The organism is Microbacterium sp. Beta (genome assembly GCF_005502545.1).
Classification (GTDB): Bacteria; Actinomycetota; Actinomycetes; order Actinomycetales; family Microbacteriaceae; genus Microbacterium; species Microbacterium oxydans.
On sequence record NZ_SCOG01000004.1, the window covers coordinates 54,415 to 109,448 of the forward strand.

Consider the following 55,034-nt stretch of genomic DNA (forward strand, 5'->3'; position numbering starts at 1 on the left):
CGTCCTGGCGCGGACCCCGCATGCAGTGGCGTTCATCCCCCCTTGGTCGAGGGGCGTGCCGAGCGTGGCAGTCGTTCCTCGCGTGCACGCGCAGTCCTTCGAGAAGATGGGCTTCGATGAGTTCGAGTCCACGTTCGAAGCGGCCGTGGAGATCATGCCATCGCTGCGCAAGGCATTCGACCCCGAGGGAATGAACTTCTGGTGGGACGAGGGCGCCGCCGCAGGGCAGGTGCTTCCTCATACCTTCATCGAGCTCGCCTGTCGTTTTCAAGACTCTGACTACAGGTACCGGCCTCTCGATGAGCTTCCCCTCCGACCGGACGGCGAGCGTGAGGCGATTCACAAGCGGGTCCTCGACGAGATGGGGCGCGATGGTGTTTGAAACACGCGAACCACCGCACATCGTCGTCTTCGGCGATCTGATCGTCGACTACTGGCTCGCAGATGAGGCGAGCCGCGCAGGCGAGATCGAGAGCAGACCGCGGAGATATTCCCATGTGGATCTGGGCGGAGCCGCGAACACGGCGGCGAACGCTGCTGCTCTCGGCGCGCGAGTGACCTACGTCGGGTGTGTGCCCGACAGTGCTCTATCGGTCATCCCCGAGATGGAGAAGGCCGGCGTGACATTCTGCCGAATTTCGGGGTGTCTGGCGGACACAGCAGGTGCGCGATTCCGACTGCGAGTGGATGGTGGTCTTCGCCGGAGAAAGGGACGCGATGCGAAGCACAACCACAAGTCCGTCGCTGACGACGTACGTGTAGCGATGGCGTTGCTCAGCGCCGACGCTGTGATCGTATCGGACTACGGTCAGGAGGATACGGCCGCGCTCGTGCAGCTTCTGTCCAACATGCGACGGTCGGTTCCCACCCTCGTCGTCGACACGGCCTCGCCTCATACGTGGGCCGGCGTTGGCGTCGATGTCCTCAAGATGAATCATCGCGAGTATGCACATGCGCTCAGCACGTCATCGCTTTCGGCGGCGCACGATGGTTCGGGCGAAGCAGACGATGGCATAGGCGAGGAGGCAGCATCGCTTGCATCGCTGCTGAACTGCGCACTCCTGGCTGTCTCGAGTGACGTGCACGGCGTCTACCTCTTCGACAGTGAGAGACAGGTCGGTAGAACGCACCCCGGGACGATCTCCGAGGAAGACGCAACAGTCGGTGCCGGGGATCTGTTCGTTGCGGCCATCACGCTGCATCTTGCGTGCGGAATCGGACCGGTCACTGCAGCTTCCCTTGCCCAGGCGGCTGTCGATTTCTCGCTCGGTCCGCGACGGACGGTGCGCTTCGGGCGCTCGAATCTGTACTCGGACGACCAGTTCGCGCGGGTCAAACCCAGGTCTGTTTTCACCAATGGGTGCTTCGACCTCATACACGGCGGTCACCTGTCCCTGCTGTCGTACGCGCGCAAGATCGCAGACTTCGTCGTCGTCGGGCTCAACTCGGATGAGAGCATCAGGGAGCTCAAAGGGCCTTCCCGCCCGGTGCTTCCCTTCGAGTGGCGAAAGGAAACACTGGAGGGGTTGGGCCTGGTAGATCGGGTTATCGAGTTGGACGGCATATCTCCCGTCCCTTTGGTCGAGAAGTTCCGACCGAACATCTACCTCAAGGGCGGGGACTACTCGCGTGTGAGCCTGCCATTCTTCGACGAGATCTCCCCGCTGGTCGACTCGATCGAGTTCACGCCGCTGGTGTCCGGCCGCTCATCATCGCTCATCGCCGATCGAGTGCTCACACGTCCGGGGAACTAGATGGACTTCACATACATCTCCATCGATGTCGAGACCGATGGACCTTCAGTGGTCGAGAATTCTCTTCTCAGCCTGGGGGCGGTTGTGGCCGGCCGCCAGAGTTCGGGTGAATACAGCTCCGGTGTCGAGCTCGAACAAGGAATACAGGTCGACTTCGCGCCCGTGACAGAACACTGGGACCCTGCGGCGCTGGAAGCCACAGGAATCGATCGGAGATGGCACGAAGCCGAAGGCGTGGATCCCGAAGCGGGCATGAAGGTCGTTGAGGCCTGGATCGAGAGAGTTTCCGAGGACACTGTGCCCGTGATGGTTGGTTACGCGGTGGCCTTCGATTGGATGTTCGTCACCGCGTATATGCATAGGTACCGCGGGGGGTCCCCGTTTCATCACTCGCGGTACCTGGACATCAAGTCCGTGTTCGTGGGCGGCGCCCCCGTCGAGTACGGGAACGCGACGCGAGCAGTGATCCAGGACATGTGTCTGCGAGAGAAACCAACCAACAGCCACGTGGCACTGGAAGATGCGATTGAACAGGCCCACCTGTTCAACGGGGTGATGGCAACCGTGACGAATCAGAACGTGACAAAACAGGAGGAGTTTCCACGATGAGTTCTAACCAGAAAACAGCTTGGGAGAATCCGGATCGATACCTCGAAGTGCTCGATTCGCCGCTGCACCGATTGATCGTCACGGTTCAGGATTCCCTCACCTATGGGACATCGAACTATTGGCGGTCACGGGGGGTGAAGGCGGCTCATCTGCCCATCACCACGGGCGCGATCTCAAGCCCGATGGGGCGGGGGAGCGACTCGAGCCCGGTTCATATCGAGCTGTTCGGAGTCCCCACGTACCTGGCGGACTCCATGCAGTTCGGTCTCGAGTACGCGCTCCGTCTTGCGGAGAAGGGGGCGTACTACGTGATGCCATCGTTCCGCGGGGAGGATGCGGATTCCACTCATCTCTGCCAGTTCTACCACTCGGAGGTAGAGATTCCCGGCAGCCTCGATGACGTCGTTCAAGAGGCGGAGCACTATCTGAAAGCGATCACTCGGCAGGTGCTGGAAGACGCTGGGCCTGAGATCGAAGCCTACTGCGGTACGATCTCGCATCTGGAGCATCTCGTCACGCAGGATCGCTTTCCCCGAGTCACGTTCGATGAGGCAGCCCGATTGCTTGACGATTCCAAGATCATTCAGCATGACGGGTGGCGCGACCTCACGCGAAGTGGCGAGCACGACCTCATTCGGCTGCACGGAGGCCCTGTCTGGCTGACACATTGGGACTCGCTTTCGGTGCCGTTCTACCAAGCCACCACGCAAATGCAGGAAGTAGCGCTGAATGCTGACCTGCTGTTCGGCCTGGGTGAAGTCCTCGGGTGTGGTGAAAGGCATCAAGGCGCGTCGACGCTCCGGGAATCGATGAGACGTCACGAGGTCGATGAGGGCCCCTACGAGTGGTATGTGAGGATGAAAGAGGAAGCGCCGCTTCAAACCTCCGGCTTCGGAATGGGCACAGAGAGATTCATCGCATGGGTTCTGCAGATGGAAGACGTCCGCGATGTGCAACTCATGCCACGAGCCAACGGTCGACAGCTCGTCCCGTGATAAGTCCTTCCGACGTCGATTTCTCTCCGCTTCCTGCTCCGGTGGCGACACTGTTCACCGACGTGCTGATCGCCTTCGAGAGCGCAGGAATCGGTTGGACGCTGAGCGGCAGCGCGTGCACCGGGGAGTTCGACCGCTGGTCTGACCTCGACCTGAAGGTGTCGATTTCCACGGGGGAGGCGACGGAAGTCGTCCGAGCGGCGGTGACGTCTGCCGGCGGTCAGGTGTTGTCGCAGTACTCGGGCGTCGCCGTGCATCGCCCTCAGCTCGAGGTGATGTACGTGCTGACGCATGCGCACATCGCCAAGATCGATGTCGACGGTGTCGCCGCGATGCTTCCCCGCGGGGATGCCGATTGGCCGCTCGTGTGGGCGCCCCCGTGGATCTATCAGATCTCGATCCGCATCGCCCGCGGAGAGTATCTCGCGGCGGCAAGGGCGATTGACCAGTACCGAGAGGACGCTCTCATCCCTCTGATGGAGCGGCGTCTGCACCGAGGGTTGACCGGGCATCGCCGCCTTGAGGAGCGGCTTTCCGAAGCCGATCTCGCGCGCATCATTGGCACGTACGCGACGAGACCGAGCAGAGTCGAGTTGACAGCCGCATGGTCGAATCTCTGCGATCTCGTCCGTGAAGAACTCACTCGTGGCGGCTATGCCGCGACGCGCGCTCTCTTTGAGCGATTCGTGCTCGCCGCCTCATCCCAACTGAGCTGAACACTGAATTGTCTGTATCGAACGAGTGGCGCCGCGACCTGAGGGGCGGCACTGTCGAGCTGTGCTGGATGGACCGAGGGGTGCACTACTCGGTCCCGACTGAAGCGGCGTCCCATCGCGAGGGACCGGCCGTTTCGGTCTGCGTCAACGGCGGCCATGACGGCGCTCGTTGCACCCGCAACAACGGGTTCGAGCCGAGAGCAGCGGCCCGTTCTCGGGGCGTTCGCGAAGAGATTGACGCATGGGAGAAGACCCCGGACGGCGACTTTCTCCTCGCCGTCAACGAGCGCGGTCTCTCCGGCGTTCGCATATGGAATCGCCATGGGCGCCTCGAGTGGAGGACGACCATGCCTGGCGTGATCAGGGAGATCGTGTGGCTGGGCCGTCCCGATCATTTCGCGGCCATCCTGGACCACCCCGGCAGCCCCTGCGACATCGTCGTCGCGGATCGGAGTGGTGTTGTTCGCAGCGTGGTTCCTGACTCCGGTTTGGACGTCTCACTCTTCGGCTTTCAGCGGATCGAATGGAGATCGTTCGACGGCGTCCCGATCGACTGCTGGCGGCGAACCTCGCGCCGCCCGAAAGGAGCGGTCATCGCCTTCCACGGGGGGCCCGCGCTCCAGGCACGCCCCCGGCAGTCCTCGACGTTCGATGCGCTCGTTGCGGCCGGATTCGAGGTGTTCGACGTGAACGTCCGCGGCAGCGCAGGGCGAGGAGAACACTATCGCGGGCTTGACGACGGACCCCTCCGGGTGGACGCGGTGCACGACGCCCTCTATGCGACCGATCTGATCGCGGAGCTGACGGAGGGCGTCCGTCTCTGCGTTCTCGGCGTCTCCTATGGGGCGCTCTTAGCCGCGAATGTCGTGGCTTCGAGAGATTTCGTCCAGAGCGGTGTCGGAATCAGCGGTCTGTACGACCTTGAGGACTACATGTCCACGACAGGCGGTTCCCGCATCGAGTCGATAGAGGAGTACGGGGTTTCGTCCGATTGCTGGAAAGCGGTGACCCCCAAGTTAGATTCCCCTCGCGCAGGACGGATGTTGATCGTTCACGGCGGTGTCGACGAGAACGTGCCGATCGAACATGCCAGAAGAGTGGCTTCGACCTGGGGCTGCGGTGTCGACTTTCTGACCTTCGACCGCGAAGGACACGGCGTCCACTCGGCTGAGAACAAAGCCCTCCTCGATGGGGCGGTTGCGTCCTGGGTATCGCATAGATTGAACGACGGTGTGCATCGTGAGTAGCCGAGGGCCGGCTATGACTCTGCTGCGCAGCCGAGCCTTCCGCTGGTACTTCATCGGGCGGACTACATCGACTTTCGGGTCGTCTTTCGGGATACTCGCCCTCACCTTCGGTGTGCTTCACTTCGGGGGCGGTGCGATCGATCTGGGATTGGTTCTTGCGGCACCCGCATTGCCTGCCGTCGTCTTCATCCTGCTCGGCGGCGTACTGGCGGACCGCTTCGAGCGGAGAACGATCGTCGTTCTCGCTGACCTGATGATGGCTCTGACCCAGGCCTTGACGTGTCTGATGTTCGCTGTCGGGTGGTACAACGTCTGGGCGCTCGTCGTGATCCAGCTGATCAGGGGAACTGCCAGCGCGTTCTTTCTTCCCGCAGCCACCGGAATACTGCCGACGATCGTGCCCAAAGAGCATCTGCGCGAAGCGAATGCGCTACTTGAGGTCGCGCAGAACGTGGTCAGCGTCGTCGCTCCAGGGGTGGCAGGTGTAGTCGTCGCGATCTACGGGCCAGCGGTGGCACTGGGAGTGGACGCGGGCACGTTCTTCATCAGCGCCTGCTTCGTCGCACTGGTCCCCGCTGCTGTACGGAAGGCCGGCGACACGCAGACGAAGTCGAAGAATCGCGGCATATGGATTGATCTTCGAGTCGGTTGGAGGGAGTTCGCGTCTCGGCCCTGGGTCTGGCAGATGGTCGTTTCGTTCTCCATCTATCAGGCGACCCTGCTCCCCGCTATCGCGCTCCTCGGACCAGTGGTCTTCGAGGACAACGGCTACGGTGTGGCCGGCTGGGCAGCCGTTCTCGCGGCCAGAGCGATCGGCTCGGTCGTCGGAGGTCTCGTCGCCTTCAAGGTCCGCGTGTCGCGACCACTCCTCCTGTGCGTGATGCTGGTACTGCTCGACGCTCCCTTCCTCCTCGCGATCGCCAGTTCCTTGCCTGTCGGCTGGGTCTCAGCCGCTGGGTTGCTGTCCGCTGCGGGGGTGGCAGTTGCGGGAACACTGTGGGTGACGACGCTGCAGAGCCGGATACCCCCGGACGCGATCTCGCGAGTCAGTTCATACGACTGGCTCGGCTCGCTGTCGCTGAACCCAGTGGGAAACGTGGTGATCGGAGTCGTCGCGGCGGCTTTCGGAGCCCCGATCGTGATCTACGTGGTGGTCTTTATCCTGGTCGCCATGCAGTTGCTATTGACTATGAGCGCTTCTATACGTGCTCGACAGGATGACGTCTAGCGGCGTGGGAGGAAGCGTTCCCTCGCGCGGGAGCGAGGATTGTGCTCTTGAGCGCGAGGCAGCTCCCCTCCCTTCCTCGTCCGGTGATCAGTGCTGCTCGATGCTCAGCACTGTCGTGCGCAGTCCGTCGGATTCGAACTGCACCGGCATGCCGGGGTGGTCGACAGAGAACCAGAAGACACCGTCGACGGTGTCGTACCTGCGGCAGGTGAGCGCGCCGAGGGGAGTCGTCAGGCTCACCGTCGACACACTCGTGGTCTCGGGATCGAACGCGGAGTGGCCCTGGAGTTCGAGCCAGGTCACCCGGTTCGAGACGACCGCCTTCGGGTCCTCGACCGACCAGCGGTCGAGCGTCGCACCCTCGTCGTCCACGTCGTGATAGCGGTTGACGTGCTCGCCGAGCGGGCCGTCCGGACCTTCCAGGAGCAGGTGGATCGTCGTGCCGTTTCCGATGGCGTCGCGGATCTCCGCGGCGGTGAACGGTGTCGGAAGGAGTGCGGGGTCGATCAGGTGCGGATCAGGATCGGTCATGGAGCCAGTCTGCGTCATGCCCCGCTCGTTCGTCACGGGATGGTCTCGATGGCCCGGTCCCCACCACGATTCCTTGACAGGATTGCGTTCTGTATACAGAATACCAGTACGCCCGAAGGGTGTTCCCGACCTGATCTTCCAATGATGAAAGAGGTAGCGAGATGGCACGTGCGAACGTGACGCGGTTTCTGGCACTGGGGGCCGCCGGCGCTCTGGCACTCGGACTCGCCGCGTGCAGCGGTGGAGGTGGAGGAGGCGGTGGAGGCGTCGACGCCGACGGCAACGCCACCGTCGTCTGGTCGACCTGGGGCACGGCCGACGAGCTCACCCGCTATGAGGAGTTCAACAAGGACTTCATGGAGCGCCACCCCGACATCAAGGTCAAGCTGCAGCCCGTGGCGGACTACGGCGACTACCACTCCAAGCTGCTCGCTCAGCTCACCAGCAACACCGCCCCCGACGTGTTCTACGTGGGCGACGACAAGATCGGCCAGTTCGTCGACTCGAACCGGCTCATGCCGCTCAGCGACCTGATGGACTCGAAGGAGAGCAAGACGAAGAAGGACGACTTCTTCCCCGGGCTCTTCGGCGCTGCCGAGAACGACGGCGAGGTGTACGCCGCCCCGAACGACTCGAACCCCGACGTGTTCTGGTACGACAAGCAGGCGCTCGCCGCCGCCGGCATCACCGAAGACCCGGCGACCCTGGCCGAGAACGGCGAGTGGACGACCGACAAGTTCCTCGAGATGAACAAGAAGCTCCACGACGCGGGCCTGACCGGGACCATGTACTGGAACTACTGGGCGACGCACTGGAGCTGGCTGTCTTCACAGGGCCTCGACGCCCCGTACGACGACTCCGGTGCGTTCGTCGCGAACAAGGATGCCGACACCGTCGAGTCCGTGCAGCAGCTCGGCGACCTGTTCGAAGACGGCACCTTCGTCGTGGCGGACACCCTGCCGGACGGGGCCGGGGCCGACAGCGTGTTCGTCACGCACAAGGCCGGCTTCTTCGTGCAGGGCCGCTACACGATCGGCACGGTGAGCGCGACGGGCGAGCAGGACAGCTACGACATCGTGCAGTGGCCGACTCCCGACGGCGAAGCCGCTCCGACCGGAGTCGCGACCAGCTTCCTCGCCATCAACGGCAAGACCAAGGTGAAGGACGCCGCGTTCACGTTCTGGACCGAGTTCCTCTCGGCGGAGGGGCAGACCTTCCGTCTGCAGGGCGGCGGCAATGCCGTCCCGTCGATCAAGGGCGCCGATGATGTGGTGCTCGAGGGCGACTACCCCGCGCATGCGCAGACCTTCCTCGACATGCGTGACATCGGATTCGAGGACTACCCCGCCGAGGCGCGCGTGCCTGGCCTGCCGACCGCGATCGCGGACGAGTTCCTGAAGCTCTACCAGGGCAAGACCGACGCGCAGGCCACCCTCGACACGATCGCCGACGTGGTCAAGGACCGGTCGGAGAAGTAGGCGTGAGCACTGTCACCGAGAACGGGCGGATGCCGCAGGTCACCCCTGCGGCATCCGCCCCGCCCCTGCGCAAGGAGGCGCTCTGGCGCCGCCGTGATCGGCGGTGGGGGTACGTCTTCGTCGGCCCGCAGCTGATCGGCATGGGCCTGTTCGTCGTCCTGCCGTTCGCCGCCAGCCTGGTGCTGGCGTTCGCCGATTGGGACGGTCTGTCCGACCTCACGTGGGTGGGGTTCGCGAACTTCGCCGACCAGCTGACCGACCCGCTGCTGTGGCGAGCGATCGTCAACACGCTCATCATCGCGATCGTCACGGTCCCCATCGGTCTCGGCCTCTCGGTGATCGTCGCGGTCGCGCTCGAGAAGCTCAAGACGCGCACGCTCTACCTGATCCTGTTCTTCGCGCCCGTGGTGACCTCGACGGTTGCCGTGGCGATGATCTGGCAGCAGATGTTCCGCTCCGACGGCCTGCTCTCCACGACGATCTCGAAGGTCTTCGGGGTCACCCCGCCCGACTGGCTGCAGGATCCGAAGCTTGCCCTCCTCGCCGTCTGCATCGTCACGATCTGGTCGTCGATGGGCCTGAACGTGGTGATCTTCCTCGCCGGGCTGCAGAACATCTCGCCCTCGGTGATCGAGGCCGCGCGCATCGACGGCGCCGGTCCCTGGCGGTTGTTCACCAGCATCCGTCTGCCGCTGCTCTCGCCGATCGTGTTCTTCTCGTCGGTCGTCGCGTTCATCTCCTCCCTGCAGACATTCGACACGGTCTACGTGCTCGTGCAGGACGCGGGCCCCGACAACGCGACCCGCACGATCGTCTACCACATCTTCGATCTGGGCTTCGGGCGGTTCGAGTTCGGTCCGTCCAGTGCCGCGAGCATCATCCTGCTCGTGCTGACCCTCGTCATCACCGCGGTGCAGTTCGGCGCGCAGAAGAAGTTCGTCCACTACGAGGATGACCCCGCATGAGCATCCAGACGCCTCCCCTCACCGGCCCCGCTCCGGCGACCGACTCCACCGTCGCGATCACCGCGCCCGGCTACCGTTCGCGTGGCCGTGGTGGCCCTGCCGTCGATCGCGCGCGCCGCCGGCTCGGTTCGACCGCGTTGCACGTCGTTCTCATCATCGCCGGGATCGCGATGGTGTTCCCGTTCATCTGGATGCTGCTGACCTCGTTCAAGACGCTGCCGCAGCTGCTGAAGAACCCCCTGCAGTTCCTGCCAGACCCCTGGACCTTCGACAACTACACCGAGGCGTGGAACGCGGTGCCGTTCGGGCAGGCCTACCTGAACAGCGCCTACATCGCGATCCTCGTGGTGGTGGGCACCCTGCTCACGGCCTCGATGGCCGGCTACGCGTTCGCGCGCATCCGATTCCGCGGCAGCAAGGTGCTCTTCATCGTCTTCCTGGCGACGCAGATGATCCCGAAGCAGGTGACGCTGATCCCGTTCTACCTGCTGATGTCGAACCTCGGCTGGGTCGACTCGCATCTCGCGCTGATCGTGCCGGGGATCATGGCGAACCCGTTCGCGGTGTTCCTGATGCGTCAGTTCGTGCTGGCGCTGCCGCGCGAGCTCGAAGAGGCGGCCATCGTCGACGGCGCCGGCCGCTGGCGCATCTTCTGGAGCGTCGTGCTCCCGAACCTCAAGCCCGGTCTCGCAGCCCTCAGCATCATCGTGGCGCTCGATGTCTGGAACGCCTTCCTGTTCCCGCTGGTGCTGCTGAACTCGCCCGACCTGTTCACGGTTCCGCTGTTGCTGAACGCGTTCGAGAGCCAGCAGGGGTCGGTCAACTACGGACTCGTGATGGCGGCCTCCGCGATCGCCACCGTGCCGATGCTGATCGTGTTCGTGATCGGCCAGCGCAAGATCCTCAACAGCATGGCTGCGTCGGGACTCGGAGGACGATGATGACAGATGCTGCAGCGCTCGCCGGTCGTCACCTCGACCTCGTCATCGCGCCCTTCACGCTGCCGCGTTCGCGGGTGCTCGTGTTCCGCGCGGAGCACGGGGAGGGCGTGCGCGTGCACACCTCGGAGTACGAGAGGCGGCTGTCGGAGTGCCGTGTGCTGGACGCGCTGGGTGTGGTGGATGCCGCGGGAGCGGTGCTTCCGGTGACCGACGTGCATCCGGCGCGGGTGACGTTCGGCGATGCGGCGGCGACGCTGACGTTCGCCGATCCGTCGACCCTGAGCCTCGGGGGAGAACCCGGGCTGCGGGTGCGGTTGCGGCGACCGGACGGGCGTGTGGATGAGCATCCGCTCGGTGACGGACTTCGACTCCGCATCGATGCCGATCGTGCCGTCGTCGTCGAGCCCGGCGACCATGCTGCCGCGCTCGCCGCGACGGAGGAGGTCTGGGCCGACTGGTTCGCGAAGTGCCCGACCGTGCGCGACGACCTGCAGGAGATGACCGCGTTCTGCTGGTGGGTGCTCGGGGCGAACGTCGTCGAGCTGCCCTCTCTCGGCGACGCCAGGGCGATCGTCCCGTCGAAGATCGGCTATGTCGGCCTGTGGCAGTGGGATGCGTACTTCATCGCCGTCGGGTTGCGACACGGCGACCCGGAGCTCGCGCGCGAACAGCTCGACCTCGCCTTCCGGTTCGCCCAGTCCGACGGGCAGCTGCCCGACGTGGTGCACGAGCTCGGGGTGCTGGCCACCAGCGATGATCTGCCCGAGAGCGACCGCGCCAACCTGCGTCGCGCCGGCTCGCAGATCGCCGATCCGAGTGCCCCGGTGCCGCTGACGAAGCCGCCGCTCGCCGCCTGGGCGCTGCGCAAGGTGCTCGAGGCCGAGGACGCCCCCGACTACGCGAGGACGCAGCTGGCGCGCATCGTCCGCTCGCAGGACTGGTGGTTCGCGGGAAGCGACCTCGACCACGACGGGATGCCCGAGTACGGTCACCCGTACTCCTCCGGCCTCGACGACAGCCCGATCTTCGACGGTCCGTTGCCGACCGCGGCCCCCGACCTCGGGGCGTACCTCGTGCGCCAAGATCGGGAACTCGCGTCGCTGCTGGAGAGGTACGAGCCGGATGCCGACGTGTCGCGGTACCGGGAGCGGGCTGTCGCCACGCAGGAGCTGCTGCTGCGCATGTGGGATCCCGAGCGTGCTCGCTTCCTCGCGTTCGGCGGAGGGGAGCCGCAGCTCAGCGACACCGTCGTCGGCCTGATGCCGCTGCTCACGGGCACGCTGCCGACGTCGATCGCCGAGGTGTTGCGCGCAGCCGTCGACGACCCCGAACGCTTCCGCCTGCCCTGGGGTCTGCCCACGGTCGCGGCCTCGGACCCGGACTTCTCGGACGAGCGCATGTGGCGTGGCCCGGTGTGGGTCAACACGAGCACGCTCATCGCGGAAGGGCTCGAGGCGTCGGGCTACGCCGAGCGGGCGCGGGAGCTGCGGGAGCAGACCGTTGCGCTGGTGATCCACGGCGGTGGTCCGCACGAGTACTTCAACCCGCACACAGGTCGGAAGGCCCGCACGGCGACGACCGCGTTCGGCTGGTCGGCTGCGCTCTTCATCGACCTCGCCGTGCAGCTCAGCTGACGCCTCCGCCCCCATCGGGAGCTGTCCCCCTTCCAGAGGCGAGGCATCGCGAACATCCGTGCAGGGAGATAGGACGACTGTCGCTGGCAAGACGGCGAGTAGGCGTTGGTGAAACGGCGAAGGAATAAGGGCAGAACGGCGAGATTAGGGCGGCGGATTGGCGAACTCGCGTCTATCATGAGCAGATGGAGCCAACACCGCTCATCCCTCGCCTTGTCTTTCCGAGGATCCAAGAGGCCTTGAGGGACACCAGAATCGTCGTGATCCAGGGGGCGCGTCAAGTCGGTAAGTCCACGCTCGCAGGGCAAGTGCTTACTGGCAGCCCTGTTGTCTCTGTCACGTTGGACGATCCCGCATCACTCGGCTTCGCGCGTGCGGACCCGGTTGGTTTCGTCGAGCAAGCCCCGAATGCGACGTTGTTGATCGATGAGCTGCAACGCGCGCCGGAACTCGTCGTGGCGTTGAAAGCATCCGTAGACAGAGACAAGCGGCCAGGGCGCTTTCTGGTCACCGGTTCGGCGAACCTCCTCGAGCTCTCATCGACTCACGAGTCGTTGGCGGGGAGGGCGGAGCGAATCGAACTGTACCCGCTGAGCCAGCGCGAACTCTCATCCGGTTCCGGATCCTTCATCGATGCCGCATTCGCCCCCCGTTCGCTGGCGTCGCATTCGAGTGCGCTCAATCGTGCCGACTACATCGCTCGCGCTGTCGATGGCGGATATCCGGAGGCACTGCAACGTCGATCGAGTCGTCGACGGGAGAACTGGTATGAGGCGTATGTCTCCCAGATCGTGAGACGTGATGCGCCCGACATCTCGGGGCTGCAGCGGATCGCCGATCTCCCCCGTCTCCTGCGTCTCATCGCCGGACGGATGGGGAGCACTATGGTCTGGTCATCCCTCGCCGCCGATGCTGGTATTCCGCGGAGAACACTCGACCCGTACATTGTGCTGCTCGAGACGCTCTACCTTACGCACACCCTTCCCGCGTGGTCCGTGAACCTCACATCCCGTGAGGTGAAACAGCCCAAGGTGTTCCCGGTGGACTCCGGGCTAGCCGCTAGCGTCCTAGGTATCGCCCCCGATGGACTAGGACCTGGTGCGCCCCTTTCCGGGCCGATGCTGGAGTGCTTCGTCATCGGTGAGCTTCGGCGCCAGTTGACATGGGCCCGTCAGCGTGCGTCCCTCTACCATTTTCGGGACAGCCGTGGGGTGGAGGTCGATGCGGTGCTCGAGACTCCGGACGGAAGGGTCGTCGGAATCGAAGTCAAGGCGACGGCGACTGTCCGCGCGAAGGATGCCTCCGGCCTCAGCGTCCTCCGGGACCGTCTCGGCGACAGATTCGTCGCGGGCTATGTCCTGCATTCAGGCCGCTCATCGGTCGCGGTCGGTGACCGGATCGCGGCTATACCGATGGATTCGTTGTGGGCGGCGTGATCATCGTCCGCCCTTCCATCGGCGAACACGGCCAGTCCGCCAGCGTGCGGACGCGGCGTTCGGACACGATCTCGAGGGCCCACTCCCGCGCGTTCGACATGAACTCCACGGGGGCGAGCAGCGCCCAGTCGAGGTCGCTCTCGCGCAGGGCCGGCTCGACCGTGCTCTCATCCCATCCGCTGAGGACGCTCACTCGCTGCACTCCCGCCGCTTCCGCTGCAGCCACCAGTTCCGCGCCGTTCGTGAGCGTCTCGCCGAACTCGCCGTTGAAGGTGATGAGGTGCACGGCGACGCAGCTCTCGACCGCCTGGCGGAAGGTCTCGACATCGGTCAGGTGCGCAGCGACCTCGCCGAGGCTCACCGGTGAAGAAGTCGGGTGCGCCGTTCCTGTCATCGGGAGCGCGGTGCCCCGGGGCACTAACCGGAGGAGTGGACCGCGTGCAGCAGCCCGACGCGCATCGACGTGCCGTCGGGGGACTGCAGCACGGTGAAGAGTGTGCGGGTGCAGGTGCGGCACCGCACGATGGCGGCGTGGCGATCGAGCTCGACCACGGTCTCGGCGAGGGCAGCGAGCGCGCCGCAACCGCCGCAGGTGCCGACCAGTGCGGTGACGTCGGCGCCGAACAGGTCCCAGAGCATGCCGGCGATCGCGTTTCCGTCGACGGTCTGTGCGGGGGCGGCAGCGTCCATCACTTTCCTCCGAATCGTTCGGTGCGCACATGTTCCGGCGCATGCCCGAGGCCGACCAGCAGGTCGGCCACATGTTCGACGAACCCGGTGGGGCCGCACACGAAGACCAGGGGAGCGCGTTCCGGTGGCCAGGTGGCATCTCGGAGCACCTCTTCGGTGACGCGTCCGACGGTCCCTGTCCATCCGTCAGGAGCAGAACGGGTGAACGCCCATCGCACATCGGCTGCCGCCCCTGCGGGTGCTGCCTCGAGCTCGCTGCGGTAGAGGGCCTCGTGCGGAGCCCGCACCGAGTAGAGCAACCTCACCGCGTCGGTCGCCCCTGCGGCCTGAGCTGCCCGCACCATCGACATCAGCGGCACGATGCCGGATCCGCCGGCGATGAGTTGCACGGGACCAGGACTCTCCGGGCGCCAGACGAAGTATCTCCCCAGGGGGCCCTTCACCTCGAGCTCATCGCCGACGCGGACGTCCCGCACCAGGTACGGGGAGACCTCCCCGTCGGGGATCTCGTCGACCGCGAGTTCGATCATCTCGCTGTCGCCGAAGGAGGCGAGCGAGTAGGAGCGGACCGCCTGGTAGCCGTCTTCGGCGGTGAGCCGGATATCGACGTGCTGTCCCGGATCACTCCCCGGCCAGCCCGGCACGCTGAGGCGGATCGTGCGGGCCGAATCCGTCTCCGCGTGCGCGCCCGTCACCCGCGCCTCACGCCAGCCGCCCACCGTCACCAATAGCGCTCCTCCGTCCACGGATCGCCGTGCATGTTGTAGCCGTTCTGCTCCCAGAAGCCCGGGGCGTCCTCCTCCATCAGAGTGAGTGCCCTGAGCCACTTCGCGCTCTTCCAGAAGTAGAGGTGCGGCACGATCAGGCGGGCGGGGCCGCCGTGCTCCGGGGCGAGCGGCTCACCCTCGAACTCGAATGCGATCCACGACTGCCCGCCCAGCAGATCGTCGAGGGGGATGTTCGTGGTGTACCCACCGTAGGAATGGGCCATCGCGAAGGAGGCGGCGGTGTCGATCTCCTCGAAGAGCGTGTCGAGAGAGACTCCGCGCCAGGAGGTGCCGAGCTTCGACCATCGCGTCACGCAGTGGATATCGGTGTGCACGTCTTCGATGGGCAGCTCGTGCAGTTGATCCCACGTCCAGGAGACGACCTCGCCGACCTCGTTGCGGATGCCGAAGCTCCACTCCGACATGTGGATGTTCGGCGTCGGTCCTGCGGAGAGCACGGGGAAGTCCTCGGTGAGGTACTGCCCTGGCGGGAGTTCCGGGGTGCTCTCCCTGCGTCGAGCGCCGAAACCTCGGGAAATCACGGCCATGATCTTGCTCCTGTCGGTGGATGCGACCCTGCGCGTCAGGCGTACTGGTTCAGACGGTACTCCGCGGAGGGTGCCCAGGGCGAGGAAGAGTCGCGTCCGGACGGGAACAGAAGGACGTGCGGGTGGAGCAGGACTACGCCGTGAAGTAAGAGCTCGTGGCGTTGTCGAGGATGCGCTGCATGCCGTGCATCCAGTTGAGCTTGAGCGCTTCGACGGCGCCGGGGACGTCGCCGTCGGCGAGGTGCCGGGCGATCTCGGCGTGCTCGGCAGCGACGCGTTCGACCTTGACGTCTTCGGGCACGAGGAGCGACTCGTAGCGGTGGAACGAGCTGCGCACGTTGTCGATGACGGCGAGCAGGCGGGCGTTGGGGCAGGCCGACAGCATCATGCTGTGCCACTCGTCGTCCTTGGTGATGACGAGCTGATGCTCGACGAGCTCGTCGGCGAAGGCGTCGGCCATCTCCTTGAGCTGCGCGCCGATGCGACGCAGCTCGTCGGGCGGACTCAGCTCGAGTGCGAGGCTCTCGAGGGCCGCCATCACAGGGGCGAGGTCGCGGAATTCCGAGGCGCTGAGCGGGACGAAGCGGAAGCCCTTGCCGTTCTCGCTCTCGATCTGTCCTTCGGATTCGAGGGCGATGAGCGCCTCGCGGAGCGGGGTGCGACTGACGCCGAGTTCGGTGGCGAGCTGCACCTCGTTGATGCCCTCGCCGGGCTGCACGAGTCCGGCGCGCATGCGGGTCAGCAGCTCCTGCCGAACCTGCGAGCGCAGGTTCTTGCGTTCGATCGCCATGCATCCCCTCTTCTGCCGCCTGCCCGTCAGCCTATGGGTTGACGGGCCTCTGACGACGTCTTAGTGTGTGTATACAGAATACAGCTGATCCCGGATTTGCACCAGTGCCCGGCCGGGATCAGCCGGTGATGACTCAGAGAGGAGACTTCGTGCCCGCACCCGGTGGCGACCAGCCCACCCGACGCGTCCGCCTCGACGCCCTCGCCTACGGCGGCGACTACAACCCCGACCAGTGGTCGGAAGCGACCTGGCACGAAGACATCCGTCTGATGCGTGAAGCCGGCGTGAACATGGTGAGCCTGCCGATCTTCAGCTGGCCGCAGCTGGAGCCGGAGCCCGGCATCTTCGACTGGGCCTGGCTCGACCGCATCATCGACCTGCTGTGGGAAGCGGGCATCGCGATCGACCTCGCCACCGCCACCGCGACCCCGCCGTCGTGGCTGCTGCGCGCGCACCCCGAGATGGCGCCGTGGGACGCGGACGGCCACCGGCTCGAGTTCGGATCCCGCCAGACGTACTGTCCCTCATCCCCGATCTGGCGCGAGAACGTCGCCCGCATGGCCAGAGCCATGGCCGAGCGCTACGGCGAGCACCCGGGCCTTGCGATGTGGCACATCTCGAACGAGTACGGCGATCACACCTCGCGCTGCTGGTGCCCCGAGTCGGCCCGGCACTTCCGCCGCTGGCTGCAGCACCGCTACGGCGACCTCGACGGCCTGAACGAGGCCTGGGGCGTGAACGTGTGGGGCCAGCGCTACACCTCGTGGGAGCACATCGAGACGCCGAAGAAGGCTCCGGGCCCGGTCAACCCCACCAAGCTGCTCGACTTCGAGCGCTTCTCGTCGGATGCGTTGCTGGAGCTGTTCCAGGTGGAGATCGACGTGCTGCGCGAGGTCACGCCCGACATCGCGGTGACCACGAACTTCATGAGCATGTTCCGCGACCTGAACTATTGGGACTTCGCCGCCGTCGAAGACGTCGTGACCGATGACGCCTACCCCGAGCCGGCCGACCCGACCTCGCACGTCGGCGCCGCGCTCAACTACGGCCTCATGCGTTCGCTCAAGGGCGGGCAGCCGTGGCTGCTGCTGGAGTCCTCTGCCAGTGCGACCAGCTGGCGCGACGTGAACGTGCCCAAGGCGCCGGGCAAGATCCGCATCGAGAGCCTGCAGGCGGTCGCGCACGGCTCCGACGCCGTGATGTTCTTCCAGTGGCGCCAGGCGAAGTACGGCCAGGAGAAGTTCCACTCCTCGATGCTCGGCCACAGAGGCGAGCGTTCGCGCAGCTTCCAGGAGACCAAGGCGCTGGGCAATGAGCTCAAGAAGCTCGAGCCGGTGCGCGGGACCCGCGTGCGCTCGCGCGTCGCCCTCGTCGTGGACTGGGACTCGTGGTGGGGCACCGGCGCTGCGGAATCGCTGCCCTCGCAGCGGTTGCAGTGGGCGCAGCAGGCCCGCGCCTGGCACCGGGCGCTGTACACGCTCGGCCAGCCGGTGGATGCGGTGCGTGCGACGGGGCCGTTCGACCGCTACGACGTGGTCGTGGTGCCGAACCTCTACATCGTGGAGCAGCCGCAGGCCGACGCGCTGCAGGCGTTCGTCGAACGCGGAGGGCACCTCGTGGTCGGGCCGTTCTCGGGAGTGGTGGATGCCACCGAGAAGGTGCACGACGGCGGAGCTCCAGGACTGCTGCGCGACCTGCTCGGCATCGAGGTCGACGAGCAGTGGCCGATCGCCGACGGGCTGACCGAGAGCATCGACTTCGCGGGCGAGACCCTGACGGTGCCTTCCTGGAGTGAATGGCTCGAAGCGGATGACGACGTCGAGGTGCGTGCCACGTATGCGAGTGGTGAGCTCGACGGCCTGCCGGCGGTGACCCGTCGCGCGGCGGGGGAAGGGTCGGCCTGGTACGTCAGTGCGATGTTCGAACCGGACGGTCTGCTCACGGTGTTCCGCGACGTCCTGCGCACCGCGGGCCTTCCCGCTCGCGAGCGGACGGACGTCGACGTCGAGGTGGTCACCCGAGCAGACGACGCCACCGACTACACGTTCTACCTGAATCACGGGCGCGCGCCGATCGCGTTCGAGATCCCGTCGCCGGGCGTTGACCTGCTCACCGGCGTGCATCATGCGGGCCGTCTGGAGCTCGGACGCTTCGGTGTCGCGGTGCTCGCCGCTCCCCGTGCCGGCACCCTCTCTCTTGCCACCCTGACCCCGCCTTCGGGCGCTGATGACGTGAAGGAGGACGCATGACCACTCCGTTCGTGCATCCGTACATCCCCAACACCGCCCCCGAGTCGAGGGCGGCGATGCTCGCGGCCGTCGGCGCCGCGTCGGTCGACGAGTTCTACGCCGATGTGCCGGAGTCTCTGCGACTCGGCCGGGCGCTCGACCTGCCGGCACCGTTCGCGGCCGAGCAGGACCTCGCCCGACACGTGCGCGGACTGCTCGCCAAGAACCGCTCGACCGAGGAACGACTGAGCTTCCTCGGCGCGGGCACCTACAACCACTACGTGCCCGCCGTGGTGGATGAGGTCATCGGCCGCAGCGAGTTCCTGACCGCCTACGCCGGCGAACCCTACGAGGACCACGGCCGCTTCCAGGCCCTGTTCCAGTACCAGTCGCTGATGGCGGAGCTGTTGGAGATGGACGTCGTGAACGTGCCGGTCTACGACGGTTACCAGGCGACGGCGACCGGTCTCACCATGTCGGGGCGTCTCACCGGCCGCGGGCGCGTGCTGGTGGTCAGCGACGTGCTGCCGGCGAAGCTCGCGAAGGTGCACGACTACGTGCGGGCCCATCTGACGCTCGAGCACGTGCCGCCCGTGAACGGCACGGCGGACGTGGAGGGGATCAGGACCGCACTCGGCGACGATGTCGCCGCCGTGTGGGTCGAGACGCCCAGTGCCACCGGCGCAGTGGAGGCGGCGCTGCAGGAGATCGCGGACGCCGCGCACGCTGCCGGAGCCGTGCTCGTGGTCGGCACCGATCCCATCGGCTACGGGGTGCTCACCCCGCCCTCGGTCTCCGGTGCCGACATCGTCACCGGAGACATCCAGTCCCTCGGCCTGCATCAGTGGTTCGGCGGCGCTCACGGTGGCTTCATCGCCGTGCACGACGACCCCGCGTTCGTGATGGAGATGCCCTCGCGCCTGTTCGGGCTCGCCACCACCGACGTGCCCGGCGAGTACGGCTTCGGCGACGTGGCCTACGAGCGCACCTCGTTCGCACACCGCGAGGAGGGGAAGGAATGGGTCGGCACGGCCGCGGCCCTGTGGGGCATCGCCGCCGGTGTCTACCTCGCACTGATGGGTCCCACCGGCATGGCGGAGCTCGGCGAGGTGCTGCTCGCCCGCACCCGGTACGCGCAGCAGGCACTCGCCGCTGTTCCCGGTGTCTCTCTCGATGACGACGCCGTGCATCTGCGCGAATTCACGGTGACCCTTCCGGTGCCAGCGGCGGAGGTCGTCACGGCGCTCCGCGCCCGGGGCATCGAACCCGGCGTGGTCGTGGGCGAGCACCGCCTGCTCGTCTGCGTCACCGAACTGGTCTCCCAATCCGACATCGACGTCCTGGCCGGCGCGCTTGCCGCAGTCGTCGCCCCCGAACTCGCAGAGGAGCAGAAGTGAGCCTCCCCGTCGCGCCCAAGCCGGCGCTCCGCCGATTCCAACAGGCCCGCTGGGACGAGCCGATCATCTTCGAGCTGACCACACCCGGTGAACGCGGCGTGCTGGTGTCGCAGGTCGAGCCGGGCGTGCGCGAGGTGGTAGGCGATGTGGTCGCCGCGCTGCCGGACTCCCTGCGTCGCCCGTCTCGTCCCGCGCTGCCCGAGATGGGGCAGATGCGGGTGCTCAAGCACTACCTGCGTCTGTCGCAGGAGAACCTCGGTGCCGACTTCAACGTCGACATCGGCCAGGGCACCTGCACCATGAAGTACGCCCCGAAGATCAACGACCAGCTCGCGAACACCCCGCAGCTCACCGCGATGCATCCGCACCAGGATCCGGCCGATGCGCAGGGCGTGCTCGAGATCGTCTGGCAGTTGGAACGGGTGCTCGCCGAGATCTCCGGCATGGACGAGGTGTCGCTGCACACGCAGGGCGGCTCGGCGGCGATCTGGTCGAACATCGCCATGATCCGGGCCTTCCATGAGGCGAACGGCGAAGGCGAGCAGCGCCGCGAGGTCATCACCACGATCTTCAGCCACCCCTCGAACGCGGCCGCGGCGAAGGCGGCAGGCTATGAGGTCATCACGGTCTACCCCGACTCCGAGGGCTATCCGTCGCTCGACGCGCTCAAGGCCGCGTTGTCGCCCCGCACCGCGGCGATCATGGTCACGAACCCGGAGGACACCGGCATCTACAATCCGGCGATCCGGGAGTGGGTCGACGCCGCGCACGCGGTCGGAGCCCTCGCCTCGTACGACCAGGCCAACGCGAACGGCATCCTCGGGGTCACGCGCGCCCGCGACGCCGGCTTCGACGTGTGCCACTTCAACCTGCACAAGACCTTTGGCACCCCGCACGGCAGCGGTGGACCGGGATCTGGCGCGAACGCCGTGAGCGCGGCGCTCGCCCCATTCATGCCGGGACCGCGCGTGGTGCGCGACGATGACGGGACCTTCGGGGTGGTCGAGGCGGGAGAGCTGTCGATCGGCGCGGTCGGCCCGTTCTTCGGCGTCATCCCCGCGCTCGTGAAGGCCTACTCCTGGATCATGGCACTGGGGGCTCCGGGGCTGCTCGCCGCCGCAGAGACCGCCGTGCTGAACAACAACTACCTGATGGCTCGTGTGCTCGCGATCCCCGGAGCATCCGCGCCGTATGCCACGGGTCGCCGCCGCATCGAACAGGTGCGCTACTCGTGGGAGGAGCTGTACCAGGAGACCGGCATCTCGTCGGAGGAGATCGGCGTGCGCATGTCCGACTTCGGGATGCACTACTGGACGAGTCACCACCCCTACGTGGTGCCGCAGCCGTTCACGCTGGAGCCCACAGAGTCGTACTCGATGGCGGAGCTCGACGAGTATGCGGCGACCCTCGCCGAGGTGGCACGCGAGGCGCGGGAGACCCCCGAGGTGGTGCGCACCGCCCCGCACAACCAGACCGTGCATCACACGCACCATGACGATCTGGACGACCCGGAGCGGTGGGCGATCACCTGGCGCGCATACCAGCGGAAGTACGCGGTGGAGCTGGCCGCACGGGCGGACTGACCGCGATGCTCGGACTCGTCGTCAACCCTGTCGCCGGAGTCGGAGGGCCCGCGGGGCTCGCCGGCTCCGACGGTGCGGACGTGCAGCGCCTCGCCATCGCGCGCGGCGCCCGTTCGCGCGTGCAGGAACGGGCGGTCCTCGCCCTGACGACGCTCGCCGAACGGCATCCGGGACTCGTGGTCGCGACGGTGCCCGGAGCCATGGGCGCCGATGCGGTGCGCGTCGCAGGTCTCGTGCCGTGCGTCGTCGGGGCGTGCTCGAGCGATGCGGGCGTGACCGAGGCGGGTGTGACCGAGGTGACGGAGGCGGCGGATACCTCGCGTGCGGTCGCATCGTTGGCCGCGGCGGGGGTCGATCTGCTCCTCGTCGTGGGTGGCGACGGCACCCTGCGCGACGCGGTCTCGGGGCTCGGCGCCGCGACGCATCCGTCGGGTGAAAAGCCCGATGGCGGAAGGTGCGACGACGGATCCGCGCTCGACGCCGAAAGCTGCCGACAGGCGCACGGTCTGCCGGCCGTGCTCGGAGTTCCGGCAGGCGTGAAGATGTACTCGCCCGTGTTCGCGGTCAGTCCGCGGGCGGCGGGATCGATCGCCGCGGACTGGATCGAGCACGACGGACTCCCGACCGAGGAGCGTGAGGTGCTCGACATCGACGAGGCCGCGATGCGGCGCGCCCGCGTCGACCCCACGCTGTACGGAATGCTCCGGGTGCCGCATCGTGCGGGCCGCACTCAGGCACGCAAGGCGCCGACGCCGGTCACCGAGGCGGCTGCGGTCGAAGCTGCGGCCCGCGGGGCTGTCTCCCGCATGCGACCGGGCGTGCGCTATCTGCTCGGCCCCGGCGGCACGACCGCGGAGCTCGCTCGGCAGCTCGGCGTCGAAGGATCGCCACTCGGCGTCGACGTCGTTCTCGACGGTGCCGTCCTCGTCCACGGCGCGAGTGAGCAGGAGCTGCTCGCCCAGATCGCCGAGGGCCCGGCGCGGGCCGTCGTCACCGTGATCGGCGGGCAGGGGTTCCTGCTCGGGCGCGGCAACCAACAGCTCTCGGCACCCGTTCTTCGTGCGCTCGGCGACGACCCGCTCCTCGTCGTCGCCCCCGAGCAGAAGCTCATCGACCTGCAGGGTCGGCCGCTCCTCGTCGACACCGGCGACCCGGAACTCGATGCGAGACTCGCCGGGCATGTCCGCATCATCACCGGCGTCGGCACCACGAGTCTCTATGCCGTGACCGCACCCGAACTCTCCCTCACCTGACACATCCCGACCCCGACAGACCCGTCTGCACGTACCCGAAAGGACACCCCATGCGTCTCGAGAACAAGAAGGCCATCGTCACCGGCGGTGCCGGCGGCATCGGTCGCGCCACGTCACTCGCACTCGCTGCCGAGGGCGCGGCGGTCGCCGTCGTCGACCTGAACACGGAGGCGGCCGAAGCCGTCGCGGAGGAGATCCGTGCGGCCGGTGGCATGGCCCTCGCGATCGCGGCGGATGTGGCGAGCGAGTCCGACATCGAACGGGTGATCGCCACGTCGGTGGCCGAACTCGGCGGAGTGAACGTCGTCTTCAACAACGCCGGGATCATCCGTCGCACCACCGCCGTCGAGACGACCGTCGAGGAGTGGGACCGCGTGTTCGGCGTGAACGTGCGCTCGATCTTCCTGATGTGCAAGCACATCGTTCCGGTCATGGAGGCTGCGGGTGGAGGCTCGATCATCAACACCGGGTCGGGCTGGGGCCTCAAGGGCGGTGGCCAGGCCATCTCCTACTGCGCCTCGAAGGGCGCGGTCGTGAACATGACGCGCGCGCTCGCGATCGACCACGGTCCCGCCGGCATCCGCGTGAACTCGGTCAACCCCGGCGATGTGAACACCGGGATGCTGCGGGAGGAAGCGCGTCAGCTGGCGCAGGACACCAACGCGTTCCTCGCCGAAGCCGCCGATCGCCCGCTGCGCCGCATGGGCGAGCCGAGCGAGGTCGCACAGGCGGTGGTCTGGCTGGCGAGCGACGACTCCTCGTACGTCACCGGCTCGGCCCTCGTCGTGGACGGTGGCGGGATCGCCTAGCCCTGTCCGTCGGCCTTCATCTGGATCAGCTGGATCAGGTTGCCGCACGTGTCGTCGAGAACCGCGACCCAGGCGGCACCGATGTCGGTCGGCGGCTGGGTGAACACGACGCCGAGCCCGGTCAGGCGTGCGTGTTCGGCGGCGAGGTCGTCGACGGCGAACTGCGCGAGTGGGATGCCGTCTTCGACGAGCGCGTCGCGGTAGGGCTTGACCGCGGGGTGCTCCGAAGGCTCGAGCAGGAGCTCGGGTCCGCCGGGCGCTTCGGGCGAGGTCACCGTGAGCCAGGCGGCATCGCCGAGGGGGATGTCATGGTGCTTCGTGAAGCCGAGCACGTCGGTGTAGAAGGAGAGGGCCTTGCGCTGGTCATCGACGAAGATGCTGGTCAGTTCGATTCTCATGGGGTGCTCCGTGTGGTCGGCCACCGCTCGGCGATGCGGGCGATGGGTTCCGGATGGAAGAAGTGGAACTTGGAACGGCCTTGTCGTTCCGTGGAGATCAGTCCGGCGGATTCGAGTACCGCGAGGTGCTGGGAGACCGCCTGCCGGGTCAGCGTCACACCGTGCTGCATCGTCAACGTCGAGCAGATCTCGAAGAGCGTCTGTCCGTCCCGCCGCGACAGCTCATCGAGGATGAGTCGCCTCGTCTCGTCGTCGAGCGCGTGGAACAGATCGGCCATGGGATCACGATAGGCAAGTGGATGCTTGCATATCAAGCCTGTCCCAGGACACTCGCGTAAAATCGGGACAATGACCGACGCCCCCTCCGACGCTGCACCCGACCTCGGACCGGGCGTCGACCCCGAAGATCTCGCCACCACGCTGCGCGTGCTGCGCGAGCTGCACCGGATCGACAACGAGCACCCCGATTTCATCGCGGTACGCCAGGCCACCGCGGCGATGTTCAAAGACGTGAAGCGGGTGCGCCGCAAGCAGATCCGTGACGCGATCGCCGAGGCCGACAAAGCCGTGGTGGCCCGCACCGCCACGGGTGCCCCCGACCGCATCGATGATGAGACCCGTGGCAACGATCTCGCCACCAGCGTCGTCGACGCCCCGATCGCGGGCGAGCTGCTGAAGCCCCGCAACTGCTACATCTGCAAGCAGCCGTACACACAGGTCGACGCTTTCTACCACCAGCTCTGCCCGGACTGCGCCCGCTTCAGCCACGGCAAGCGCAACGCCCGCACCGACCTCACCGGCAAGCGCGCCCTGCTCACGGGTGGCCGCGCGAAGATCGGCATGCACATCGCGCTGCGGCTGCTGCGTGACGGCGCGCACACCACGATCACGACCCGCTTCCCGCGCGACGCCGTGCGACGCTTCTCGGCCCTGCCCGACTCGGCCGACTGGCTGCACCGCCTGCGCGTGGTCGGCATCGACCTGCGCGACCCTGCTCAGGTGATCGGCCTGGCGGACTCGGTCGCCGCTCAGGGCCCGCTCGACATCCTCATCAACAACGCCGCACAGACCGTACGCCGCTCGCCGGGTGCTTACTCCCTGTTGGCGGATGCCGAGCTGCAGCCCCTCCCCGACGGACCCCTGCCCGAGATGGAGACCTTCGGGCACACGGCCGACCCGCACCCGCAAGCGCTGCAGGCCTCGGTCGATGCGCATCCGCTGCTCTCGGTCGCGGCGCTCGGCGGCACGGTCGCCGAGCAGGGTGGTCAGGCACTCACGGCCGAAGATCTCGCGCGCCTCGCGATGGCGCCCGGATCGTCGTCGCTCGAGAAGCATGCCGACGGCACCGCGATCGACGCCGGCGGCCTCGTGCCCGACGTGAACCGCGTCAACAGCTGGGTGCAGTCGATCGAGCAGGTCGATCCGCTCGAGATGCTCGAGGTGCAGCTCGCGAACACGACAGCGCCGTTCCTGCTGATCAGCCGTCTGCGTGCCTCGATGGCCGCGTCCGATGCGCACCGCAAGTACGTGGTCAACGTCTCGGCGATGGAGGGACAGTTCTCCCGCCGCTACAAGGGCCCTGGACACCCGCACACGAACATGGCCAAGGCTGCGCTCAACATGCTCACCCGCACCAGCGCGGGGGAGATGCTGGAGAAGGACGGCATCCTCATGACCGCCGTCGACACGGGCTGGATCACGGACGAGCGTCCGCACTACACGAAGGTCCGCCTCGCCGAAGAGGGTTTCCACGCCCCGCTCGACCTGGTCGACGGTGCCGCCCGCGTGTACGACCCGATCGTGCGCGGCGAGGCCGGGGACGACATCCACGGCGTGTTCCTCAAGGACTACGAGCCCAGCCCCTGGTGAGGGAAGTTCGGGTCAGTGAGCGCGCTCGGCGAGGTTCGCCGAGGCCCACTGCCCGAGCTGGTTCAGGATCGGCAGCAGTCCTTCTCCCGCGGGCGTGAGCGCGTACGACACGGTCACCGGCGGACCGGCATCGACCGTGCGTGCGACGAGTCCGGCGTCGGCGAGCTCCGCCAGGCGATCGGAGAGCACGGTGTCGCTGATGCCGTCCACGGCGCGGCGAAGTGAGACGAACGTCGTGGGTCCGCCCCCGAGCGACGACACGATCATGCCGTTCCACCGCTTCCCGAGCACGCTGAAGGCCAGTGTGACGGCGGCGTCGCACACCTGACGCCCTTCGTCGGTCCCGGACATCCCCCCATCCTACCCCTGCTACGTTAACCGATGTCGCTAAGAAAAACAGAGCGACTACGAAAACGAGAGGTAGGCCCATGTCCCTGTTCCGCCTGGATGCCAGCATCCTTCCCGCGTCGTCCGCCAGTCGTGCGCTCGCCGACATCGTCGAGGCCGAGTGGACCGCGTCGCACCCCGATTCGACCGTCTTCCGTCGCGATCTGGCGAGCGACCCCGTGCCCGCGACCGCGTGGGCGGATGCCGTGACGGGTGGATTCGTCGACGAGGCCCAGCGGACCCCTGCGCAGAACGAGGCTCGCGCCCTCGCGACGCAGTTCGCCGACGAGCTCATCGGCGCCGACGCTCTGCTGTTCGCGGTGCCGCTCTACAACTACGGCGTCTCGCAGCACTTCAAGACCTGGTTCGATCTCGCCTACACCGACGCACGCATCGATCCGACCGGCACCGCGTTGAACGGCAAGCCGGCGACCCTGGTCACCGTGCTCGGCGGCAACTACGCGCCCGGTTCGCCCAAGGAGGGCTGGGACCACTCGACCGGCTGGCTGCGACGCGTGCTCGAAGACGTCTGGGGTCTCGATCTGCGCGTCGTGCAGCGTCCGTTCACGCTGGTCGGCGTCAACCCGGCGCTCGACGCGTTCGCCGACACCGCGCGCGAGCTCAAGGAGAACGCCGAAGCCGACGCCCGCACCTACGGCCGCGAGCTCGCCGCGACACGCGACCCGCGGGTGGCCTGAGCCCCGTCTTCGAATCGCGCAAATGGTTCCTTCTGGGCCCCGCATCCGACCGTTTGCGCGATTCGAAACACCTGCGGACAGTCAGCCGGGAAGGCCCGTCGGGTAGGGGTGCGGCAGCCACACGGTCACGATCAGACCGCCGTCCGTCCGCGGGGTGAGGACGAGCGTGCCGTTGTGCGCCTGCGTGATGCGGTCGACGATCGCAAGGCCGAGCCCCGCCCCCGCATGGTCGTCGCCGCGGGTGCGCTCCGCCCCGCGCTGGAACGGTTCGACAAGGGTGGCGACCTGATGCGCAGGCAACTGTTCACCGGTGTTCTCCACGACCAGCGCGACCGCGTGCGGCATCGAGTGCGTGCGCACGGCAACGGCCCCGCCGGTCGGAAGGTTGTGCACGATCGCGTTGAGGACGAGGTTCATGACCAGCTGCGGCAGCAGCGCCGCCGACCCGAGCACCGACGCGGGGACGCCGCCGACCTCCAGTGCGACTCCTCGACGGTCGGCGAGGGGAACCAGCGCCTCGACGGCCTCCTCGGCGAGAAGGGAGAGATCGACGATCTCGCGCGGGAACGTCCGGCGATCCGCCCGGCTCAGCAGCAGCAGCGCCTCCGTGAGGTCGATCGCACGCGTGTTCACCCGCTGCAGTCGGGCGATCAGCTCGTCCACGTCGCGGTCCGGGTCGTCACGGGCGACCTCGAGCAGCGCCTGCGAGATCGCGAGGGGAGTGCGCAGCTCGTGCGAGGCGTTCGCGGCGAACCGCTGCTGCTCGGCGACGTGGGCTTCGAGCTGCTCGAGCATCGAGTCGAAGACATCGGCCAGATCGCGGAACTCGTCGCGAGGGCCGGGCAGCGCGATCCGGTGCGAGAGCGAGCCCTGCGCCGCCAGTCGCGCAGCGTCGCCGATGCGTTCCAGAGGTGCAAGCATGCGTCCGGCCAGCAGCCATCCGCCGCCGAGCCCGATGGCCAGCAGTGCCACCATGACCGTCGAGGCGACCGGCACGAACGCCCTGATCAGGTCGGAGCGGTTGGGAACGCGGATGTCCGCGGAGATCTGCACGTCGGGCACGTAGCGCAGCAGGTACAGGGCCACCGCGGCGAGCAGCAGCAGTCCGGAGACCACCACGATGCCCGCATAGCTGAGGGTGAGCTTGAGGCGAGCGCTCATCCCACGGCGCCTAGGCATCGGCATCCGTTCCGATCCGGTATCCGACACCCGGCACGGTGAGGATGATCCACGGCTCGCCCAGGCGTTTGCGCAGCGAGGAGACCGTGATGCGCACGGCGTTCGTGAACGGGTCGGCGTTCTCGTCCCAGGCGCGCTCGAGTAGCTCCTCCGCGCTGACGACACCGCCCTCGGCGTCGACGAGCACCTCCAGCACGGCGAACTGCTTGCGGGTGAGCGCCACGTAGCGGTCGTCGCGGTACACCTCCCGGCGGAACGGATCGAGGCGAAGGCCGGAGACCTCCAGCACGGGAGGTCGACTGCGCTGGCGGCGACGGTCGAGGGCCCGCAGACGCAGTACCAGCTCGCGCATCTCGAACGGCTTGGTGAGGTAGTCGTCGGCACCGATCTCGAAGCCGCTCGCCTTGTCGTCGAGGCGGTCGGCCGCGGTGAGCATGAGGATGGGGATGCCGCTTCCCGACGCGACGATCCAGCGGGCGATGTCGTCGCCGGAGGGCCCGGGCACGTCGCGGTCGAGCACGGCGAGGTCGTAGGAGTTGATGCTCAGCAGCTCCAGCGCCGTGTCGCCGTGGCCCGCGATATCGGCCGCGATCGCCTCGAGGCGCAGCCCATCGCGGATCGCCTCGGCGAGGTAGGGCTCGTCCTCGACGATCAGCACACGCATGGCAGCGATCCTACGCACCCCGGCATATCGCGAGCATATGGAAAAGCGCATACGCCCTGGCAACCGGCTCCCTTCTTCACTGGGAGCATGAACACCAACAGCTCGTCCCTCCCGCTGCGGGCACGTCGTCGCCGTCGGGCCGCCGGCGTCGTGGTCGCGCTCGCCGCCGCCGTGATCCTGGCGTTCGCGGTGCAGCAGTCGTTGTCCGTGGCTTTCGCCGACACGGCGAAGACGTTCCCCACGCCCGTGCCGACCCCGGTGCCCGACGACGTGGAGCCCGTCGACGTGCCGGGCGACGCCGACGGGGCGATCCGTGACGGGGATCAGCCCACGGTGTTCGATGTGGACCGCGTCGCGGTCGGCAACCTCGACCCCGCGCTGCTCGACGCCCTGCAGGGGGCGGCCTCGGATGCCGAGCGCGATGGCATCACGTTCCTGGTGAACAGCGGATGGCGCTCGCCGGGGCTGCAGGAACGGATGCTCCAGGACGCGATCGCCGACTACGGGTCGGAGGACGAAGCGCGCCGCTGGGTGGCGACGCCGCAGACCTCGGCGCACGTGTCGGGCGACGCCGTGGACGTCGGCCCCCTGCCCACGCTCGACTGGCTCGCCCAGCACGGCTCCGACTACGGACTGTGCCAGACCTACGCGAACGAGTCATGGCACTACGAGCTGCGCCCCGAGGCGATCGATCAGGGGTGCCCCGAGATGTACGCCGACCCCACCGAAGACCCGAGGATGCAGCGATGACCATCATGACCGCCCCCCGTCCCGCGATCGCCTCGCGCCTGCAGGCGCCGACGCTGACCACGCTCCCCGACGCCGTCGCCGAGAACCTCCGGATCGTCAGGGCGGCGACCCCGGTGCCGATCATGGCCGTCGTGAAGGCCGACGGCTACGGACACGGTGCCGTCGTCGTGGCAAGGGCTGCGGTCGCAGCGGGCGCCGAGTGGCTCGGGGTGACGCAGGTCGCCGAGGGTGTCGCACTCCGCGAGGCCGGACTCGCGGTGCCCATCCTCTCCTGGCTGAACCCGGCGGGCATCGACGCCGAGGCAGCGGCGGAGCATCGTATCGACATCGCGGTGGGTTCGGCCGAAGAGCTGCGTCAGCTGAGCTCGGACACGTCGCACCCGGTCAGGGTGCACCTGCATCTGGACACCGGGATGGCCCGTGGCGGGTCTCCGCTGGACGAGTGGCCAGAGCTCTTCCGACTGGCGCGCGCCAGCAGAGGGCGGATCGAGGTCGTGGGGGTCATGGGTCATCTGCCGCGCGCCGACGAGGGCGATCCGGGCGCGAACGCCGCGGCCGTGCTGCGCATGCGGCAGGGCAGGGATGCGGTCCTGCGTGCCGGGCTCGGACCGGTGCTCGTGCATCTGGCGGCGACGTCCGGGGCGCTGACCGATCCCGCGACCCATTTCGGGATGGTGCGGATCGGCGCAGGACTCGTCGGGATCGACCCCTCGGAGACGACGCCACTGATCGGGGCTTCACGATGGACCGCGCCCGTCGTGCATGGGACTCTCGCCCCGGCGGGCACGGCTGTCGGGTATGCGGGAACGCATGTCAGCCGTGCGGAGACGCACCTCGCGGTGGTGGGCGTCGGCTACGCGGATGGGATCCCGCGAGAGCTCGCGCCGGGCGCCGGCGTCGAGATCGGTGGCGTGCGGTATCCGATCGTCGGACGGGTGTCGATGGATCAGATCGTGGTGGACACGGGTGCCGCGCTGTTCCCGCGCGGCACGATCGCGACCGTGTTCGGGCCGGACGGGGGCGCAGTGCCCTCGGTGCAGGAGTGGGCGCGGTGGGCGGGGACGATCCCGCACGCCATCGTCACCGGGATCGGAGCGCGAGTGCGGAGGAGCGCGGCATGACGAGGGTGCTGGTCATCGGGGGAGGGCAGAACGCCGAGCACGACGTGTCGTTGGCGTCGGCGGCCGCGGTCGGTGCAGCCCTGCGGCTGGGCGGTCACGAGGTGACGTGCGTGACCATCGATCGAGACGGCATCTGGCGCGTCGACGGGCGCCCGAACGGGGGATCCGCCGCCGAGTCGCTGGCGCTCGCGCTTCCGCTGCTCACTCGCACGGACGTGGTCTTCCCGGCCGTACACGGTGCACTCGGCGAGGACGGGGCGCTGGCGGCTCTCTGCGCCCTCGCCGGAGTGCGCGTGGTGGGCTCGGGGCTGCGCGCCGGTGCGATCGGCATGGACAAATGGACGACGAAGCTGGTGGCGGACGCGGTGGGGATCGGCACCGCCCGCGGGCGGCTGATCACGGCGGACGACATCGGGGATGTGGAGTTCGACGGCGAGGTCGTGGTGAAACCGGTCTCGGCGGGGTCGAGCCACGGCGTGAGTCTCGTGACCCAGGAGGACGATCTGCTCGCCGCGCTGCACGAGGCCGCGCGCTTCGACCGGCGCATCCTCGTCGAGGAGGTCGTCAGGGCGCGCGAGATCGACGTGGCCGTGCTGCGCGAGAAGGGGGGCATCCGGTGGGCGGCTCCGCCGCTGGAGATCCACGCGACCGGTCTCTTCGACACGGCGACGAAGTACGACGGAAGTGCGCGTTTCACGGTGCCGGCGCAGCTCGACGCGGGCGAGGCGGCGGCCCTCAAGCGCGCTGCGATCGCGATGTTCGACGCCCTGGGGTGCGACGGCGTCGCGCGGATGGACTTCTTCCTCACGGACAGGGGTCCCCTGCTGAACGAGGTGAACACGATGCCGGGGCTGACCGCGGCGTCGCAGGTGCCGCGGATGTTCGCCGCGGCGGGAGTGGATTACGTCGACCTGGTCGGGAGGCTCGTGCGCGCCGCGGGGTGAGAGGGAGCCGAGAAGGCATCGACAAGCGCGCCGAGGAGGCGGATGCTGGAGCCATGGCAGCTTTCACAGCGGACAACGCGTTCAGCGGATTCAGCGTCGACGACATCGACGCGGCGGAGGAGTTCTACGGCGCGACGCTCGGGCTCGACGTCGAGCGCAACGCGATGGGGTTCCTCGACCTGCGCCTGCCCCGTGGCGGCTCGATCCTCGTGTACTCGAAGCCGAACCACACGCCGGCGAGCTTCACGATCCTGAACTTCCCGGTGGCGGATGTCGACGCCGCCGTGGACGAGCTCATCGCCCGGGGCGTCCAGACGAAGATCTACAGCGACGAGGAGTTCCCCTCCGACGAGCGCGGCATCGTCCGCGGGAACGGGCGAGGGCCGGACATCGCGTGGTTCCGCGACCCCGCGGGCAACGTCCTCGCCGTCATGCAGGCGTGATTAAGGTATCTTATACCGCTTATGTACATAAGGGGTAGAATGGGGCCATGAACACGATCAGCCGCAACGTCCCGTCGAAGGATCTTCGCGACAGCTTGGCCGACGTTCTCGGAGGTGTCGCCTACGGTTCCGAGCGCGTGGGCGTCACCCGCCACGGGAAGCTCACGGCCGTCGTGATCAGCGTGGCTGATCTGGAACTGCTCGAAGAGCTCGAGGCCGCGCGCGATGCGGCCGAGTTCGCGACAGCCAAAGCTGCCGACGATGGCCGGCGGGTGTCGCTCGATGAGCTCGTCACGGAAGTTGCGTGACGAGCTATCGGGTCGAATTCACCACAGCGGCCGCGAAAGAGATACGCAAACTCGACGCGCAGATCCGTCGACGGATTCTCGTCGGCATCGCTGAGTTGGAAAGCGATCCCCGCCCTCCCGGCGTCCGGAAGCTCTCCGGCTACGACAATGCCTGGCGGGTGCGCATCGGCGACTACCGCGTTCTCTACGAGGTGATCGACGACCAGGTGCTCGTGACCGTGGTGCGTGTCGCCCACCGTCGAGACGTCTACGAGATCTGACGCCTCACCCTTCTGACATCGTGGAGATGTCTCTTCCGTCTGCTCCCCTGGAGAGCACACGCTCTCCAGGGGAGCAGACGGGGAAGTGATGCTCAGTCGAAGACGACGTCCGGGTGGAGGCCCTCGGCGATCAGCCGTACGGCCGAGACGTTCCCGAGTGTGCCGGGGAACAGGTCGGTCGACGGCACCGCGATCAGTCGACCGTCGCGCACGGCGGGCATGTCGGGGAACGTCGCGGCGAGGTAGGAGCGGACCGCCGCCTCGTGCGCGGGGTCGGACACCGCGAAGACGATCGCGTCCGGTGCCTCTGACGCGAGCGACTCCGGGGTGATCTCGGCGGCGAAGAAGTCGGCGAACGCGGGATCGTCCGGCGTGAAGACGTTGTCGGCACCGGCGCGCTTCAGGATGTCGTACTCGATGCCGGCACCGATCGCGGTGAGGGTCGTGCCCTCCACGAAGACCTGGGCGACGCGGGGGCGATCCTTGCCTTCGAGCGCCGCATCGACGGTCGCGAGCTCGGCCTTGGACGACTCGATCAGATCGTTCGCCTCGTCCTCGACGTGGAAGATCTCGCCGAGGTTCTCAAGGTCGATGAAGAGGTCGTCGACCGTGCCCTCCATGCGCCGGTCGAAGCATCCGCCGGTCGCGGTGTACGCGGCGACGCCGGCCTCGGAGAGCTGCTCGATGCTGGCGAAGCCCTGCTCCGCGGTGAACTCGTAGGTGGTCGGCGAGTAGACGAAGTCGGGTTCGACGGCGAGCAGTTCCTCCCGGCTGGGCGGTGCGTCTCCGCCGATGACGGGCACATCGGCCGCGAGGTCTGCGACGTCGCTCGGCAGCTCGTCCGCGGTGGCCTGCGCCTGTCCGACGAGCGAATCGGCGAGACCCAGGCGCAGCAGCAGCTCGGTCTGCGAGGGGTGCAGTCCGACGACGGCCGTCGGCGTGGCCGGGATCTCGACCGTGCGGCCGCAGTTCTCGATGCTGATCGCCTCTCCGGAGGAGGCGGGCGCTGCTCCCGTGGAGACTCCGCTCCCGCAGGCGGTGAGGGCGATCGCGCCGAGGCCGACGGAGACGGCGGCGAGCAGGCGGGTGGGTCGGGTACGTGGTGTCATTCTTCTTCTCCTAGGTGAGGGGTCGGGGTTGTCTGGGGTGGAAGGTCATCGCGCGTGCTCCCGTGTCGACCTCGACGGCGATGCGGGCGGTCACATGGAAGACCTCGTCGACGAGCGCGGGGGTGAGCACGGTGTCCGGAGCGCCGAAGGCGACGATCCTGCCCTCGTCGATCACCGCGACGTCATCGCAGAACGCGGCGGCGATGTTGAGATCGTGGAGGGCGGCGATCACGGTCGTGCCGAGTCCGCTCACCACACGCATGAGATCGAGCTGGTGCGCGATGTCGAGGTGGTTCGTCGGTTCATCCAGCACGAGGATCTCGCCGCTCTGCGCGAGGGCTCTGGCGAGCATCACCCGCTGGCGCTGACCGCCCGAGAGTCGACGCACCAGCCGGTCGCCGAGATCGTGCACGTCCGCGGTGCGCAGGGCCTGGTCGACGATGCGCTGATCCTCCGGGGTGTCCCGGCTGAACGGCGGACGGTGGGGTGAGCGGCCGACCAGCACCGTCTCGCGCACGGTCAGATCGAACTCGGACGGGGCGTCCTGGAGCATGACGGACACGGTGCGCGCGAGCGTACGCGGCGGCAGCTGCGAGACGTCGACCCCGTCGATCAGGACACGCCCCCGCTGCGGACGCTGACCCGTGAACAGGGTGCGCAGCAGGGTGGATTTGCCGCTGCCGTTCGGGCCGAGGAGCCCCACGATGCGGCCTGTGCCGACCTCGAGGTCGACCCCGTGCAGCACCGTGCGACCACCGCGGGCGACACTCACGCCGTCGAAGTGCACGCTCATCGGTCGAACCCCGCCCGATCGCCTCCGCTGCGCATCAACCACAGGAAGAACGGAGCCCCGACGAAGGCGGTGAGGATTCCGAGCGGGATCTCGGTGGGCATCGCGACCGTCCGTGCGAGCAGGTCGGCGACCATCAGGAACAGTGCACCGCCGAGGATCGTGATGGGCAGCATCCGCCGATGGTCGGAGCCCACGAGGAGTCGGGCCATGTGCGGCACGACGAGCCCGACGAATCCGATGCCGCCGCTCACGGCGACGATCGCTCCGGTCAGCAGCGAGGCGAGCACGAGCAGCACGCCGCGCACCCGGGTCGTGCGCACTCCGACGGCCATCGCCGACTCGTCGCCCGCGAGCAGCGCGTTCATGGAGCGGGAGAGTCCGAACACCGCGATGCAGGCGATCGCGAGCGCGACCGCTGGGATCAAGAGCGTCGACATGTCGGCGGCTGACACGCTGCCGAGCAGGAAGAACATCACGCTCACGACGTTCTGGGCGTCGGTGGTGAGGGTGAGGTAGCTGGTCACCGCGCTCAGCAGGGCACCGAGCGCGACCCCGGCGAGGATCATCCTGGTCGGGGACAGCTCTCCGCGGATGCGCGCGAGCATGGCCACCAGGAGGCAGGCGACCATCGCCCCCACGAACGCCGCACCGCTCATCGACAGACCGAGGAAGGTGGCACCGCCCGAGACGATCACCAGCACGGCGCCGACGCTCGCGCCCGAGGAGACGCCGAGGATGTAAGGCTCGGCGAGGGGATTGCGCACGACGGCCTGCATCATCGCTCCGGCGAGAGCCAGTCCCGCTCCCGAGAGTGCGGCCAGGAGCGACCGGGGCACCCGGAACTGCCACACGGCCTGGTCCTGCAGCGGGGTGAGCGTTCCGTCCGTCATCCAGGGCATGCCGGGGATCAGGTGGCCGATCACGATCTTGGCGGCATCGAGGGGGGAAACGGCGACGGGGCCGGTGGCGGCGGAGACCACGAGGACGAGAACGGCGAGCACGGCGATCGTCGTCACGGTCGGGCCTACCGGGAGCACCCGTCGACTTCCTCTGCGGGGCAGAGTGCGCTGTTCGCTCGGCTGCCGTCGGAAGGGCAGGCGTCTGGCGCGTCGTTCGGTGAGAACGGCCGTCGAATCGCTCATCGGGTGCCTCCGGTCGTGCTGCCTGACGCGATGCGCTTCGTGGCCGTGGCCGTGACCGATGCTGCGAAGTCGAGCACTGCGAGGCCGAGGTCGTGCAGGGCGACGGACTCGTTCGCGCCGTGGCCTGCCCCCGCTGCCGTCCATGAGCGGGCCGAGCCGCCCGTTCGACGCAGCGACTCGACCATCCGATGCGTGTCGCGTGCGAGGACCCTGCTGTCTTCGCCGAGCACCACTCCCAGGTAGGAGGGGACCGGCGCACCGACCGGAAGCGACTCGGCGCGTGCGAGCGGAGACAGCGCGCCGAGCCGGGCACGGGACGCGGGTGTGCCGTCGTCGCCGAACTCTGCACGCCAGCTCGACCCGAGCGGATGATCGTCGAGGGCGAGCAGGTCGAGCGGGGCCGCTGTGGTCACGAACCCCGCGCACAGCTCCGGATGTTCGAGCGCGCACGCGGCGGCGACGACCCCACCCAGCGAGGCCCCGGCGAGGACGAGCAGATCCGGGCGGGTGACACCGGCCGCGATGAGACCGCGGGCGACGTCGGCGAGGTCGGCGACCGTGCGGCGCTTGCGCTCGCCGTATCCTGCCTGGCGCCAGGCCTCACCGCGCTCGCCTCCGCCACGGAGCTGTGCGGAGGCGTAGGCACCTCCGAACCCGACCCATGCGGGCACGGTCGGTTCGAACACGGGCAGGTGCGGCACGCCGAAGCCGCCGTAGCAGGTGAGGATCAGCGGCAGCGGGCCCGTCGTCCCCGCGCCCGGGATCCCCTCCGCGGCACTCGGCGACGTCACGTGCGCCGTGAGGGTCGCGCCGTCGCCGGCCGGGATGTCGTGGCGCACGGTGGTCGCGCGGGAGGAGGAGGGCGGCAGGATCGTGGTGCCGAGCTGTGCGCGCTCGACGATGCGGGGTGGCGTGAGGGGGCCTTCGACGCCCAGACGCAGTACGCCGTCGTCGACGCCGATCATCGTCGTGGTGAGCACATCGACGTCGGAGGAGGCAGGTTCTGTGCGGCCGACCTCGATGCCGTCGTCGAGGTCGATGAGCACGCTCCGCCCTTCCGTGACGGCGAGCACCACCACCCGGTCGTCCTGCACCGCGACGTCGACGATCCGTACATCGGGGTCGTGCCAGTGCCAGGGCGCGCGGTCATCTGCCGCATCGGCTGCGGCGTCGATCAGCACGGCATCCAGACCCCGGTCATGCCATACGAGCACCCCGGTGCCGAGTCGCCAGGCGCGGAACAGCGCGGACCACCGTCCCAGCGGCGTCCCCGTCGCCCGGTCGGTCAGAGTGGTTCCCGCACCGGCGGAGCTGAGGGCGCGCAGGCCGCTCTCTCCTCCGGGGAACAGTCGCAGCCGGCCCTCGCTCGGCAGGGGAGCCACCTCTGTCTCGCCCGTCTCCACGTCGAGGGTCACGAGCCGGCGGTCGCGGCTGGCGACCACGTCGAGGCTCCGCGAATCGGCCGCCCAGAGCACGGTGTCGTACCGGAGACGGATGTCGGGGTGGAGGCGCAGTGTGCCGGCGGCGACATCGACGAGGCCGAAGACGGCATTCTCGTCGGCGGTGGGTGCCCATTCCACCGCGATGCGGCTGCCGTCGGGGGAGGGGAAGATGCGATGGAGGTGGCCGTCCGGCTCGATCACGGTCGAGCCGTCGAGGCGATGGATGCCGCGGCGGCTGCGGTCGGCGGCCCGCCCCAGGGTGAAGCCGCCGACCGGGAGCCCCGGCCGACCGTGGCGTTCGGCGCGCGCGAGGGCATCGTCGAATACGGCCCGATGCGCGTTCATCGGCCCACCAGGTCGTCGACGCGGTCGCCATCGGACGCCCAGAGCAGATGCCCGCCCTCGTCGAGCGGGGTGGGGAGCTCGACCGTCGAGATCTCGGTTCCGTCGAGGAGGAGGATCGTGCCGTCGCCACCGCTGGTGACCGCGATCGTGCCGCCGACGGGGTCGATCGCGATGGACCGGCGCTGCGCGGGGCGACCGTCGACGCCGTCCCACGGCAGCCGACCGGCGCGAGGGGGATGCGTCATCGCCGGGATCGGCACGACCCGGGAGACACGTGCCTCCTCGCGATCGATCACGAGCACCGCGTCTCCGTCGGGGTGGATGACCGAGACGGCTGCAACACCCGCAGCCAGCGCGAACCGGAACGCGAGCCCCGGCGGCAGCGGCACGGCGCGGGAGGTTCCGGATGCGAGGTCGATCTCGACGAAGGTGTTCGTCCATTCCGGCCACGATCCCGGCGAGGCCGGACCCCCGCGCACGATCCCCGTCACCCGCCCGGTGTCACCGGCGAGACGCAGGTAGTACGCCCGTCCGTCGACGGGCCAGGGGACGATGCCGATGGCCCGGGGCGCACCGCCGTCGACGACGAAGCGCTCGAGGCCGCGGCTCGTCGCGATGCCGATGATGCCGGAGGCGGGGTCGATCACGTCGCCGTGGCCGTCTGCGGCGAGGTCGGTGAGGAGGCCTCCGCGGAGTACCGGCGTGTGGGGGCCGACCGCGAGCGCCGCGGCGAGGGGGATCGTTTCGACGGCTCCCGGTTCGCGGTGACGGAGCACGATCGTCGGTTCGCCCGAGGCCTGGTCGGGAGCCACGACGACCCCGGGTTCGCCGACACGGGCGCGGAACCGCGTGGACGAGTCGGTCGCGAGATCCACGACGGTCACCAGGTCGCTCCAGGCTTCGTCGTTCATGCCCAGGCCGGAGGTGACGACCACGTGACGACCGGACGGGTCGCAGGCGAGGTGCTCGGCGGGGATGGCGATCGGGATGCGTCGTACGGTGCCGCCGCCGACGACCAGAGCGCCGCCGCGGTCGTCGGCGAACGCCCAGCGGTCGTTCGTGCCGGAGGGCAGGCGGAGGAATCCGGCGTGCTCGGCGAGCCAGCTGTCGGCCACCGCGACACGCCGGGAGTCGCCATGAATCTCGAAGACGGTCCCGGCCCGGTGATCAGCGGCGAGGAGGGGGAGGGAGGAAGGCATGTTCGCCAGACTAGTAGATATTGAGAATCATTATCAATTAGGGTCGATCTCGTCCCACCGTGGACCCGCCCCGCACACCGCGGGTCGGAAACTCACTGAAGGAGAACGAAATGGAAAAGCAGATCCTCGCCGAGATCGAAGAGTCCGAGCAGCTGGCGCACCTGTCGGCATCGCACTCCAACGCACTGGTCGAGAACCCCTTCGACTGATCGCGGATCCTTCCGCCGCGCTTTCGAGCGCACTCCAGTCCGGCCGGGCGTTCGCGCCCGGCCGGGCCCTTCACCGAGAGACTCCATGACTTCCGAATCCCGCATCCTGCCGCTCCCCGACTCGGGAGCCCATCTCGTCCTCGGCGCAGACGGTCGCCCCCGGATCCGCCTGCGCACCGGACGGTTCGCCCTGATCGACGCACCACCCGCCGAGCTGTTCGACGCCCTCGAGACTCCGGACGGTGGTTCGGACGGTGCGGCCTCCGCGCTCCTCGACCGCCTGATGCTCGAGGTGCAGGAGCGCGAGTCGGTGGACGCGCTCCGCCGCTGGCCGGACGAGCGCCGCGACGTCTGCGTGCTGGGAGCAGGCGCGCTGGTCGACGGGCTCGAACGCGTCCTCCAGTCCTGGGGTGCGCGGGTCACCGTCCTCGATCCGGAGTCCGCGCTGCCCGATGACACCTCCCTCGTCGTCGCCTACGCCGACGACGGGCTCGACCGCCGTCGGTGGTCCGACCTCGACATGCTTCCCCTGCAGGGTGTCGCCTGGCTGCGTGTGCACCGCGAGGGCGAGAGCATCCTGATCGATCCGCTCGCGCTCGACGAGCACGACCCGACCTCGGCCCAGGTATCAGCGCGACGGCTGGCCGCGAGCAGCGCGCCGGCTTCGACCGAGGCATGGCAGCAGTCCGGGCCTGCCCCGGCCACGCCCGTCGACGACGCGACCGCGGTGCTCGTGCTCGCCCGGCTGCTGCAGGTGATCCTCACCTGGGCGCGAGCCGACGCCGACCTCGACCACCTGCGCACGACCCTGTGGAAGCTGGTGCCGTCGACCGGATCGGTCACCGAGCACACGGTGCTCCCCTTCCCCGCGGCACCGCCGAGGCTGCTCCGATGACCCCGCCGCGCGATGCCCGTCCTCATGTCGTCGTCGCCGATGACGGCGCCCTGCTGCGCGGATGGGCCTGGTCGCCCGCAGAGACGCGAGGCGTGGTGGTCATCCGCACTCCCTACGGGGCCTGGCGCCACGCCGACACCGCGCGGGCGTGGGTGAGGCGCGGCTACCGCTGCGTGATCCACGACGTGCGCGGCCGACACTCGTCCGACGGCGAATGGCACCCCTACCTCTCCGAGCGTGCAGACGGCCGCGCGGTGGTCGATGCTGTCAGGGCCGAGAGCCCCGGGCTGCCGCTCCTGCTCTCCGGCGGGTCGTATGCCGCCCACACCGCGCTCGAGGCGGCGAGGTCGGTCGACGTCGATGCACTCGTGCTCCTCGTTCCGGCTCTCGGGCTCGCCGAGACCGCGTGGGACGAGAACGGGCGACCACACCTGCGAGACCGGATCGGGTGGTGGCACCAGCACGGTCGTGGGGCGCGTTCCCTTCCCCCGCTGAACGATGAGGAGCTCGAGGCCAGGGTGGCGCGGGCATCCGAGGTCGGCGTGCACCGGGCCGCTGCGGAATGGGGGTGGTCGCGGGAGGTGCTCTCCGGCTGGCGTCGCCTGTGGTCAGCGCCCGCCGTCGATCTGCACCGTGCATACGGCGACCTCCGCGTACCCCTGCTGCTCGTCCGCGGCGACCACGACTTCTTCTTCACGGATGCGGGCCGGCTCGCCGATGCCTGGCGTGGGCCGCTGCACCTGGTCGACGGGCCCTGGGGCCACCGGCTCGCCGCCGACATCGACGATGACGACGTCCGCTCCCGACTGCGCAGGGCGGGCGGCATCGGCGGGGTGCTGGACACCTGGCTCACCGAGACCGGTCTGCCGTCGGCGGGAACAGCGTCGGCATCCGAGCCCGCAGGCGTCGATCGGCATCCGACCCGCCGCACCAGATCGGCCTTCGAGCCCGAGACCGGTCGCTGGCGCTACGAGAGGACAGCATGAACGCGCACGACACCCCGAATCACCGCACCGCTCGAGCGACCCTGCCTGCCGAGGCGCTCGTCGACGCGGAGGCCGGCATCATCCGCTCCGTGCGCGAGGTTCCGCATCCGATCGGCGCTCCGCACCGGTATCTGGCTCTCACCGCATCAGTGGCCGATGCCCGCCTGCTCGGCGAATGGCCCGCTGATCGGGTCTCGCTCGGCACCTCGTTCGGAGACCCCGCGCAGGCGCGCATCGCGGCCATCGGTGAAGGCGTGGAGCGGTACTGCGGCAACTGGTTGCCCGACGTGCTGCCGCCGCACGACCTCCGCGTCGCCTCAGCGGAAGAACTGCGCGCCGACGGGGAGACCGTCATCGATGATGCGGATCTTCCGCGCTTCGCCGATTGGCAGCTATCCCGTCCGGGCTTCCCGTATCAGCGGCTGGAGGCGTCCACGCCGACGCTGTGGGCGCGCTGCGACGATCTCGACGGGGGCTCGGTGTGGATGCCGGATTCCCTCGTGCACCTGAACTGGCGGCAATCCCGCTTCCGCTCCCTGCCCCGCACGCATCATCTCAACTACGCCGGCATCGCCACGGGGGCGGGTTTCGACGATGCGCGCGACCGCGGGGTGATCGAGGTGATCGAGCGGGACGCGCTCGAGGTGTGGTGGCACCTCGACGGGCCGACGTTCGGCATCGACCCTGCGACGGTCCCGGGCCTCCTCGATGATCTGGAGGGGAGCAGCCTGCGTGTGTGGCTGGTCGCCATGCCGTCGGAGTTCGCCCCGGCGATCGGTGCTCTCGTGCACGATCCGGAGCGCGGCCTCTACGCCGCGGGGTTCTCGGCCGCACTCGATCCTGCACGTGCCGCACGGAAGGCCGTGCTGGAAGCCGTGCACACCTGGATCTACACGCAGGGCTGCACGACGGCGGACGGATGGGTGTTCCGCGCCGTCGCCGAGGGATTGATGGCCAAGGGACTCACCCTCGAGTTCCGTGCGGACGCCGACTACACGACCGCGGCCGGAGTCGAGTTCGAGAAGGTGATCGACCTCGGCGCACACGTGCAGGTCTGGCTGGACCCGACCGTGCACGGAGAGGCGCGCCGGTTCCAGGATCCGGTGCAGGGAGTACTCCCGTTGAGCGCAGTGGAACCGGTGACGATGGACGAGGTCCATGCGCGCCTGGCTGATCGCGGCCACCGCGTGCTCACGCGCGACCTCACGACCTCCGACGTGCGGCGCACCGACCTGCGCGTGGTGCGCTCGATCGTGACGGGGCTGGTCCCCAACGCACCGGCCGCGTTCTCGTACCTCGGCATGCCCCGGTTCCGAGAGGCGGCGCAGGAGCGCGGCTGGCGGACGACCTGGAGCGGCGGACCGGAGGACTTCACGCTCCTCCCGGCCCCGCACATGTGAGGCCGACCATGACGCAGAGCTTGCGGGAAGAGCATGGCGTGTCCGCACCGCTCGACCAGGTGCACTCGACGCGGGTGCCGTCCGGCCCGTTGCCGCCCGGCCCGCGGGTGAACGCCTGGGGACGGACCGGAGCCGTGGCGGACGAACCTCCTGTCGGTGTGCGCGAGCTCGTCGACGGACTGTGGCACCCCGGGGATTTCCATCGGGTGGAGGACGGCACGGCCACGAGCATCCGCCGTCGCCCGGTGCCCTCAGCCGGGGCGTGCTACCCGGTGCAGACGCACCTCGTCGACGCGGTCGGTGTGCGCTGGGCGGTCGACCACGACGGAGGCTTGTTCCTGCGGCGTGATCCGCGTTCCGATCGCGTGGACGGATGGCCGTCGACCACCGCGGGGGACGGCATCGCGCGGGTGGTGTTCACGGTCCAGCCGGGTCGATCCTTCGGCCGCTACCGGCATCGGGCCTGGCCGCTCTGGATCGCCGACACCGCCTACGCGGTCGCCGCGGTGCGCTTCCTGCTGGGTGCGCGGGCGGGGCGCGGGCAGTTCGGGCCGTCGTCCCGGCTGCGCGGACTGCTCGGCGTGCCCCGCGCTTCCGACGTCGACAGCTGGCTGCGGCGGGGGCTCGTCCCCGAGATCCCGCTCGCCGCGGTCGAGCTCCCGCACACCCCGGTGCCGATCGACGCGGCACGTCGTGCTCTCGGCTCCAGGCGCTCGCCGTCCACGTCCGAGTTCCTCGTCCGGACCTCCGCGCGAGATCGCCTGTCCCCGCGCGGGGAGATCGATCGCGTCGCGCGCGCCTCCGGACAAGCCTGGGTGCGGGGTGCGAGCGCCGTCCGTTCCTGGTCCGTGCCGACCACGGCTCCGGCACCGGTCATCGGCACCGCGCTCTGGAACGCCCACCTCACCGCGGCCGGTCTCTGCTACCGCGCGGCCCTCGACGGAGGCTGTGGCGCTCGCCCGGTGTCCGGCTTCTCCTCGACCGGAGGGCGGTGGATCCTCCATGCGATCGCCTTCCTCGACTCTCCCGGAGGCTCACGATGATGATCGTCCCCGAGCTGTGGCGCGAAGCGCGACGGCACCCCTGGCTGCTGGCCTGGAGCACCCTCCTCCTTCTCCTCGTATACGCGACGCACCTGCTGCAGGCGCTGGCTCTCGCGTGGTCGCTCGCTGCTCTCGTGCGCGGTGAGGGGCAGGGCGCGGTCGTCGGCATCGGGGCGATCCTCGTGATCGGAGTGACGCGGATGCTGCTCACCATCGTGCAGGGAGATGCCGCCGCGCGTCTCGGCGGGAGGGTGAGGGAAGACCTTCGCGGCGCGGCCGTCTCCGCGGTCCTCGTGCCGGAGCGACTGCATGATGCCGGTCTCAGGGACGGCTCGACGCAGCTCGCGCTCGGCGACGGGATCGACGGCACGGACGCCTATGTGTCGAAGTACATCCCCGCCGTGGTGCAGCTCGTCGTCGGCAGCCTGATCGCCGTGTGCCTCGTGGCGGTGCTGTCCCCGCTGATCGCGCTGTGCGTCGCGGCGGGGATCCTGCTCGCGGTGCTCGGCCCGCTGCTGTGGAAGCGCATGCTCGCCCGTCGAGGCTTCGAGCACTGGGACAGCTACGAGGCTCTCAGCGGCGACCTTCTCGAGTCCCTTCGCGGAATGTCGACGTTGCGCGCACTGGGAGATGTCCCCGCCACACGGGCGCGCCTGCACACGAGATCGGAGGCGCTGCGCCTGGCCACCGAACGCGTGATGCGCACGTCGCTCGCGGAGACGGCCATCACAGACCTCGCCGTGCAGGCCGGCGTGGTGGTCGCCGCGGGGCTCGCGGTCGTCGCGGTCCTGACCGGTGAGCCGCCGGCCGTCGAGGTCTACGCGCTGCTGCTGCTCTCCTCCGAGGCGTTCCGTCCGGTGCGCGAGCTCTCCCGACACTGGCACGCGGGTTTCCTCGGTCTCACCGCCGTACCAGAGCTCGTGGCCCTCGGAGCGTTCCGTCGAACGCCACCTCTCGCAACGACGCGGGTGGAGCCCGACGCACACGCTCGTCCTCGGGGCCAGGAACTCCGCATCTCCGGGCTCTCCTACCGCTACCCCGGTGCCGATCGTGACGTCCTCCGCGGTGTCGATCTCCTCGCCGAACGCGGAGAGGTCCACGCGATCGCCGGGCCTTCGGGCGCAGGCAAGTCCACGCTCTTCGACCTCGTCCTCGGATTCCTGCCCGCGGCAGCGGGAACGGTCGAGCTCGACCGGCGTCCGCTCCAGCCGAGCGATGTGGCGGTCGTCTCGCAGCGGCCCGTCCTCTTCGCCGGCACCATCCGGGAGAACATCGATCTGTTCGGTGCGGATCGGGAGGATGTCGAACGCGCCTGTGCCGCGGCGGGTGTGCTCGACGAGATCAGGGCCATCCCCGGCGGCTTCGAGGCGAGGGTGGCGGAGGCCGGGACGAGTCTGTCGGGAGGACAGCGCCAACGCCTCGCCCTCGCCAGAGCGCTGCTGGCCGGTCGTCCCGTGCTGCTCGTCGACGAGCCGACCAGCGCCCTCGACGACCGCAGCGCCCTGACCGTCGCCGAGACGCTCGAACGCGTCGCCGAAGAGAGGATCGTGCTCATGATCAGCCACCGCCCCGAGGCGCTCGCCCGCGTGGCCGACGTGCGGGTGCTCCGTGACGGGGTGCTCGTGGAGGAGGCTCCGTGACCTCGTCATGGGCCATCCTCGCCCGGCTCCTTCCGCCGCTGCGACCGGAATGGCGTCGCATCATCGGCAGCTACCTGATCGCCACCACGAGTCTGTGCGCCCTCGCCGCCATCGGGGTGCTCACCGCACTCGGCGTCGGCGGTGCCGTCGTGCACGGCACCTGGCCTCCGGCTGTCTGGTGGGTGGCGCTCGGCGCCCTCGTGCTGCTGCGCACCTTCCTCACCTGGCGGGAGATGGACGTGTCGCACGCCCTCGCGTACCGGGTGCTGGCGCGGCTGCGGATGGCTCTCTTCGACGCCTACTCCCGCAGCGTTCCGGGGCGGCGCCGGGAGCATTCGGGCCGCGCGGCCTCCGTGGCGATGACCGACATCGAGAAGCTGGAGTTCTTCTACGCGCACACGGTGGCGCAGATCGGAGCCGCGCTCACTCTGTTCCTCGGAGCCGTGGTCTGCGCGTTCGTCGTGATGCCCGTGGCGGCGCTCGTGATGCTCGGCGGAGCGGCAGCCGTCGCGCTCACCGCCTGGGCGGGAGCAGGTCCGGCGCGCCGGGTGGGGGCGCGCGAGCAGCAGGAACGGGAGGATCAGTCGGAACGGCTGGTCGATGCTCTCGGCGCCGTGCGGGAGGTTCTCGCCTACGGCCTGCAGGGTCGCGTCGTGCGCGAGGCGGTCGCCGGTACCCGGAGGTCGGCGGCGCTCAGCCGTCGGAGGGAGGCCATCGCCCATCTCGTCGACGGCACGCGCGAGCTGATCCTCACCGCCGTGGTGATCGGCGTGATCGCGGCGTCCCTCATCCTCGGCGGCACGGCGGGCGGCACGGTGGGCGGCGCTCAGGCCGCGCTGCTTCCCGCGGTGATCGCGCTCGCGGTCGCCGGGGTGGCGGCGGTGGCAGAGGCCGCCCACACGGTGTCGGAGCTGCACCCGCTGATCGCGAGCGCCGACCGTGTGGGGGCGGGTCTGCACCGTGCTCCGGTCGTGGCGCCGGTCGAGCGCCCGATCGCACTGACCGATGGCCCCGTCGGAGTGCGCTTCGAGAAGGTGTCGTTCTCCTACGACGACAGGACCGACGTGCTCGGAGGGTGGTCGATGGACGTCGATCCGGGAGAGCACGTCGGTCTCGCCGGGCCGTCCGGAGCGGGCAAGAGCACGGTCATCGCGCTCGCCGCCCGCCTGTGGGACCCCTCAGCCGGCACCGTCGCGCTCGTCGACGCGGCAGGCGTCGCCTATCCGCTCGGCCGCATCCGCGACGACGAGCTGCGCCGTGTCGTGGCAGTGGTGGAGCAGGACGCCCGTCTCTTCCACGGCACGGTCCGAGAGAACCTGATGCGCGGAGCGGACCCCCGCACCGACGAGCAGCTGCTCGAAGCCCTCACAGCGGTGGGGGCCGATGACTGGATCACCCTCGATGATGAGCTCGGTGAGCACGGTGCCCGGCTGTCGGGAGGTCAGCGCGCCCGGCTGGCCTTGGCACGGGCACTGTGTCGTGCGCCGCGGGTGCTCATCGTCGACGAGATCACCGCGAGCCTGGACGCCGAGTCCGAGCGCATCATCTCCGACGTGCTCGCACGGTTCGACGGGACCGTGATCGCCGCCTCCCACCGACGCGAGACGCTGGCGAGGTTCGGCAGGATCGTCGGTGTGGAGCGGGTGGGGGCAGTGGTCGGGCCTGCGCCTACAGCCGATCGACTCCGGTGACGGTGACGACGGCCTCGCCCGCCTCGTCGGAGTCGGCGAGATCGATCGTCGCGGAGATGCCCCAGTCGTGGTCCCCGGCCGGGTCGTCGAAGATCTGGCGCGCCGTCCAGACGGTCGGCCCCTCGGTGAGGATCAGCAGCTTCGAGCTGCGTGCATCCGCTCCGGTGAGGATCTCGTCGTGGTCGGCGAAGTATCCGTCGAGCGCGTCCGACCACGCGTCGGCGCCGAACCCCGGATCGAGCTCGGCCAGCGCGTTCACGTCTTCCCTCGCGGCGAGCTGCACCCGGCGGAACAGTTCGTTGCGCACCAGGATGCGGAAGGCGCGGATGTTGCTCGTCAGGCGCTTGGGTGCGGGAGGGACGATCGGCTCGTCCGGTCGATGCGGATCGAAACGTCCGTTGTCCACCCCGGCGATCAGCTCCTCCCATTCGTCGAGCAGGCTGGAGTCGACCTGACGGACGAGTTCTCCGAGCCACTCGATGAGGTCGCGGAGGTCTTCGTCCTTGAGTTCCTCCGGGATGGTCTGCGAGGCCGCACGGTAGGCGTCGGAGAGGTAGCGCAGCACGACGCCCTCGGAGCGCGCGATCTTGTAGTAGGCGACATATTCCCCGAACGACATGGCCCGCTCGTACATGTCGCGCACGACCGACTTCGGGTGCAGCTCGAAGTCGCGGATCCAGGGCTGAGCGGCGCTGAACGTCTCGAAGGCCGCGGTGAGCAGCTCATCGAGCGGCTTCGGGTACGTGATCTGCTCGAGCAGCTCCATGCGCTCGTCGTACTCGATGCCCTCCGACTTCATGGCCGCGACCGCCTCGCCGCGTGCCAGGAACTCCTGCTGGCTCAGCACGGCGCGGGGATCGTCGAGCGTCGACTCCACGATCGAGATCATGTCGAGCGCGTAGGAGCCCGTACCCGTGCCGGCGGCGGGATCGGGGTCGAGCAGTTCGAAGGCCGCGAGGGCGAACGGCGACAGCGGCTGGTTGAGTGCGAAGTTCGGCTGCAGGTCGACCGTGAGGCGGATGTCGCCATCCGGCGTCTTCTCCACGATGCCCGATTCGCGCAGGGTGCGGTAGATGCCGATGGCCCTGAGTGCGAGCTCGCGCTGACGCTTCCGCGGTTCGTGGTTGTCGTATACCAGCGCGCGCATATTGGCGAACACGCCGCCGCCGCGGGCGATCACGTTGAGCATCATGGCGCTCGTGATCTGCATGTGGGAGGTCAGGGTCTCCGGCACGGCGTCGATGAGCTTGCGGAACGAGGGCTCGCCCCACGACACGAAGCCGTCGGGTGCCTTCTTGCGCACGATCTTGCGCTTCTTCTTCGGGTCGTCGCCGGCCTTCTTCACCGCCGCGACGTTCTCGCTCTCGTGCTCGGGAGCCTGGGCCACCACCGTGCCGGCGGTGTCGTATCCCGCACGACCAGCGCGGCCGGCGATCTGATGGAACTCGCGGGCGTTCAACTGCCGCATCCGCGTACCGTCGAACTTCGTGAGGGCGGTGAGCAGCACCGTGCGGATCGGCACATTGATCCCGACGCCGAGAGTGTCGGTGCCGCAGATCACGCGCAGCAGACCGCGCTGCGCCAGCTGCTCGACGAGGCGCCGGTACTTCGGCAGCATGCCAGCGTGGTGCACGCCGATGCCCGCACGCAGGAACCGCGAGAGCGTCTTCCCGAACGCGGTCGTGAATCGGAACTCGGCGATCAGGGCGGCGATCTCGTCGCGCTGCTCGCGGGTGGCCACCTTGGTGCTCGACAGTGCCTGGGCGCGTTCCATCGCTGCGGCCTGCGAGAAGTGCACGACGTAGATCGGCGCCTGCCCGGTGTTCAGCAGGTCGTCGATCGTCTCGTGGATCGGAGTCGTCTCGTAGAAGAAGTGCAGCGGCACGGGGCGCTCCACTCCCGTCACGGTGGCCGTCTCACGGCCGGTGCGACGGGTGAGGTCGGCCGCGAGCTCGGTGACGTCGCCGAGGGTCGCCGACATCAGGATGAACTGCGCCTGCGGCAGTTCGAGCAGCGGCACCTGCCACGCCCATCCGCGGTCGGGATCGGCGTAGAAGTGGAACTCGTCCATCACGACCTGCCCGACGTCGGCATCCGTGCCCTGGCGGAGGGAGAGATTCGCGAGGATCTCGGCGGTGCAGCAGATGATCGGGGCGTCCGCGTTCACCGAGGAGTCGCCCGTGACCATGCCCACGTTCTCGGCGCCGAACACGTCGACCAGGGAGAAGAACTTCTCGCTCACGAGCGCCTTGATCGGTGCCGTGTAGTAGCTGCGACGGCCGGCCACGAGCGCGCTGAAGTGCGCGCCGATCGCCACCAGTGACTTCCCGGTGCCGGTCGGCGTCGACAGGATCAGGTTGTTGCCGGACACGATCTCGATGACCGCCTCGTCCTGCGCGGGATACAGACTGATGCCCGTCGATTCCGCCCATTCGACGAACGCCAGGTAGACGGCGTCCGGATCCGCGGCGTCCGGAACGAGGGCGGGGTCGAGCCGCGGAGAGGAAGTCATGGTCCCTCGATCATCCCATCCGCCGATGAGTGCCTGATGCGGCGCGAGGTCAGATCTTGCCGACCGCGCCGAAGTCACGCCGCGCCGAGGCGCCTCGGGATGCGCGAGGCCGCGCTTGACATCATCGAACGACGACAACCGGAGGCTGCACCGCCCAGGGGGGACGACGATGCCCGACCAGATCTTCACCTTCGCCGCACTCGCGCTGTACTTCGCAGCGATGCTGCTCATCGGCTGGATCGCCTTCCGGCGAACCGGCGATCACGAGGACTACATGCTCGGCGGGCGCAATCTCCCGCCGTGGGTGGCCGCGCTCAGCGCCGGTGCCTCCGACATGTCCGGCTGGCTCGTGATGGGGCTACCCGGTGCGATCTACGTCTCCGGTCTCATCGAGGCGTGGATCGCGATCGGCCTCACCATCGGCGCCTACCTGAACTGGCTGCTCGTGGCTCCTCGGCTTCGTGCCTACACGCAGGTGTCGCGCAACTCCATCACGGTGCCGAGCTTCTTCGAGAATCGGCTGCGCGACACGACGCGACTGCTCCGCGTGGTCTCGGGTGTCGTCATCCTCGTGTTCTTCACCCTCTACATCTCGTCGGGCATGGTCGCCGGCGGCGTCTTCTTCGAGAGCTCGTTCAACGGCGACTATCTGACCGGCATGCTGCTGGTCACGGGAGTCACCCTTGCATACACGCTATTCGGCGGCTTCCTCGGTGCATCACTGACCGACGTCGTGCAGGGGCTCATGATGGTGGTCGCGCTGGTGGTGATCCCGGTCGCCGCGATCGTCGCGATCGGTGGGCTGGCCGAGACGGGCGAGCTGATCAACGAGGTCGCCCCCGACCACCTCTCGATGCTCTCGGGAACGGCGCTCACCGGCGGCACCATCCTCGCCATCGTCTCGTCGCTCGCCTGGGGACTCGGCTACTTCGGGCAGCCGCACATCATCGTCAGGTTCATGGCACTGCGCTCGCCGCAGGAGGCGAAGAGCGCCCGACGCATCGGCATCTCCTGGATGATCGTCTCCCTCGGCGGCGCGGTGCTGTCGGGCCTGGTCGGCATCGCCTACATCGCCAAGACGGGCGTCGACCTCGCCAACCCCGAGACCGTGGTGCTGCTGATGTCGCAGACGCTGCTGCATCCGTTCGTCGCTGGCCTCGTGCTCGCCGCGGTACTCGCCGCGATCATGAGCACGATCTCCAGCCAGCTGATCGTGTGCTCCTCGGCGCTGGTCGAGGATCTGTACGGCGTGTTCCGGCGCACGCCGCCTTCGCAGAAGACGCTCATGCTGATGGGGCGGCTCGGGGTGCTCGGCGTCGCGATCGTCGCGGCGGTGCTGGCGATCACCCCGAACGACACGATCCTCGGCCTCGTCTCCTTCGCCTGGGCAGGATTCGGTGCCGCGTTCGGGCCGGTCATCCTGCTCAGCCTCTACTGGCGCAAGCTCACCAACTGGGGTGCACTGGCGGGGATGTTCGTCGGAGCCGCGACGGTGTTCATCTGGAAGGCGCTCGACACCGGGCTCTACGAACTACTTCCCGCGTTCGTGTTCGCGATGCTCGCGGCGGTCGTCGTGAGCCTGCTCACATACCGGCACGACGAGGAGATCCAACAGGAGTTCACCGACACCGGCGCGATGGTGGCGCTGCCGCGTCCGCACGCGGTCGGCGACACCCCGTAAGACCGCGCGCGTCGGCGCATCCGCCCGATCTCGCAGGCAGGCGGATGCTGCGCTACGCGGTCGCGGCGCGCAGCGCGATGCGGATCATGTCGCCGAAGGTCTGCTCGCGCTCCTGCGCGGTGGTCTCCTCGCCCGTGATGATGTGGTCGCTGACCGTGCAGATGGCGAGGGCGCGCCGACCGTGGTACGCCGCGAGCGTGTAGAGCCCGGCGGCCTCCATCTCGACGCCGAGGATGCCGTGCTGCACGAAGGGCTCCGTGAGTTCGGGGCGCGTGCTGTAGAACTGGTCGCTGGAGAACAGCTGCCCCACGTGCACCGTCGACTCGAGCGGTTCGGCCTCACTCGCCTCGACAGCGGCACGCAGCAGCGAGAAGTCGGCCACGGGTGCGTAGTCGAGTCCGTGGAAGCGCACGCGGTTGATGCCGGAGTCGGTGCTGGCGCCGTTCGCGATGATGATGTCGCGGATCTTCACCCGCTCGGTCAGGGCGCCGCACGAACCGACTCGCACGATCGTCTGCACGTCGTAGGAGTCGAACAGCTCGTTCGCATAGATCGCCATCGACGGCTGGCCCATGCCCGAGCCCTGCACCGAGACGCGGTGCCCCTCCCAGGTGCCGGTGAAACCGAGCATGCCGCGCGTTTCGGAGTACAGCGCTGCATCGTCGAGGAACGTCTCGGCGATCCACTTCGCCCGCAGCGGGTCGCCGGGGAACAAGACGATGGGGGCGATCTGACCGGGCTCTGCGGCGATGTGCGTGCTCATGGCCTCAGCGTAGTCAGCCTCATCCGGGAGCGCCCGCGAGCCCCAGTGCGGTGATGAGCTCGTATGCGGCCGAGCGGGCCTGCACGATCACGGTGCCCGCTCAGCCCTCGCGGCGGCGCACGATCTCATCGATCCAGAGCGGGGCGAACGGTGAGGTGCAGCCGGGCGCGGTCGGGTAGTCGGCGAGCACCTGCAGGCGCTCGCCGATCTCCCGCGCTCTGGCGCGATGCTCGGGGTGGAAGATCCCGATGTTGGCGAGGGTCTCGTTCATGGCCCATTGCAGGCGTGACGGCGCCGTCGCCAGATCCCGCTCGATCAGATCGAGCAGCTGTGAAAGGTCCAACCCCTCCGCGTCCTTCGTCACGCGCACGGTCGTGAGCGACCACGCGGCGGCGGCCACTGTCGGGTCGGGGTCGTCGAACCAGCGCACTCGCAGCTCCTCGGCGAGTGGAGTCTTCTTGGCGACGTAGTTGACGAACCAGTCGTTGACCTTGGGGGCGCGGGTCTCGCGCAGCATGGCGTCGAGCTGGTCGGCGCCGAAATCCCTGGGGCGACAGATCAGGAGGGCGAGCAGCCGCGCAGGCGTCTCGCCCGTGGCCCACAGATCTTCGGCGAGGTGCTGATCCGTCTTGATGCGCTTCGCCAGGGCGCGCAGTCGGCTGAGGTTGATGCCGTGGTCGTCCCCGCGCTTCTCGTTGGCTGCGCGCACCTTCGGGTCATCCAGCGCGGCCAGTTCCCCGAGCGCTTCGACGGTGTTCATCTTCCCAGCGTAGGCCGGTTCGAATCACGCGAATGGTTCGATTCCGGCGCCGGATACCACCCCGTTGCGTGATTCGAAGACCGCTCAGTCCTCGTCGACCAGCTCGCCGCGGATGCGACGGAGGTCTTCCATGAGCGACCCGATCAGGATCCAGTGCTGTGATGACGGCGGACGGATCACCAGGGGAGCGGTGAGGGCGGGGATCGCCGACGTCATGTCGTCCGGCTCCGGAAGCGCCTCCGCGATCTGCACGGCGAGACGCACGTCGTGGCCGGCTCGCCGCAGCTGCTCGGCGATCGCCGTGACCGCCGGCTCCTCGCCGATCGTGTCGTCGTAGTGGTCGAAGTACGCGCGGGTCATGCCGATGGTCTGCGTGACGATGGGGGAGAGCCGGTCGAGCAGCGCCCGCAGCTCGCGCAGGTCGGCGCGGTGGGTCGAGCGCCGCGGGTTCAGGGTGAGCGACTCCTCTCCCGCGGCGATCGCGGCTTCCGCCGCCTCCTTCATCGGACGCAGCAGTCGCACCTCCAGCATCAGCTCCTGCAGTCTCGCGGGCGTCTGCGGTTCGGGCATCGCGTCGGCCAGGCGGTCGAGGCTCGCGGCGAGCTCGCGGCCCAGCAGGCCCACATCCCGGCGGGCGGGTGCGACCAGCACCGGCGGCACGATGAGCGCGTTCACGACGATGCCGATCACCACGCCGATCAGCGTCTCCACGATGCGGGCGAATGCGTACTCCGGGCTGGAGGACCCCAGAGCCAGCACCAGCATCGCGGAGATCGCGACCTGGTTCCCTGTGCCTGGAGACGCGCGGAAGATCCAGGCCACCAGCATGGCGACGACGATCGCGAGCAGCACGATCCAGCTCGGCGACCCCAGCAGCAGACCCAGCGCCACGGCGATCACGACACCCGCGATCACCCCGATGCTGCGCTCGAGCGCCTTCGACAGCGACTGGTTCACGCTGGGCTGCACGACCAGGAGGGCGGCGATCGCGGCGAAGACGGGCAGTTGCGCCGGGAACACCCATCCGGCGATGAGCCAGGCGGCGATGGTCGCGGCTGCCGACTTCACGACCTGCAGCAGCGGAGAGCGCTGTGAGGCACGGATCGCGGCGGGGATGCGCATGACCTCAACGCTAGTCGTGCCGGTCGGTGCGTCGGGGAGTGCCACTACGGGTCGGCTGAGGGTCGCCCATCGCGCGTCGACCGGAATGTCGGGGAACCGGCGGCGGATGTCAACCCCGTCGCCGATCCCCGCGATCTGCGACTGAATGGGATCACACGAACGACGAACAGTGAGGAGCATCCCATGGTGCAGATCATCGAGACCATCGACGTCGACGTTCCCGTCCGCACGGCCTACAACCAGTGGACGCAGTTCGAGAGCTTCCCGAAGTTCCTCGACGAGGTCGAATCGATCACCCAGATCGACGACACGCACACCCACTGGAAGGTGAAGGTCGGTGGCGCGACTCGCGAGTTCGACGCCGAGATCACCGAACAGCACCCGGACGAGCGTGTCGCGTGGAAGAGCACGGGAGGCGAGACCGAGCACGCGGGCGTGGTGACGTTCCACACGCTCACCGACACCTCGACGCGGGTCACGGTGCAGCTCGACTGGGAACCTGAGGGACTGCTCGAGAAGCTGGGCTCGCTGGTCGGCGTGGGGGGACACGCCGTGAAGAAGGACCTCGAGAACTTCAAGGAGTTCATCGAGGGCCGCGGAGTCGAGACCGGCTCATGGCGCGGCGACGTGGAAGCCTGACCGGAGATCAGATGCAGAGAAGGCCCGACGGCTCAGCCGTCGGGCCTTCTCCATGTCGGAGGATGTCGGGCTCGGTCTTGCGAACCAGGAGGTGCGGGGTTACGCTCTGCCTAACTAATAGTCGTTAGGCACTCACATGACCAGAGCAACGATCCTCGCGGAAGCACGCACGATCTTCGCGCGCCAGGGCTACGCGGAGACGAGCCTGCGCGAGATCGCCGAGGCCGTCGGGATCAAGACCCCGTCGCTCTACGCGCACTTCCCGAGCAAGGAGGCGCTGTACGCGGAGGTGTACGCCGCGGTCTCGGTCGAGCACACCGCCTTCTTCGACGAGCTGGTGCGCAGCAGCAGCACCCTCGAGCCGCTCGCTCGTCTGCAGCACCTGCTGGGCGGGATCGAGGCGTACTACCGCGACCGTCCCGACCTCGCGGAGTTCAGCCTCAGGGCCGCGGTCTCCGAGTACGGGCCCGGTGGCGAGCAGCTGCGTCAGATCTTCCTCGACTCGGAGTCGACCCTGGCTGCAGCCGTGCGCGAGACCTACGACGACGGCGTCTCGGCTGGGGCCTTCGTCCCCGGCGATGCCGACGGCTTCACCGCGCTGGTGTTCGTCGTCATGGACGGCCTGTTCCTGCAACTCACCCATTACACGCCGGAGATCTACCGCGAGCGCTTCGACCAGGCCTGGCGACACCTTTCCACGATCCTCTCCCGATGAACCCTGCCGCACAGATGCGGTGACCCTCGACGATCGCCGGCAGGGAGCCACGAGCTCCCTCCGGCACCGCGTCACCCGGCCGCACCGCGAGCCGACCCCCCGACCCGCCCTGCGAGGCGTCCGCACTCCGGGAACCCGAATCCCCGCCGACGCGCTCGCAGGGCCACATCCCAAGGAATGATGATGACCACCACCGACTACGAGCACGGCGTCGTGCCTCAGGACCAGCGCAAGAGCTGGCTGTCGATCGCCACCGTGTGGATCGCGATCGGCATCGACCTCTCCGGGGCGTTCCTCGGCGTCTCGCTCGCATCCGGAATGGCCTTCT

General features: G+C 68.5%; 56 protein-coding genes (2 of these 56 only partly in view). 36 read left to right on the top strand and 20 right to left on the bottom strand.

Going from position 1 to position 55,034, the window contains the following annotated elements; all coding sequences use genetic code 11:
* The 7 genes from FFS56_RS05835 to FFS56_RS05865 all read left to right on the top strand — a co-directional run.
* Nucleotides 1-382: the 3' portion of an HIT domain-containing protein gene (locus tag FFS56_RS05835; protein WP_046746926.1), read on the top strand. The gene continues 77 nt to the left of window position 1, outside the view; the window shows 382 of its 459 coding nt (coding positions 78-459); its start codon lies beyond the left edge, outside the window; the stop codon is at nt 380-382.
* On the top strand, nt 300-1,754 hold the full coding sequence (locus FFS56_RS05840; protein WP_127011631.1) for a PfkB family carbohydrate kinase: 1,455 nt from the start codon (nt 300-302) through the stop codon (nt 1,752-1,754). The genes FFS56_RS05835 and FFS56_RS05840 overlap by 83 nt, the downstream gene beginning before the upstream one ends.
* Nucleotides 1,755-2,363, top strand: a complete 609-nt coding sequence (locus tag FFS56_RS05845; protein WP_052748625.1) for a 3'-5' exoribonuclease — start codon at nt 1,755-1,757, stop codon at nt 2,361-2,363.
* Entirely contained in the window at nt 2,360-3,358 is a 999-nt protein-coding gene (locus FFS56_RS05850) for an asparagine synthetase A (RefSeq protein WP_046746924.1), read from the top strand. Before FFS56_RS05845 ends, FFS56_RS05850 begins: the two co-directional genes overlap by 4 nt.
* 41 nt (nt 3,359-3,399) lie before the next feature.
* The gene (locus tag FFS56_RS05855) at nt 3,400-4,074 is read left to right on the top strand and encodes a hypothetical protein (RefSeq protein ID WP_046746923.1); all 675 of its coding nucleotides are present in this window, start codon (nt 3,400-3,402) and stop codon (nt 4,072-4,074) included.
* 347 nt (nt 4,075-4,421) lie between these two features.
* Nucleotides 4,422-5,321, top strand: a complete 900-nt coding sequence (locus FFS56_RS05860) for a prolyl oligopeptidase family serine peptidase (protein WP_171011069.1) — start codon at nt 4,422-4,424, stop codon at nt 5,319-5,321.
* A 13-nt stretch (nt 5,322-5,334) separates the two neighbouring features.
* On the top strand, nt 5,335-6,549 hold the full coding sequence (locus tag FFS56_RS05865) for an MFS transporter (RefSeq protein ID WP_046746921.1): 1,215 nt from the start codon (nt 5,335-5,337) through the stop codon (nt 6,547-6,549).
* Between the two features lie 87 nt (nt 6,550-6,636).
* On the opposite strand, the gene FFS56_RS05870 is transcribed toward FFS56_RS05865, so the two are convergent.
* Nucleotides 6,637-7,080 (bottom strand): hypothetical protein, encoded by a 444-nt coding sequence (locus tag FFS56_RS05870; protein WP_233437370.1) that lies wholly within the window; start codon nt 7,078-7,080, stop codon nt 6,637-6,639.
* 161 nt (nt 7,081-7,241) lie between these two features.
* Here FFS56_RS05870 and FFS56_RS05875 point away from each other — a divergent pair, with 161 nt between their 5' ends.
* The 5 genes from FFS56_RS05875 (at nt 7,242) to FFS56_RS05895 (ending at nt 13,534) form a co-directional block, all read left to right on the top strand.
* On the top strand, nt 7,242-8,558 hold the full coding sequence (locus FFS56_RS05875; protein WP_052748624.1) for a sugar ABC transporter substrate-binding protein: 1,317 nt from the start codon (nt 7,242-7,244) through the stop codon (nt 8,556-8,558).
* 2 nt (nt 8,559-8,560) lie between these two features.
* On the top strand, nt 8,561-9,523 hold the full coding sequence (locus tag FFS56_RS05880) for a sugar ABC transporter permease (RefSeq protein ID WP_127011633.1): 963 nt from the start codon (nt 8,561-8,563) through the stop codon (nt 9,521-9,523).
* Complete coding sequence (locus tag FFS56_RS05885; protein WP_082108554.1) at nt 9,520-10,464, top strand: carbohydrate ABC transporter permease; 945 nt, start codon at nt 9,520-9,522, stop codon at nt 10,462-10,464. Before FFS56_RS05880 ends, FFS56_RS05885 begins: the two co-directional genes overlap by 4 nt.
* Nucleotides 10,461-12,098 carry a glycogen debranching protein gene (locus tag FFS56_RS05890; protein WP_127011634.1) on the top strand — a complete coding sequence of 546 codons (1,638 nt, stop codon included), beginning with the start codon at nt 10,461-10,463 and terminating at the stop codon, nt 12,096-12,098. The genes FFS56_RS05885 and FFS56_RS05890 overlap by 4 nt, the downstream gene beginning before the upstream one ends.
* A gap of 185 nt (nt 12,099-12,283) precedes the next feature.
* The gene (locus FFS56_RS05895; RefSeq protein ID WP_127011635.1) at nt 12,284-13,534 is read left to right on the top strand and encodes an ATP-binding protein; all 1,251 of its coding nucleotides are present in this window, start codon (nt 12,284-12,286) and stop codon (nt 13,532-13,534) included.
* Here FFS56_RS05895 and FFS56_RS05900 read toward each other — a convergent pair.
* The 5 genes from FFS56_RS05900 to FFS56_RS05920 all read right to left on the bottom strand — a co-directional run bounded on the left by FFS56_RS05900 (nt 13,503) and on the right by FFS56_RS05920 (nt 16,329).
* Complete coding sequence (locus tag FFS56_RS05900; RefSeq protein ID WP_127011636.1) at nt 13,503-13,928, bottom strand: hypothetical protein; 426 nt, start codon at nt 13,926-13,928, stop codon at nt 13,503-13,505. The genes FFS56_RS05895 and FFS56_RS05900 overlap by 32 nt on opposite strands.
* 23 nt (nt 13,929-13,951) lie before the next feature.
* Nucleotides 13,952-14,224 carry a DUF6510 family protein gene (locus tag FFS56_RS05905; RefSeq protein ID WP_046746918.1) on the bottom strand — a complete coding sequence of 91 codons (273 nt, stop codon included), beginning with the start codon at nt 14,222-14,224 and terminating at the stop codon, nt 13,952-13,954.
* Nucleotides 14,224-14,949 (bottom strand): ferredoxin reductase, encoded by a 726-nt coding sequence (locus FFS56_RS05910; protein WP_127011637.1) that lies wholly within the window; start codon nt 14,947-14,949, stop codon nt 14,224-14,226. The genes FFS56_RS05905 and FFS56_RS05910 overlap by 1 nt, the downstream gene beginning before the upstream one ends.
* The gene (locus tag FFS56_RS05915; protein WP_127011638.1) at nt 14,946-15,539 is read right to left on the bottom strand and encodes a sulfite oxidase-like oxidoreductase; all 594 of its coding nucleotides are present in this window, start codon (nt 15,537-15,539) and stop codon (nt 14,946-14,948) included. The genes FFS56_RS05910 and FFS56_RS05915 overlap by 4 nt, the downstream gene beginning before the upstream one ends.
* Before the next feature lie 133 nt (nt 15,540-15,672).
* On the bottom strand, nt 15,673-16,329 hold the full coding sequence (locus FFS56_RS05920) for a GntR family transcriptional regulator (protein WP_046746915.1): 657 nt from the start codon (nt 16,327-16,329) through the stop codon (nt 15,673-15,675).
* Between the two features lie 149 nt (nt 16,330-16,478).
* Between FFS56_RS05920 and FFS56_RS05925 the strand changes: the two genes are divergently transcribed.
* Genes FFS56_RS05925 through FFS56_RS05945 form a run of 5 tightly spaced genes read left to right on the top strand, consistent with a single transcriptional unit; the run spans nt 16,479 to nt 23,599 of the window.
* A complete protein-coding gene (locus tag FFS56_RS05925) occupies nt 16,479-18,578 on the top strand; it encodes a beta-galactosidase (RefSeq protein WP_127011640.1) in 2,100 nt (699 codons plus the stop codon).
* The gene (gcvPA, locus tag FFS56_RS05930) at nt 18,575-19,954 is read left to right on the top strand and encodes an aminomethyl-transferring glycine dehydrogenase subunit GcvPA (RefSeq protein ID WP_127011641.1); all 1,380 of its coding nucleotides are present in this window, start codon (nt 18,575-18,577) and stop codon (nt 19,952-19,954) included. Before FFS56_RS05925 ends, gcvPA begins: the two co-directional genes overlap by 4 nt.
* Nucleotides 19,951-21,537 carry an aminomethyl-transferring glycine dehydrogenase subunit GcvPB gene (gcvPB, locus tag FFS56_RS05935; RefSeq protein WP_127011642.1) on the top strand — a complete coding sequence of 529 codons (1,587 nt, stop codon included), beginning with the start codon at nt 19,951-19,953 and terminating at the stop codon, nt 21,535-21,537. The genes gcvPA and gcvPB overlap by 4 nt, the downstream gene beginning before the upstream one ends.
* 5 nt (nt 21,538-21,542) lie before the next feature.
* Nucleotides 21,543-22,790 carry an NAD(+)/NADH kinase gene (locus FFS56_RS05940; RefSeq protein ID WP_127011643.1) on the top strand — a complete coding sequence of 416 codons (1,248 nt, stop codon included), beginning with the start codon at nt 21,543-21,545 and terminating at the stop codon, nt 22,788-22,790.
* 50 nt (nt 22,791-22,840) lie between these two features.
* Nucleotides 22,841-23,599 carry a glucose 1-dehydrogenase gene (locus tag FFS56_RS05945; protein WP_127011644.1) on the top strand — a complete coding sequence of 253 codons (759 nt, stop codon included), beginning with the start codon at nt 22,841-22,843 and terminating at the stop codon, nt 23,597-23,599.
* On the opposite strand, the gene FFS56_RS05950 is transcribed toward FFS56_RS05945, so the two are convergent.
* Both FFS56_RS05950 and FFS56_RS05955 read right to left on the bottom strand, forming a co-directional pair.
* Nucleotides 23,596-23,997, bottom strand: a complete 402-nt coding sequence (locus FFS56_RS05950; protein ID WP_046746909.1) for a VOC family protein — start codon at nt 23,995-23,997, stop codon at nt 23,596-23,598. The genes FFS56_RS05945 and FFS56_RS05950 overlap by 4 nt on opposite strands.
* The gene (locus tag FFS56_RS05955) at nt 23,994-24,275 is read right to left on the bottom strand and encodes a metalloregulator ArsR/SmtB family transcription factor (RefSeq protein ID WP_171010931.1); all 282 of its coding nucleotides are present in this window, start codon (nt 24,273-24,275) and stop codon (nt 23,994-23,996) included. The genes FFS56_RS05950 and FFS56_RS05955 overlap by 4 nt, the downstream gene beginning before the upstream one ends.
* Nucleotides 24,276-24,345: 70 nt before the next feature.
* Here FFS56_RS05955 and FFS56_RS05960 point away from each other — a divergent pair, with 70 nt between their 5' ends.
* Complete coding sequence (locus FFS56_RS05960) at nt 24,346-25,866, top strand: SDR family NAD(P)-dependent oxidoreductase (RefSeq protein WP_046746908.1); 1,521 nt, start codon at nt 24,346-24,348, stop codon at nt 25,864-25,866.
* Nucleotides 25,867-25,878: 12 nt separating this feature from the next.
* Here the strand turns inward: FFS56_RS05960 and FFS56_RS05965 are convergent, their stop codons facing one another.
* Nucleotides 25,879-26,217 (bottom strand): helix-turn-helix domain-containing protein, encoded by a 339-nt coding sequence (locus tag FFS56_RS05965; RefSeq protein ID WP_046746907.1) that lies wholly within the window; start codon nt 26,215-26,217, stop codon nt 25,879-25,881.
* Nucleotides 26,218-26,294: 77 nt separating this feature from the next.
* Here FFS56_RS05965 and FFS56_RS05970 point away from each other — a divergent pair, with 77 nt between their 5' ends.
* Entirely contained in the window at nt 26,295-26,951 is a 657-nt protein-coding gene (locus tag FFS56_RS05970; protein WP_046746906.1) for an NAD(P)H-dependent oxidoreductase, read from the top strand.
* Nucleotides 26,952-27,032: 81 nt separating this feature from the next.
* Here FFS56_RS05970 and FFS56_RS05975 read toward each other — a convergent pair whose 3' ends face one another.
* Together FFS56_RS05975 and FFS56_RS05980 are read right to left on the bottom strand one after the other, a co-directional pair.
* Entirely contained in the window at nt 27,033-28,112 is a 1,080-nt protein-coding gene (locus FFS56_RS05975) for a HAMP domain-containing sensor histidine kinase (protein ID WP_046746905.1), read from the bottom strand.
* A 10-nt stretch (nt 28,113-28,122) separates the two neighbouring features.
* Entirely contained in the window at nt 28,123-28,794 is a 672-nt protein-coding gene (locus FFS56_RS05980; RefSeq protein WP_046746904.1) for a response regulator transcription factor, read from the bottom strand.
* A gap of 87 nt (nt 28,795-28,881) precedes the next feature.
* On the opposite strand from FFS56_RS05980, the gene FFS56_RS05985 reads away from it, so the two are divergent.
* From FFS56_RS05985 to FFS56_RS06010, 6 genes are read left to right on the top strand one after another with little or no spacing between them, the layout of a single operon-like run.
* Nucleotides 28,882-29,544, top strand: a complete 663-nt coding sequence (locus FFS56_RS05985; protein ID WP_046746903.1) for a M15 family metallopeptidase — start codon at nt 28,882-28,884, stop codon at nt 29,542-29,544.
* Entirely contained in the window at nt 29,541-30,665 is a 1,125-nt protein-coding gene (gene alr, locus FFS56_RS05990; RefSeq protein ID WP_127011645.1) for an alanine racemase, read from the top strand. The genes FFS56_RS05985 and alr overlap by 4 nt, the downstream gene beginning before the upstream one ends.
* Nucleotides 30,662-31,609: a D-alanine--D-alanine ligase gene (locus FFS56_RS05995; protein WP_127011646.1), complete on the top strand. Its 948-nt coding sequence runs from the start codon at nt 30,662-30,664 to the stop codon at nt 31,607-31,609. The genes alr and FFS56_RS05995 overlap by 4 nt, the downstream gene beginning before the upstream one ends.
* Before the next feature lie 53 nt (nt 31,610-31,662).
* Complete coding sequence (locus FFS56_RS06000) at nt 31,663-32,052, top strand: VOC family protein (RefSeq protein ID WP_046746974.1); 390 nt, start codon at nt 31,663-31,665, stop codon at nt 32,050-32,052.
* A gap of 47 nt (nt 32,053-32,099) precedes the next feature.
* Nucleotides 32,100-32,360, top strand: a complete 261-nt coding sequence (locus tag FFS56_RS06005; protein ID WP_046746900.1) for a type II toxin-antitoxin system prevent-host-death family antitoxin — start codon at nt 32,100-32,102, stop codon at nt 32,358-32,360.
* On the top strand, nt 32,357-32,620 hold the full coding sequence (locus tag FFS56_RS06010; RefSeq protein WP_046746899.1) for a type II toxin-antitoxin system RelE/ParE family toxin: 264 nt from the start codon (nt 32,357-32,359) through the stop codon (nt 32,618-32,620). Before FFS56_RS06005 ends, FFS56_RS06010 begins: the two co-directional genes overlap by 4 nt.
* Before the next feature lie 92 nt (nt 32,621-32,712).
* On the opposite strand, the gene FFS56_RS06015 is transcribed toward FFS56_RS06010, so the two are convergent.
* Genes FFS56_RS06015 through FFS56_RS06035 form a run of 5 tightly spaced genes read right to left on the bottom strand, consistent with a single transcriptional unit; the run spans nt 32,713 to nt 38,650 of the window.
* A complete protein-coding gene (locus tag FFS56_RS06015) occupies nt 32,713-33,729 on the bottom strand; it encodes an ABC transporter substrate-binding protein (RefSeq protein WP_046746898.1) in 1,017 nt (338 codons plus the stop codon).
* A gap of 10 nt (nt 33,730-33,739) precedes the next feature.
* Nucleotides 33,740-34,522 (bottom strand): ABC transporter ATP-binding protein, encoded by a 783-nt coding sequence (locus tag FFS56_RS06020; protein ID WP_137771802.1) that lies wholly within the window; start codon nt 34,520-34,522, stop codon nt 33,740-33,742.
* Entirely contained in the window at nt 34,519-35,664 is a 1,146-nt protein-coding gene (locus FFS56_RS06025) for an iron ABC transporter permease (protein WP_197077665.1), read from the bottom strand. The genes FFS56_RS06020 and FFS56_RS06025 overlap by 4 nt, the downstream gene beginning before the upstream one ends.
* Nucleotides 35,661-37,451, bottom strand: a complete 1,791-nt coding sequence (locus FFS56_RS06030; protein ID WP_127011648.1) for a prolyl oligopeptidase family serine peptidase — start codon at nt 37,449-37,451, stop codon at nt 35,661-35,663. Before FFS56_RS06030 ends, FFS56_RS06025 begins: the two co-directional genes overlap by 4 nt.
* On the bottom strand, nt 37,448-38,650 hold the full coding sequence (locus FFS56_RS06035; RefSeq protein WP_046746895.1) for a hypothetical protein: 1,203 nt from the start codon (nt 38,648-38,650) through the stop codon (nt 37,448-37,450). The genes FFS56_RS06030 and FFS56_RS06035 overlap by 4 nt, the downstream gene beginning before the upstream one ends.
* Nucleotides 38,651-38,760: 110 nt before the next feature.
* On the opposite strand from FFS56_RS06035, the gene amiA reads away from it, so the two are divergent.
* The 7 genes from amiA (at nt 38,761) to FFS56_RS06065 (ending at nt 46,514) form a co-directional block, all read left to right on the top strand.
* Nucleotides 38,761-38,859, top strand: coding sequence for a streptamidine family RiPP (amiA, locus tag FFS56_RS20770; RefSeq protein WP_017831216.1), 99 nt, complete (start codon nt 38,761-38,763; stop codon nt 38,857-38,859).
* 85 nt (nt 38,860-38,944) lie between these two features.
* Complete coding sequence (locus FFS56_RS06040) at nt 38,945-39,754, top strand: hypothetical protein (RefSeq protein WP_127011649.1); 810 nt, start codon at nt 38,945-38,947, stop codon at nt 39,752-39,754.
* Nucleotides 39,751-40,740: a CocE/NonD family hydrolase gene (locus tag FFS56_RS06045; RefSeq protein WP_137771801.1), complete on the top strand. Its 990-nt coding sequence runs from the start codon at nt 39,751-39,753 to the stop codon at nt 40,738-40,740. Before FFS56_RS06040 ends, FFS56_RS06045 begins: the two co-directional genes overlap by 4 nt.
* Nucleotides 40,737-42,140, top strand: coding sequence for a YcaO-like family protein (locus FFS56_RS06050; RefSeq protein ID WP_061018055.1), 1,404 nt, complete (start codon nt 40,737-40,739; stop codon nt 42,138-42,140). Before FFS56_RS06045 ends, FFS56_RS06050 begins: the two co-directional genes overlap by 4 nt.
* Before the next feature lie 38 nt (nt 42,141-42,178).
* The gene (locus FFS56_RS06055; RefSeq protein ID WP_137771800.1) at nt 42,179-43,183 is read left to right on the top strand and encodes a hypothetical protein; all 1,005 of its coding nucleotides are present in this window, start codon (nt 42,179-42,181) and stop codon (nt 43,181-43,183) included.
* Nucleotides 43,180-44,823 (top strand): ATP-binding cassette domain-containing protein, encoded by a 1,644-nt coding sequence (locus tag FFS56_RS06060; protein WP_164734071.1) that lies wholly within the window; start codon nt 43,180-43,182, stop codon nt 44,821-44,823. The genes FFS56_RS06055 and FFS56_RS06060 overlap by 4 nt, the downstream gene beginning before the upstream one ends.
* A complete protein-coding gene (locus FFS56_RS06065; protein WP_127011652.1) occupies nt 44,820-46,514 on the top strand; it encodes an ABC transporter ATP-binding protein in 1,695 nt (564 codons plus the stop codon). The genes FFS56_RS06060 and FFS56_RS06065 overlap by 4 nt, the downstream gene beginning before the upstream one ends.
* Here the strand turns inward: FFS56_RS06065 and FFS56_RS06070 are convergent.
* On the bottom strand, nt 46,492-49,026 hold the full coding sequence (locus tag FFS56_RS06070) for a DEAD/DEAH box helicase (protein WP_127011653.1): 2,535 nt from the start codon (nt 49,024-49,026) through the stop codon (nt 46,492-46,494). The genes FFS56_RS06065 and FFS56_RS06070 overlap by 23 nt on opposite strands.
* Before the next feature lie 169 nt (nt 49,027-49,195).
* On the opposite strand from FFS56_RS06070, the gene putP reads away from it, so the two are divergent.
* Nucleotides 49,196-50,707, top strand: coding sequence for a sodium/proline symporter PutP (gene putP, locus FFS56_RS06075; RefSeq protein WP_046746887.1), 1,512 nt, complete (start codon nt 49,196-49,198; stop codon nt 50,705-50,707).
* A gap of 52 nt (nt 50,708-50,759) precedes the next feature.
* Here putP and deoD read toward each other — a convergent pair whose 3' ends face one another.
* The 3 genes from deoD to FFS56_RS06090 all read right to left on the bottom strand — a co-directional run bounded on the left by deoD (nt 50,760) and on the right by FFS56_RS06090 (nt 53,352).
* Nucleotides 50,760-51,470 carry a purine-nucleoside phosphorylase gene (deoD, locus tag FFS56_RS06080; protein ID WP_127011654.1) on the bottom strand — a complete coding sequence of 237 codons (711 nt, stop codon included), beginning with the start codon at nt 51,468-51,470 and terminating at the stop codon, nt 50,760-50,762.
* A gap of 100 nt (nt 51,471-51,570) precedes the next feature.
* On the bottom strand, nt 51,571-52,230 hold the full coding sequence (locus FFS56_RS06085; RefSeq protein WP_046746885.1) for a DNA alkylation repair protein: 660 nt from the start codon (nt 52,228-52,230) through the stop codon (nt 51,571-51,573).
* An 84-nt stretch (nt 52,231-52,314) separates the two neighbouring features.
* Nucleotides 52,315-53,352 carry an FUSC family protein gene (locus FFS56_RS06090; RefSeq protein ID WP_127011655.1) on the bottom strand — a complete coding sequence of 346 codons (1,038 nt, stop codon included), beginning with the start codon at nt 53,350-53,352 and terminating at the stop codon, nt 52,315-52,317.
* 183 nt (nt 53,353-53,535) lie between these two features.
* Here FFS56_RS06090 and FFS56_RS06095 point away from each other — a divergent pair, with 183 nt between their 5' ends.
* The 3 genes from FFS56_RS06095 to FFS56_RS06105 all read left to right on the top strand — a co-directional run.
* On the top strand, nt 53,536-53,991 hold the full coding sequence (locus tag FFS56_RS06095) for an SRPBCC family protein (RefSeq protein WP_046746883.1): 456 nt from the start codon (nt 53,536-53,538) through the stop codon (nt 53,989-53,991).
* A gap of 136 nt (nt 53,992-54,127) precedes the next feature.
* Nucleotides 54,128-54,706, top strand: a complete 579-nt coding sequence (locus FFS56_RS20470) for a TetR/AcrR family transcriptional regulator (RefSeq protein WP_052748621.1) — start codon at nt 54,128-54,130, stop codon at nt 54,704-54,706.
* Nucleotides 54,707-54,889: 183 nt separating this feature from the next.
* Nucleotides 54,890-55,034 carry the start of a cytosine permease gene (locus tag FFS56_RS06105; RefSeq protein ID WP_231589645.1) on the top strand. Its footprint extends 1,172 nt past the window's final position, so 145 of the gene's 1,317 nt are visible here — the first part of the coding sequence; it begins with the start codon at nt 54,890-54,892; the stop codon falls past the right edge of the window.

Excerpts from the sequence above, each read along its gene's own strand:
- FFS56_RS05840 (WP_127011631.1), top strand. The coding sequence starts at position 300 with ATGAGCTTCCCCTCCGACCGGACGGCGAGCGTGAGGCGATTCACAAGC.
- FFS56_RS05845 (WP_052748625.1), top strand. The coding sequence starts at position 1,755 with ATGGACTTCACATACATCTCCATCGATGTCGAGACCGATGGACCTTCA.
- FFS56_RS05850 (WP_046746924.1), top strand. The coding sequence starts at position 2,360 with ATGAGTTCTAACCAGAAAACAGCTTGGGAGAATCCGGATCGATACCTC.
- FFS56_RS05860 (WP_171011069.1), top strand. The coding sequence starts at position 4,422 with ATGCCTGGCGTGATCAGGGAGATCGTGTGGCTGGGCCGTCCCGATCAT.
- FFS56_RS05865 (WP_046746921.1), top strand. The coding sequence starts at position 5,335 with ATGACTCTGCTGCGCAGCCGAGCCTTCCGCTGGTACTTCATCGGGCGG.
- FFS56_RS05870 (WP_233437370.1), bottom strand. The coding sequence starts at position 7,080 with ATGACCGATCCTGATCCGCACCTGATCGACCCCGCACTCCTTCCGACA.
- FFS56_RS05875 (WP_052748624.1), top strand. The coding sequence starts at position 7,242 with ATGGCACGTGCGAACGTGACGCGGTTTCTGGCACTGGGGGCCGCCGGC.
- FFS56_RS05885 (WP_082108554.1), top strand. The coding sequence starts at position 9,520 with ATGAGCATCCAGACGCCTCCCCTCACCGGCCCCGCTCCGGCGACCGAC.
- FFS56_RS05890 (WP_127011634.1), top strand. The coding sequence starts at position 10,461 with ATGATGACAGATGCTGCAGCGCTCGCCGGTCGTCACCTCGACCTCGTC.
- FFS56_RS05895 (WP_127011635.1), top strand. The coding sequence starts at position 12,284 with ATGGAGCCAACACCGCTCATCCCTCGCCTTGTCTTTCCGAGGATCCAA.
- FFS56_RS05900 (WP_127011636.1), bottom strand. The coding sequence starts at position 13,928 with ATGACAGGAACGGCGCACCCGACTTCTTCACCGGTGAGCCTCGGCGAG.
- FFS56_RS05905 (WP_046746918.1), bottom strand. The coding sequence starts at position 14,224 with ATGGACGCTGCCGCCCCCGCACAGACCGTCGACGGAAACGCGATCGCC.
- FFS56_RS05915 (WP_127011638.1), bottom strand. The coding sequence starts at position 15,539 with ATGGCCGTGATTTCCCGAGGTTTCGGCGCTCGACGCAGGGAGAGCACC.
- FFS56_RS05920 (WP_046746915.1), bottom strand. The coding sequence starts at position 16,329 with ATGGCGATCGAACGCAAGAACCTGCGCTCGCAGGTTCGGCAGGAGCTG.
- gcvPA (WP_127011641.1), top strand. The coding sequence starts at position 18,575 with ATGACCACTCCGTTCGTGCATCCGTACATCCCCAACACCGCCCCCGAG.
- FFS56_RS05940 (WP_127011643.1), top strand. The coding sequence starts at position 21,543 with ATGCTCGGACTCGTCGTCAACCCTGTCGCCGGAGTCGGAGGGCCCGCG.
- FFS56_RS05945 (WP_127011644.1), top strand. The coding sequence starts at position 22,841 with ATGCGTCTCGAGAACAAGAAGGCCATCGTCACCGGCGGTGCCGGCGGC.
- FFS56_RS05950 (WP_046746909.1), bottom strand. The coding sequence starts at position 23,997 with ATGAGAATCGAACTGACCAGCATCTTCGTCGATGACCAGCGCAAGGCC.
- FFS56_RS05955 (WP_171010931.1), bottom strand. The coding sequence starts at position 24,275 with ATGGCCGATCTGTTCCACGCGCTCGACGACGAGACGAGGCGACTCATC.
- FFS56_RS05960 (WP_046746908.1), top strand. The coding sequence starts at position 24,346 with ATGACCGACGCCCCCTCCGACGCTGCACCCGACCTCGGACCGGGCGTC.
- FFS56_RS05965 (WP_046746907.1), bottom strand. The coding sequence starts at position 26,217 with ATGTCCGGGACCGACGAAGGGCGTCAGGTGTGCGACGCCGCCGTCACA.
- FFS56_RS05970 (WP_046746906.1), top strand. The coding sequence starts at position 26,295 with ATGTCCCTGTTCCGCCTGGATGCCAGCATCCTTCCCGCGTCGTCCGCC.
- FFS56_RS05975 (WP_046746905.1), bottom strand. The coding sequence starts at position 28,112 with ATGAGCGCTCGCCTCAAGCTCACCCTCAGCTATGCGGGCATCGTGGTG.
- FFS56_RS05980 (WP_046746904.1), bottom strand. The coding sequence starts at position 28,794 with ATGCGTGTGCTGATCGTCGAGGACGAGCCCTACCTCGCCGAGGCGATC.
- FFS56_RS05985 (WP_046746903.1), top strand. The coding sequence starts at position 28,882 with ATGAACACCAACAGCTCGTCCCTCCCGCTGCGGGCACGTCGTCGCCGT.
- alr (WP_127011645.1), top strand. The coding sequence starts at position 29,541 with ATGACCATCATGACCGCCCCCCGTCCCGCGATCGCCTCGCGCCTGCAG.
- FFS56_RS05995 (WP_127011646.1), top strand. The coding sequence starts at position 30,662 with ATGACGAGGGTGCTGGTCATCGGGGGAGGGCAGAACGCCGAGCACGAC.
- FFS56_RS06000 (WP_046746974.1), top strand. The coding sequence starts at position 31,663 with ATGGCAGCTTTCACAGCGGACAACGCGTTCAGCGGATTCAGCGTCGAC.
- FFS56_RS06005 (WP_046746900.1), top strand. The coding sequence starts at position 32,100 with ATGAACACGATCAGCCGCAACGTCCCGTCGAAGGATCTTCGCGACAGC.
- FFS56_RS06015 (WP_046746898.1), bottom strand. The coding sequence starts at position 33,729 with ATGACACCACGTACCCGACCCACCCGCCTGCTCGCCGCCGTCTCCGTC.
- FFS56_RS06020 (WP_137771802.1), bottom strand. The coding sequence starts at position 34,522 with ATGAGCGTGCACTTCGACGGCGTGAGTGTCGCCCGCGGTGGTCGCACG.
- FFS56_RS06025 (WP_197077665.1), bottom strand. The coding sequence starts at position 35,664 with ATGAGCGATTCGACGGCCGTTCTCACCGAACGACGCGCCAGACGCCTG.
- FFS56_RS06030 (WP_127011648.1), bottom strand. The coding sequence starts at position 37,451 with ATGAACGCGCATCGGGCCGTATTCGACGATGCCCTCGCGCGCGCCGAA.
- FFS56_RS06035 (WP_046746895.1), bottom strand. The coding sequence starts at position 38,650 with ATGCCTTCCTCCCTCCCCCTCCTCGCCGCTGATCACCGGGCCGGGACC.
- amiA (WP_017831216.1), top strand. The coding sequence starts at position 38,761 with ATGGAAAAGCAGATCCTCGCCGAGATCGAAGAGTCCGAGCAGCTGGCG.
- FFS56_RS06040 (WP_127011649.1), top strand. The coding sequence starts at position 38,945 with ATGACTTCCGAATCCCGCATCCTGCCGCTCCCCGACTCGGGAGCCCAT.
- FFS56_RS06045 (WP_137771801.1), top strand. The coding sequence starts at position 39,751 with ATGACCCCGCCGCGCGATGCCCGTCCTCATGTCGTCGTCGCCGATGAC.
- FFS56_RS06050 (WP_061018055.1), top strand. The coding sequence starts at position 40,737 with ATGAACGCGCACGACACCCCGAATCACCGCACCGCTCGAGCGACCCTG.
- FFS56_RS06060 (WP_164734071.1), top strand. The coding sequence starts at position 43,180 with ATGATGATCGTCCCCGAGCTGTGGCGCGAAGCGCGACGGCACCCCTGG.
- FFS56_RS06070 (WP_127011653.1), bottom strand. The coding sequence starts at position 49,026 with ATGACTTCCTCTCCGCGGCTCGACCCCGCCCTCGTTCCGGACGCCGCG.
- putP (WP_046746887.1), top strand. The coding sequence starts at position 49,196 with ATGCCCGACCAGATCTTCACCTTCGCCGCACTCGCGCTGTACTTCGCA.
- deoD (WP_127011654.1), bottom strand. The coding sequence starts at position 51,470 with ATGAGCACGCACATCGCCGCAGAGCCCGGTCAGATCGCCCCCATCGTC.
- FFS56_RS06085 (WP_046746885.1), bottom strand. The coding sequence starts at position 52,230 with ATGAACACCGTCGAAGCGCTCGGGGAACTGGCCGCGCTGGATGACCCG.
- FFS56_RS06090 (WP_127011655.1), bottom strand. The coding sequence starts at position 53,352 with ATGCGCATCCCCGCCGCGATCCGTGCCTCACAGCGCTCTCCGCTGCTG.
- FFS56_RS06095 (WP_046746883.1), top strand. The coding sequence starts at position 53,536 with ATGGTGCAGATCATCGAGACCATCGACGTCGACGTTCCCGTCCGCACG.
- FFS56_RS20470 (WP_052748621.1), top strand. The coding sequence starts at position 54,128 with ATGACCAGAGCAACGATCCTCGCGGAAGCACGCACGATCTTCGCGCGC.